This is a genomic window from Polyangium spumosum, assembly GCF_009649845.1.
GTDB classification, from domain to species: Bacteria; Myxococcota_A; Polyangia; order Polyangiales; family Polyangiaceae; genus Polyangium; species Polyangium spumosum.
Genome location: NZ_WJIE01000012.1, coordinates 172,530 through 227,913, shown reverse-complemented (window position 1 = coordinate 227,913; position 55,384 = coordinate 172,530). Strand labels below are relative to the sequence as shown.

Annotated in this window: 45 protein-coding genes (1 of these 45 running past the window's edge); 15 read left to right on the top strand and 30 right to left on the bottom strand. The window is 70.0% G+C overall.

Going from position 1 to position 55,384, the window contains the following annotated elements; genetic code table 11:
- Positions 1-257: 257 nt before the first annotated feature.
- The 4 genes from GF068_RS32840 to GF068_RS32825 all read right to left on the bottom strand — a co-directional run bounded on the left by GF068_RS32840 (position 258) and on the right by GF068_RS32825 (position 4,436).
- On the bottom strand, positions 258-1,097 hold the full coding sequence (locus tag GF068_RS32840) for a 2-oxo acid dehydrogenase subunit E2 (protein ID WP_153823474.1): 840 nt from the start codon (positions 1,095-1,097) through the stop codon (positions 258-260).
- Positions 1,098-1,136: 39 nt separating this feature from the next.
- A complete protein-coding gene (locus tag GF068_RS32835) occupies positions 1,137-2,000 on the bottom strand; it encodes a Crp/Fnr family transcriptional regulator (protein ID WP_153823473.1) in 864 nt (287 codons plus the stop codon).
- Positions 2,001-2,067: 67 nt separating this feature from the next.
- Positions 2,068-3,504 (bottom strand): STAS domain-containing protein, encoded by a 1,437-nt coding sequence (locus GF068_RS32830; protein ID WP_153823472.1) that lies wholly within the window; start codon positions 3,502-3,504, stop codon positions 2,068-2,070.
- Between the two features lie 131 nt (positions 3,505-3,635).
- The gene (locus GF068_RS32825; RefSeq protein WP_153823471.1) at positions 3,636-4,436 is read right to left on the bottom strand and encodes a crotonase/enoyl-CoA hydratase family protein; all 801 of its coding nucleotides are present in this window, start codon (positions 4,434-4,436) and stop codon (positions 3,636-3,638) included.
- Positions 4,437-4,535: 99 nt separating this feature from the next.
- On the opposite strand from GF068_RS32825, the gene GF068_RS32820 reads away from it, so the two are divergent.
- On the top strand, positions 4,536-6,101 hold the full coding sequence (locus GF068_RS32820) for a serine/threonine-protein kinase (protein ID WP_153823470.1): 1,566 nt from the start codon (positions 4,536-4,538) through the stop codon (positions 6,099-6,101).
- A 59-nt stretch (positions 6,102-6,160) separates the two neighbouring features.
- Here GF068_RS32820 and ybaK read toward each other — a convergent pair whose 3' ends face one another.
- Together ybaK and GF068_RS32810 are read right to left on the bottom strand one after the other, a co-directional pair.
- On the bottom strand, positions 6,161-6,634 hold the full coding sequence (gene ybaK, locus GF068_RS32815) for a Cys-tRNA(Pro) deacylase (protein ID WP_153823469.1): 474 nt from the start codon (positions 6,632-6,634) through the stop codon (positions 6,161-6,163).
- A 37-nt stretch (positions 6,635-6,671) separates the two neighbouring features.
- Positions 6,672-7,640: a PLP-dependent cysteine synthase family protein gene (locus tag GF068_RS32810; RefSeq protein ID WP_153823468.1), complete on the bottom strand. Its 969-nt coding sequence runs from the start codon at positions 7,638-7,640 to the stop codon at positions 6,672-6,674.
- 461 nt (positions 7,641-8,101) lie between these two features.
- On the opposite strand from GF068_RS32810, the gene GF068_RS32805 reads away from it, so the two are divergent.
- Positions 8,102-8,683, top strand: coding sequence for a hypothetical protein (locus GF068_RS32805; protein ID WP_153823467.1), 582 nt, complete (start codon positions 8,102-8,104; stop codon positions 8,681-8,683).
- Positions 8,683-10,272 (top strand): SDR family oxidoreductase, encoded by a 1,590-nt coding sequence (locus GF068_RS32800; protein WP_153823466.1) that lies wholly within the window; start codon positions 8,683-8,685, stop codon positions 10,270-10,272. Before GF068_RS32805 ends, GF068_RS32800 begins: the two co-directional genes overlap by 1 nt.
- Here the strand turns inward: GF068_RS32800 and GF068_RS32795 are convergent, their stop codons facing one another.
- The 6 genes from GF068_RS32795 to GF068_RS44530 all read right to left on the bottom strand — a co-directional run bounded on the left by GF068_RS32795 (position 10,273) and on the right by GF068_RS44530 (position 16,051).
- Positions 10,273-11,442: a PAS domain S-box protein gene (locus GF068_RS32795; RefSeq protein ID WP_153823465.1), complete on the bottom strand. Its 1,170-nt coding sequence runs from the start codon at positions 11,440-11,442 to the stop codon at positions 10,273-10,275.
- Between the two features lie 142 nt (positions 11,443-11,584).
- On the bottom strand, positions 11,585-12,385 hold the full coding sequence (locus GF068_RS32790) for a glucose 1-dehydrogenase (RefSeq protein WP_153823464.1): 801 nt from the start codon (positions 12,383-12,385) through the stop codon (positions 11,585-11,587).
- Between the two features lie 7 nt (positions 12,386-12,392).
- Entirely contained in the window at positions 12,393-13,280 is an 888-nt protein-coding gene (locus GF068_RS32785; protein WP_153823463.1) for a DUF1295 domain-containing protein, read from the bottom strand.
- A gap of 28 nt (positions 13,281-13,308) precedes the next feature.
- The gene (locus tag GF068_RS32780) at positions 13,309-14,256 is read right to left on the bottom strand and encodes a serine O-acetyltransferase (protein ID WP_153823462.1); all 948 of its coding nucleotides are present in this window, start codon (positions 14,254-14,256) and stop codon (positions 13,309-13,311) included.
- Between the two features lie 8 nt (positions 14,257-14,264).
- Complete coding sequence (gene cysK / locus GF068_RS32775) at positions 14,265-15,251, bottom strand: cysteine synthase A (RefSeq protein ID WP_153823461.1); 987 nt, start codon at positions 15,249-15,251, stop codon at positions 14,265-14,267.
- A 218-nt stretch (positions 15,252-15,469) separates the two neighbouring features.
- A complete protein-coding gene (locus GF068_RS44530; protein ID WP_206079595.1) occupies positions 15,470-16,051 on the bottom strand; it encodes a hypothetical protein in 582 nt (193 codons plus the stop codon).
- 228 nt (positions 16,052-16,279) lie between these two features.
- Here GF068_RS44530 and GF068_RS32765 point away from each other — a divergent pair, with 228 nt between their 5' ends.
- The gene (locus GF068_RS32765; RefSeq protein WP_153823460.1) at positions 16,280-16,555 is read left to right on the top strand and encodes a hypothetical protein; all 276 of its coding nucleotides are present in this window, start codon (positions 16,280-16,282) and stop codon (positions 16,553-16,555) included.
- Between the two features lie 10 nt (positions 16,556-16,565).
- Here GF068_RS32765 and GF068_RS32760 read toward each other — a convergent pair whose 3' ends face one another.
- A complete protein-coding gene (locus tag GF068_RS32760) occupies positions 16,566-17,123 on the bottom strand; it encodes a hypothetical protein (RefSeq protein WP_153823459.1) in 558 nt (185 codons plus the stop codon).
- Between the two features lie 113 nt (positions 17,124-17,236).
- Between GF068_RS32760 and GF068_RS32755 the strand changes: the two genes are divergently transcribed.
- Positions 17,237-18,571, top strand: coding sequence for an ATP-binding protein (locus tag GF068_RS32755; RefSeq protein WP_153823458.1), 1,335 nt, complete (start codon positions 17,237-17,239; stop codon positions 18,569-18,571).
- Here GF068_RS32755 and GF068_RS32750 read toward each other — a convergent pair.
- Positions 18,564-19,757 carry a hypothetical protein gene (locus GF068_RS32750; RefSeq protein WP_153823457.1) on the bottom strand — a complete coding sequence of 398 codons (1,194 nt, stop codon included), beginning with the start codon at positions 19,755-19,757 and terminating at the stop codon, positions 18,564-18,566. The genes GF068_RS32755 and GF068_RS32750 overlap by 8 nt on opposite strands.
- A 127-nt stretch (positions 19,758-19,884) precedes the next feature.
- On the opposite strand from GF068_RS32750, the gene GF068_RS32745 reads away from it, so the two are divergent.
- Positions 19,885-21,528 carry a DUF2169 domain-containing protein gene (locus tag GF068_RS32745; protein WP_153823456.1) on the top strand — a complete coding sequence of 548 codons (1,644 nt, stop codon included), beginning with the start codon at positions 19,885-19,887 and terminating at the stop codon, positions 21,526-21,528.
- Here GF068_RS32745 and GF068_RS32740 read toward each other — a convergent pair whose 3' ends face one another.
- The 7 genes from GF068_RS32740 to GF068_RS32710 form a co-directional block, all read right to left on the bottom strand.
- On the bottom strand, positions 21,529-22,587 hold the full coding sequence (locus GF068_RS32740; RefSeq protein ID WP_153823455.1) for a S41 family peptidase: 1,059 nt from the start codon (positions 22,585-22,587) through the stop codon (positions 21,529-21,531). It lies immediately after the preceding gene.
- A 9-nt stretch (positions 22,588-22,596) separates the two neighbouring features.
- Entirely contained in the window at positions 22,597-23,142 is a 546-nt protein-coding gene (locus GF068_RS32735) for a DUF3540 domain-containing protein (protein WP_153823454.1), read from the bottom strand.
- A 12-nt stretch (positions 23,143-23,154) separates the two neighbouring features.
- Positions 23,155-24,834: a pentapeptide repeat-containing protein gene (locus GF068_RS47205; RefSeq protein WP_153823453.1), complete on the bottom strand. Its 1,680-nt coding sequence runs from the start codon at positions 24,832-24,834 to the stop codon at positions 23,155-23,157.
- Entirely contained in the window at positions 24,831-27,248 is a 2,418-nt protein-coding gene (locus GF068_RS32725; protein ID WP_153823452.1) for a DUF2169 family type VI secretion system accessory protein, read from the bottom strand. The genes GF068_RS47205 and GF068_RS32725 overlap by 4 nt, the downstream gene beginning before the upstream one ends.
- 10 nt (positions 27,249-27,258) lie before the next feature.
- Positions 27,259-28,761: a hypothetical protein gene (locus tag GF068_RS32720; RefSeq protein ID WP_153823451.1), complete on the bottom strand. Its 1,503-nt coding sequence runs from the start codon at positions 28,759-28,761 to the stop codon at positions 27,259-27,261.
- Positions 28,762-28,847: 86 nt separating this feature from the next.
- Positions 28,848-29,459 carry a COMM domain-containing protein gene (locus tag GF068_RS32715; protein ID WP_153823450.1) on the bottom strand — a complete coding sequence of 204 codons (612 nt, stop codon included), beginning with the start codon at positions 29,457-29,459 and terminating at the stop codon, positions 28,848-28,850.
- Entirely contained in the window at positions 29,456-30,928 is a 1,473-nt protein-coding gene (locus GF068_RS32710; protein WP_153823449.1) for a type VI secretion system Vgr family protein, read from the bottom strand. Before GF068_RS32710 ends, GF068_RS32715 begins: the two co-directional genes overlap by 4 nt.
- A gap of 183 nt (positions 30,929-31,111) precedes the next feature.
- On the opposite strand from GF068_RS32710, the gene GF068_RS32705 reads away from it, so the two are divergent.
- Positions 31,112-33,163 carry a type VI secretion system Vgr family protein gene (locus GF068_RS32705; RefSeq protein WP_153823448.1) on the top strand — a complete coding sequence of 684 codons (2,052 nt, stop codon included), beginning with the start codon at positions 31,112-31,114 and terminating at the stop codon, positions 33,161-33,163.
- A gap of 100 nt (positions 33,164-33,263) precedes the next feature.
- On the opposite strand, the gene GF068_RS32700 is transcribed toward GF068_RS32705, so the two are convergent.
- From GF068_RS32700 to GF068_RS32680, 5 genes are all read right to left on the bottom strand, one after another.
- On the bottom strand, positions 33,264-35,273 hold the full coding sequence (locus tag GF068_RS32700) for a serine/threonine-protein kinase (RefSeq protein WP_240807724.1): 2,010 nt from the start codon (positions 35,271-35,273) through the stop codon (positions 33,264-33,266).
- A gap of 100 nt (positions 35,274-35,373) precedes the next feature.
- A complete protein-coding gene (locus GF068_RS32695) occupies positions 35,374-37,632 on the bottom strand; it encodes a DUF2169 family type VI secretion system accessory protein (protein ID WP_153823447.1) in 2,259 nt (752 codons plus the stop codon).
- Between the two features lie 17 nt (positions 37,633-37,649).
- Positions 37,650-38,714 (bottom strand): N-acetylmuramidase domain-containing protein, encoded by a 1,065-nt coding sequence (locus tag GF068_RS43855; protein ID WP_170319820.1) that lies wholly within the window; start codon positions 38,712-38,714, stop codon positions 37,650-37,652.
- A 207-nt stretch (positions 38,715-38,921) separates the two neighbouring features.
- Positions 38,922-39,728: a YceI family protein gene (locus GF068_RS32685; protein WP_153823446.1), complete on the bottom strand. Its 807-nt coding sequence runs from the start codon at positions 39,726-39,728 to the stop codon at positions 38,922-38,924.
- 41 nt (positions 39,729-39,769) lie between these two features.
- Positions 39,770-40,255, bottom strand: a complete 486-nt coding sequence (locus GF068_RS32680) for a cupin domain-containing protein (RefSeq protein ID WP_153823445.1) — start codon at positions 40,253-40,255, stop codon at positions 39,770-39,772.
- 115 nt (positions 40,256-40,370) lie between these two features.
- Here GF068_RS32680 and GF068_RS32675 point away from each other — a divergent pair, with 115 nt between their 5' ends.
- Positions 40,371-41,147 (top strand): SAM-dependent methyltransferase, encoded by a 777-nt coding sequence (locus tag GF068_RS32675; RefSeq protein ID WP_170319819.1) that lies wholly within the window; start codon positions 40,371-40,373, stop codon positions 41,145-41,147.
- A gap of 37 nt (positions 41,148-41,184) precedes the next feature.
- Positions 41,185-42,285: a DUF3089 domain-containing protein gene (locus GF068_RS32670; protein WP_153823443.1), complete on the top strand. Its 1,101-nt coding sequence runs from the start codon at positions 41,185-41,187 to the stop codon at positions 42,283-42,285.
- Here the strand turns inward: GF068_RS32670 and GF068_RS32665 are convergent.
- The 4 genes from GF068_RS32665 to GF068_RS32650 all read right to left on the bottom strand — a co-directional run bounded on the left by GF068_RS32665 (position 42,277) and on the right by GF068_RS32650 (position 49,347).
- Positions 42,277-46,350, bottom strand: coding sequence for a hypothetical protein (locus tag GF068_RS32665; RefSeq protein WP_153823442.1), 4,074 nt, complete (start codon positions 46,348-46,350; stop codon positions 42,277-42,279). The two genes, GF068_RS32670 and GF068_RS32665, sit on opposite strands and share 9 nt — an antisense overlap.
- A 163-nt stretch (positions 46,351-46,513) precedes the next feature.
- The gene (locus GF068_RS32660; RefSeq protein WP_338046664.1) at positions 46,514-47,800 is read right to left on the bottom strand and encodes an ADP-ribosylglycohydrolase family protein; all 1,287 of its coding nucleotides are present in this window, start codon (positions 47,798-47,800) and stop codon (positions 46,514-46,516) included.
- 59 nt (positions 47,801-47,859) lie between these two features.
- Positions 47,860-48,480 carry a hypothetical protein gene (locus GF068_RS32655; protein WP_153823441.1) on the bottom strand — a complete coding sequence of 207 codons (621 nt, stop codon included), beginning with the start codon at positions 48,478-48,480 and terminating at the stop codon, positions 47,860-47,862.
- Positions 48,481-48,507: 27 nt separating this feature from the next.
- Positions 48,508-49,347 carry a sterol desaturase family protein gene (locus GF068_RS32650; RefSeq protein ID WP_170319818.1) on the bottom strand — a complete coding sequence of 280 codons (840 nt, stop codon included), beginning with the start codon at positions 49,345-49,347 and terminating at the stop codon, positions 48,508-48,510.
- Positions 49,348-49,531: 184 nt separating this feature from the next.
- Here GF068_RS32650 and GF068_RS32645 point away from each other — a divergent pair, with 184 nt between their 5' ends.
- The 6 genes in view from GF068_RS32645 to GF068_RS32620 are tightly spaced (at most 22 nt apart) and all read left to right on the top strand, a layout consistent with a single transcriptional unit that may run on beyond the window.
- Positions 49,532-50,080 (top strand): QcrA and Rieske domain-containing protein, encoded by a 549-nt coding sequence (locus tag GF068_RS32645; protein ID WP_153823439.1) that lies wholly within the window; start codon positions 49,532-49,534, stop codon positions 50,078-50,080.
- Positions 50,081-51,511, top strand: a complete 1,431-nt coding sequence (locus GF068_RS32640) for a cytochrome b N-terminal domain-containing protein (RefSeq protein ID WP_153823438.1) — start codon at positions 50,081-50,083, stop codon at positions 51,509-51,511.
- The gene (gene coxB, locus GF068_RS32635) at positions 51,508-52,494 is read left to right on the top strand and encodes a cytochrome c oxidase subunit II (RefSeq protein ID WP_153823437.1); all 987 of its coding nucleotides are present in this window, start codon (positions 51,508-51,510) and stop codon (positions 52,492-52,494) included. The genes GF068_RS32640 and coxB overlap by 4 nt, the downstream gene beginning before the upstream one ends.
- Positions 52,491-54,401 carry a cytochrome c oxidase subunit I gene (ctaD, locus tag GF068_RS32630; protein ID WP_153823436.1) on the top strand — a complete coding sequence of 637 codons (1,911 nt, stop codon included), beginning with the start codon at positions 52,491-52,493 and terminating at the stop codon, positions 54,399-54,401. The genes coxB and ctaD overlap by 4 nt, the downstream gene beginning before the upstream one ends.
- Positions 54,398-55,003 (top strand): cytochrome c oxidase subunit 3, encoded by a 606-nt coding sequence (locus GF068_RS32625; RefSeq protein ID WP_170319817.1) that lies wholly within the window; start codon positions 54,398-54,400, stop codon positions 55,001-55,003. Before ctaD ends, GF068_RS32625 begins: the two co-directional genes overlap by 4 nt.
- 22 nt (positions 55,004-55,025) lie before the next feature.
- On the top strand, positions 55,026-55,384 hold the beginning of the coding sequence (locus tag GF068_RS32620; protein WP_153823434.1) for a cytochrome c oxidase assembly protein. Its footprint extends 496 nt past the window's final position; 359 of the gene's 855 nt are visible here — the first part of the coding sequence; it begins with the start codon at positions 55,026-55,028; the stop codon falls past the right edge of the window.

Here is a 55,384-nt window from a genome sequence, read left to right as displayed (position 1 = left end):
CGCCTGCGCCGCTGCCGCCCGCGCCGCCCGCGCCGCCGCTGCCGGGGCCCGCGCCGCCGCTGCCTGGGCCCGCGCCGCCCGGCCCGGTGCTACCGGGGCCCGTGCTGCCGATGCTTATCGTGCCCGAGGAGCCGCCCGCGCCGAGCTCGCTGCCCTCGGCGCACGCAAGAAACACGAAGGGAAGGGTGAGGAGTGCAAAAAAGGGAGAAGTCGTGCCGCGCCACATGGACGCAGAGTAGAGCCCGTCCGCCCCGGCGTCACCCGCCGTTCGTCGCGTGTGCTTCGGGCGCGTCGCTCGTCGCCCACGGGGCCTTCGTGAGGCCGTCGAGCGTCCAGGGCTCCTCGAAGCCCTTGCGCAGCACCTTCGCGAGCTGGCCGAGCTGCGCGCCGTCGATGAAGCGATGATCCACCGTGGCGGTGATCGTCACGAGGGGCCGCGGGACGACCTTGCCCGCGACGACCGCAGGTTGCTCGCGCACCGCGCCCACGAGGAGCAGCACCGGCACGCGCGCGAACGGCGTCGGCGGGGCATACCCCTCGTCCACGCCGAACGCGCCCACGTTCGTGATGACACACGAGCCAAACGGGAACGGCTCCAGCCCAAACGCCGCGACGCCGAGCGCGCCCGTCAGAAACCCCGTCGTCCAGAGCACGGGCCTCAGGAGGAACGTGGGCAAGGCCCGCACGATGCCCTTGCTCTTCTCGAAATCGGCGTCCTTGCCGCCGCGCAGCTTGCCCGCGCCCTCGGCGAGGGCGCTGGCGATGTCGGCGATCGATTTCTCGTCGGCGCGCGTGATCTTCGTCTTCGCGAGGTCACGCCCGTCCTCCAGCGCGACGAGGAACGTCACGTCCACCGTCTCGTGCGGGACGTACCTGCCGAAGACGATGCGGCCATTCAGCCCCGGCGCGCTCTTCATGGCCATCGCCGCGGCCTTGCCGACGATGTGGCCGACCGTGACCTTCTGCCCGGTCGTCTTCCGCAGGTGCTCGACGTAGGCGACCGCCTCGCCTGCGTCCATGACCAGCTTGCCGTAGATGTTGCCCTCGCGCGGCGAGGACCATGTGGCAATGGCGAGCTTGCGCCTCGTCGAGTTCATCTCTTCCCCCGGGGAATGAAGGTCCCTGTTCGCTCTCGATTACACCACGAAATCGAGCATCTGCACACGGGTCAGGTGCTCGCCGAGCTTCTTCGCGTACTCCTCGATGAGCAGGTCGAGCTCGACGAGCACCGAGCCCTCGCCCGCCTGCTGCACCTTGCCGCTCACCGGGATCTCGTCGTTCGGGATCACCAGCACGAAGCTCACCTCGTCGCCCGGCTTCACGTCGGGCAAGGAGACGAGCTCCAGGAAGCGGTCCGACATCGCGCTCACCGGGACGAGCACGCCCGTGTCGAGGCGGACCGACGTCGAGAGCGCGTAGGCCGGCGTGACCATGTAGTGGGCGCGCCGGTTGCGCTCGATCAGCGTGTCGAGCGTGTCGCACACGGCCCGGCTGATCGGCGTCTCCTCGGCCTCGAGCACGCGATCACGCAGCTCCTTCATGGCCTTCTGCGTGCGGATGATGTTCGCCCGCATGTCGTCCAGGCGCATCGCGTCGCGGTGGACCTTCTGCGCCACGATCTTGAGCAGGTTGTGATAGAAGGGGAACGCGACGTCGCCGTGGCTCTCGAAGAACCGCATGAGCGCGACGACGCCGATGCGGTAGAGCTCGGACGCCTCGGTCGCGACGGCGCGGGTGTTGCGGTAGAGCCCGGTCAACGCGCCGAGCTCGCCGATGGGCGCGGGGGGCGCGAGGCGGAAGCGGACCTCGCCCGCCTGCTCCAGGGCGATGCCGCCGGTCACGAGCAGCCAGAAATGTTTCGGCTCGGTGCCGGCCTCGAAGAGCACCTCGCCGGGCGCGAGCGTGACGCGCTCGAGGTCCGAGAGCAGCTCGGCGAGGTGTGCCTCGGTGATGCCCTCGAAGAGGGGGATCGCGTGGAGATCGGCGGGTCGAATCGTCATGGCAGTCCTTGTCGCCGCGGCGCGGGGTGCGAATCCTCGCACGAATGCGCGCGTTTAGCGAGAGGACTCAGCGCGCGCGTCGGCGGGCGGAATCTCCGGTACAGAAGCGCAGCGCGTCCTTCAGGCTGCGCAGCGTGCGCGTCTGCGAGAGATCCACGCCGAGCCCCACGATCGTCTCGGCGACCGAGGGCCGGATCCCGGTGATGATCCCCTCGCAGCCGAGCAGCCGCACGGCGGCGGCCACGCGGACGAGGTGCTCCGCCGTGGACGCGTCCACGGCCTCCACGCCCGTGAGATCGAGGATCACGAAGCGCGCCTGCCTGTGCACGACCGCCTCGAGCAACACCTCGAGCATCTGCTCGGCCCGCGCCGCGTCGAGCGCGCCCACGACGGGCACCACGAGCACGTCCTGCCAGACCTCGATGATCGGCGTGCCGAGCTCGGCGATCGCCTGCTTCTGCGACTCGATCAGCGCGAGCTGCTCCGTGAGCTTCACCTGGAACAGGTGCTGCTCCGTCGCGTCCTCGGTCGCCGCGCACGCGCCGATGATCTCGCCGAACGGATCGTGGATCGGCACGAACCGCGTGCGGATGTGGACGTCGCCGAGGTCGCGCTCGACGATGTGCTCCTCGCCCGCGAGCGCGCGCTTCATGTCCGCCACGAAGTCCGGCCGATCCCCGTAGACTTCGAAGAGGTCCTTGCCCACGAGCTCCGCCGAGACCCCGAGCCGCGCGCCGAGCGCGCCCGCGAGCAGCGTACACGACCCGCTCTCGTCGAACGCCCAGATGCAGATCGGCAGGCGATCGACGCAGTCCGCGAGGACCTTCGACTTCTTCGAGAGCTGGAGGTTCGCGCCGAAGTTCACCGAGATCGACTGGAGCCCCTCGACGACGCCGCTCGCGTCGAGGCGCGGCGTGTACACGTTGAGCCAGTGCGCCTTCTCGGAGACGTCCTCGTAGAAAAAACTCTCGCCGTCGAGCGTACGCTTCACGACGGCGTGCGCCGCGGATCCCGGCGGATACGCGTCGAAGATGTTCATCCCCACCATCTGCCCGGGCACGAGGCCGAGCAGCGCGAGGCCCTTGCCGTCCGACACGAGGATCTTGCCCTCCGTGTCGCACGACCAGATGTTCGCCTCCATCACGCGGAAGCAGTCGTTCAGGATACGCGCCTTGCGCTCCTCTTCCTCGTCGCGGTAGGCCTCGGCCGAGGCCCAGAGCGTCTGCGCGTCCGCCCGCCAGAACGAGAGCCTCGCGCGCTCGTGGCCTCCCCGCGCGAGGCGCACGTCGATCCCCTGCGTCGCCTCGCCGCCGAGGGCCCGCGCGCGCGCCGCGGCGAGCGCCGATCGGTCCTCCTCGTGCACGCGCGTGTCGAGCGCGCCGCCGCCCACGCGGGCCTCCCATGCGGCGTTCGTCACGAGCGCCTCGCCGGAGGACGACACCAGCGCGAGCGGCGTCGGGCAGCCACGGAGCAACGTCTCTGCTGGGGGCAAGTCCATTCGCATCGAAGTGTCCTCCCTCCAGGACCCACGTCGCCGCGCCTCCCCCCGGCGCGGCGCGTTTGGCCCCTCCTCGGCTCCATCGTGCGCCCGCTCCTCGTCCGTTCGCAACGAAGAAGCGGCGCGTGTCGGGCCGGTTATTTGCCGGCGAAGCGGGGAGCGCGCTTCTCCACGAACGCCGCCATGGCCTCGCCGAGGTCCTCGGACGCGAGGAACGCCGCGTTCCAGGCCGCGACGTAGGCGAGCCCGTCGGCGACCGACTTGCCCTCGCCGTGATCGAGCACGGCCTTGACGCCGCGCACCGTGAGCGGCGGGTTCGCCGCGATCGCGAGCGCGAGCTTGCGGGCCCCTGCTTGCAGCGCCGCGGCGTCGTCGAAGAGCTCGTTCACGAGGCCGATGGAGAGCGCGCGATCGGCCGGCAGGTCCTTGCCCGTGTACGCGAGCTCCCGCACGAGCCCTTGACCGAGCAGGCGCGGCAGGCGCTGCAAGCTCCCGAGGTCCGCCACGATCGCGATCTTCGTCTCGCGCACCGAAAAGTACGCGTCACGCGTGGCGAGCCGGATGTCACACGCGGCCGCGAGATCGAGCCCTGCGCCGATACACGGCCCCTGCACGGCCGCGATCACGGGCACGGGGCAAGCCGCGACCGCGTCGAAGCCGCGCTGGTACCGCTGGATGAGCCGGAGGAGCTCCATCCGCTCGGCGGCGCCGCCGCCCCCGAGGTGCGGGCCGAGATCGGCCATCGCGGCGCGCAGGTCCAGGCCAAACGAGAACGCCTTCGCGGTCGACTGCACGACGACGGCGCGCAGGCCCTTCTCGACGGCGAGGCGCCCGAACAGCGCCTCGAGCTCGAGGAAAAGCGCGGGCGGCATCGTGGGCTTCTGCAGGGTGACGGTGGCGATCGTTTCGGAGATGTCCAGGGAGACGAACTCACTCATGCGGCTGAAGCTACCAGAGGAGGCCGGCCGTACGTCAGCGCCTGGGCATCACGGCTCCCACTTCACCGCGCTGCCCGGGACGTCGTATGCTCCGGGCCGATGGCCCAGGACGTCTTCGGGATCGCCGGCACGACGCAGGGCCCCTTCACCATCGAAGAGGCGGTGGCCGAAGGGGGGTTCGGCGTCGTCTACCGCGCGCTGCACGGAGCGTTCCGCGCCCCCGTCGCGCTCAAGTGCCTGAAGATCCCCACGATCCCGGAGGACCTGCGCGCCGGCTTCCTCGAGCGCTTTCGCGAGGAGGCCGAGATGCTCTTCCGGCTCTCGGCCACGATCCCGGAGGTCGTGCGCCCGCTGCATTACGACGTCATCACCCTCGACAGCGGCCTCATCGTGCCCTTCATCGCGCTCGAGTGGCTGGAGGGGCGCACGCTCTGGTCGCTCATCGAGGAGCGCGCCGCGGAGGGCCTGCCGCCGCTTGGTTACCTCGAGGCCGCGCGCCTGCTCACGCCCGTCGCCCGCGCCCTCGAGATCGCCCACAACTTTCCGGGGCCGCAGGGGCCCATCTGCGTCGTGCACCGCGACATCAAGCCGGCGAACATCTTCCTCGCGGTCGTCCACGGCGCCGAGTACGTGAAGATCCTCGACTTCGGCATCGCCCGCGCCCGCGACGCCGCCTCCGTGATGGCCGGCGAGATGACGCAGACCGACGCGGCCCAGCCGCTCGCGTTCACGCCTCGTTACGGCGCGCCGGAGCAGTGGGCGCCGAAGCGCTTCGGCACGACGGGCCCGTGGACCGACGTCTGGGGCCTGGGGCTCGCGTTCCTCGAGACCATCGCGGGCCGCGTGGTCATCGACGGCGACGCGGTGGCGATCATGGGCACCGTGCTCGACGAGAAACACAGGCCCACGCCGCGGAACGAGGGCATCGCCGTGCCCGACGCGCTCGAGGCCGTCTTCCGCCGCGCGCTCGCCGTCGATCCCCGCGAGCGCCCCGCGAGCGCCGGCGCCTTCTGGGACGAGGTCGAGGCGGCCCTCGGTATCGCGCCGCGCCTCTCCGCGCCGAGCGCGCACCGCTCGGGCACGATGCGCGCGCCCGTCGTCGAGGCGCAGCCGGGGGAAGCGCGCCGCGCCTCGGGCTCGATGCGGGCCGTCTCCGCGCCGCCGGCGAGCCTCGACGTCGCGTCGACGATGCTCGCCGACAGCCCGGCCGAGGCCGGGGGCCGGATCTCGCGTGTGCCCGAGCCACCCGCGGCGAGGGACCCGGGCGCGGCGCTCTCGGCGGCGATCGACGTCGACTGGGGCGCGAGTGGGCAGCGCCGATCGAGCGCGTCGTTGCCTGCGGTGCGTGTGGATCCGGCGCCACCTCCGCCGAGCGGGCGGGTCTCGTCGGCGCCGAAGTCGCGCGTGTCGTCGGTGCCGCGGGAGCCTCTTCCGAGCGTGACGAACGAGCCGGCGCCCGACGTGCGCACGATGCTCGGCGGCCCTGTGGCGCTGGCCGGCGCGGGTGTCGTCCTGCGTGTGCTCGATCAGATCGCGGGAGCGCTCTGGCTCGGGGGAGAACGCGTGGCGCTCGGGCCGCTGAAGCTGGCCTACGCCGCGGCCCTGCTCATCGGCGCGGGTGCGCTGCTCGCCCTGGCGCGGCTGCTCCGGCATCTGACGCGATAGGGGTGCTGCGCGTCGTGAAGGCGCCGCTGGAGAGCGAGCGCTGCAGCTCGCGTGAACGCCTACATGCCCCGCGCGATCGACGCGAGCTTCCCCTTCACCACCCGCACGTAATCGGCCGGCGCGAGCAAAATCTGAAGCCCCCGCACGCCCGCCGAGACGCTCACCACGTCGTGCAGCTCGATCGTCTCGTCGACGATCACCAAAAACTCTTTTTTGCCGCCGATCGCCGTCACGCCGCCGCGCACGTACCCCGTGAGCGGCTGCACCTCCTTCAGCGGCACCGTATCGACCTTCCGATCCCCCGTGGCGCGCGCCAGCGCCTTCAGGTCGAGCTCGTCATTGCCGGCGAGGACCGCCATTAAGACCCCCGCGCGATCCCCTCGACAAACGAGCGTCTTCCAGACCTGCTCCACCGGCAGCCCGATCTTCTCGGCCACCGTCCCGGCCCGCAGATCCTCGGGATCCACCTCGTACGCGCGGAGCTCGTACGAAATGCCGAGCGTATCGAGCAACCTCACCGCATTCGTCTTCATCGGTCTTCGCTTGGGGCCTACGCTCGGACGAGCCGAGCTACGCCCCCAAACCCCCTGTACTTCGAACGGCCTCGTCCGGCGACAGATCCTGGAACATGTCCGTCGAGAAATACCGCTCCATCCGGTCGCAGAGCACCGTCGCGATGTCGTGCCCCGGCCCGAGCTTGCGCGCGAGCATCCGCGCGCCCGCCAGGTTCAGCCCGCTCGACGGGCCGACCGGGAACCCTTGCAGCACGAGGTCCCGCGCCGCGCGAATGGCCTCCGCGTCCGGCACGGGCAACGAGACCACGCCCCCCACCGCGTCCTCGTCGAGGATCTGCGATAGCCCCTCCACGACGCCCGGGATCCCACCGCAGATCTCCGGCTGCCCCGCAAAACACACGCCCCGCTCGGGCCGAGGCCGGCCGATCGCCGCCTTTTGCCCCGCCTCGACCAGCGCCCGCGCAATGCCCATGAGCGTGCCGCCCGTCCCGACGCCCGCGACGAACCCATGGATCGTGGTGCCGACCTGCGCGATGAGCTCCGGACCCGTCGTGCGCTGGTGGGCGAGGGCATTCTGAGGATTCTCGAACTGGCGAGGCCAGAAGACACGCCCGTCCTCCTCGGCCAGGCGCCGCGTCTCCTCGATCGCGCCAAGCACGCCGAGCTGTCGCGGCGTGAGCACGACCTCGCCGCCATAACGACGGATGATGAGCAGGCGCTCGCCGCTCACCCCCTCGGGCATGACCGCGCGGAACCGCACGCCGATCATGGCGCACGCCATGGCAAACGCGATCGACGTCGACCCACTCGACGCCTCGACGACGATGCTGTCCTCCCGGAGCGCCCCACACTCGACCGCGTGGCCAAGGATGAAGCTCGCGATCCGATCCTTGGTGGACCCACTCGGGAGCATGTACTCGAGCTTGATCCAGAGGGTACAGCCCGTCTCCTCGTCCCGGAGCGGGACCGTGGGCGTGCCCGCCGCGAGCCGCGCGAGCCAGGCCTTCATCGAGCGTCGGAGCATGGGGCGAGGCTAGCCGAGGTCGCCGCGGTTGTCCCGGGCCGCCGCACCGGGGCGCCGCCCCGGACCCCGCGGGGGCTACGCGCCCCTCGACCCGCGCCAGGGCAAGCCCTGGACCTCAGGGGGGAAAACTGCGCTACGCGCAGTTTACCCCACAGGCCGACGAACAAGCCACGGTGCCAGCAGAACCAGCAGCGCGGCTGTCTTGGTTGGCAGGGTCGTCGTTGGTCTTGACTGCGGCTGTTCGATGAACTGCGCGGAGCGCAGTTCATCGACTTTCGGTCCAGGCCGTGCCTGGTCCAGGTCCAGGGGCGGACAGCCCCTGGTGGGGTCTGGGGCAAAGCCCCAGCAGCGCAACGGCGTCGTCCCCGAGACCCCGTCCCGGACGCGCCCGACGGCCGAGCCGATCCGCTCCCCTCCAAACCGGCTGGCCAGCGCCTCCGAACCATGTATCCTCCGCCGCGATGCGCCACAGCGCTCTCGTTCGGCTCGTTTGCTCGTGCCTTGGGCTCGCCGCGGGCCTCGCCACGACCGCGGCGCGCGCCGACGAGGCGCTCCCTTCGCCTGATCCGCCCGCGCAGAGCCGCGGCAACCAGCGCCAGGCCAAGAATTTCGTGGGCATCGGCCCGCTCTTTGGCCTCACGGGCCACGTCGATGGCCCTCCGGTCGGCGCCCTCGGCTTCGAGCTCTCGTACGTGCGATATCCCGTGAGTGCGTTCGGCTTCGGCCTCGGCGCCTTCGCGCAGGCCCAGACCGTCGGGTTCTCGCACGGGCGCTGGGCCATCGGACCGCAGATCAACTTCATGATGTTCGGCGCCGAGATCGGCGCGTTCGTCGAGGAGGGCTACGGCAAGCGCGCCACCACCATCGGCCTGCATGCCTCGCCCTTCGTCTCCATTGGCTTCTTCTCCGCGGCCTTCCGGATCGGCGTCCCCGTCAGCGCCCTCTCCGAAGGGACCCCGTACGGCCTGGATCTCGGGCTCATCTGCGCCTTCAAGGCGCCCATCCCCCTCGACGGCCAGCTCTTCGGGCTCGCATTCCATTGATGATCGACGACATCGAAGACGAACGGGACGAACAGGACGAGAGCGATTCCAAGGCCCCGGAGAGCGCTCCTTTCACGAGGGACGAGCTGCGCGTGGCCATCGCGGTCCTCGAGGCGATCACCCGGGATCGGGCCGTCCTCGCGCACGTGCCGCGGGAGGCGCGTGTGCGGCTGCTCGAAGCGGCCGGCCGGGTCTCGCGGCCCGATCGGGCCGAGCAACGCCGCCTCGCGAAGGCGCTCCGCCGCAAGGATCGCCTCGCCGTGAAGGCCGAGGACGCGGCGCTGCTCGACGCGACCGGCATTCGCGCCGCCCGCCGCGCCCCCGTCTTCCAGACCCCGCCGCCGGGTTTTCCGGCCTTGCCGGGCCCTGCGGAGAGCCCGCCGCCGGGCGAGCTCAGTGACGCGCGCAAGTGTTACGTCTGCAAAGCCGAGTTCCGGGCGGTCCATTTCTTCTACGATCAGCTCTGCCCGCCCTGCGCCGAGCTCAATTACCACAAACGCACGCAGACGGCCGACCTCCGGGGCCGCGTCGCGCTGGTGACCGGCGCGCGCGTGAAGATCGGGTATCAGGCAGCGATCCTCCTGCTCCGCGCTGGCGCGCGGGTCGTCGTCACCACGCGTTTCCCCCACGACGCCGCGCTCCGTTATGCCCGCGAGAGCGATTACGAGGCCTGGGCCGACCGGCTCGAGATTCACGGCCTCGACCTGCGCCTCACCCCGAGCGTCGAGCGGTTCGCCCGTCTGCTCGAGGGGCACCTGCCCCGGCTCGATTTCATCATCCACAACGCCTGCCAGACCGTGCGCAGGCCGCCGGGCTTCTACGAGCACCTCCTCGAGACCGAGCTGAAATCCCCCGATCGATTGCCCCCCGAGGCGGGCCGCCTCGTCGCGCGCCACGAGGCCGAGCGCGCGGCGTCACGGGCGTTTGCCCGGGCGAACGAGGCCACGCTCGCGCCTCGCGCGGGCTCGCTCGCCCTGTTCGAGGACCCGGTCGCGCTCTCGCAGATCCCGCTCACGGCCGAGGATCACGCCCTGCGCGGCCGGGTGGACCTCTTCCCGCGGGGCGCGCTCGACGCGGACCTGCAGCAGGTCGATCTACGCGACAGGAATAGCTGGCGCCTCGCGCTCGCGGAGGTGCCCACCCTCGAGCTGCTCGAGGTGCACCTCGTCAATGCCATCGCGCCGTTCGTGCTGAGCAGCAAGCTCAAGGGCCTCATGACGCGGCACCCCTCGCGCGACAAGCACATCGTCAACGTCTCGGCGATGGAGGGGCAATTCTACCGAGAGCACAAGACCGACAAACACCCGCACACGAACATGGCCAAGGCCGCGCTCAACATGCTCACGCGCACCTCGGCGCAGGACTACGTGAAGGACGGGATCCATATCAACAGCGTGGATACGGGCTGGGTGACGGACGAGGACCCCGCCGAGATCGCGGCCCGCAAGCAATCGGTGCACGGCTTCCATCCGCCGCTCGACATCGTCGACGGCGCCGCGAGGATCGTGGACCCGATCTTCGAAGGGTTCACCACGGGCACCCACGCGTGGGGCCAATTCTTCAAAGATTACAAGCCGACGCCGTGGTGATCACCCGGCGCGCGCCGCGCGGATCGCGTGGCGGAGCGCGTCGCGGAGCGAGCCGAACGTCTTGACGGAGAGGGGCACGTCGAGCTCGACGAGCGTGCGCGCCATCGCGGGCCCGAGGCCCGAGACCAGGCATTCGCTCCCGACGAGACCGGTGGCGCGGATCATGTCGCCGATGTGCGAGGCGATCGACGCGTCCATCGTCGACGCGCCCGTCAGATCCAGGATCGCGAAACGCGCGCCGCTCTTCACGATGGCCTCGAGCAAGCTCTCGGTCATCCTGGCCGCGCGCGCGGGGTCGATCCCGCCGACGATGGGCATCGCGAGAACGCCCTGCCACAGATCGAGGACCGGCGCCGAGAGCTGCTCGATCGTGGCGGCCTGCGCGCGCTCGCGCTCGCGGATCTCGGCCTCCGCCTTCAGGCGATCCGTCACGTCGTTCACGAGCGAGGCGACACCCACGACCTGGCCGTCCTCGTCGAGCAGCGCCGTATTGGTCCATTCACACGTGATCGTGCGGCCGTCCCTGGTCACGTTTTCATTGACGGCGTGCACCGGCCCCCTCGCTTGCTTGATTTGCTCCCAGATGTCGGCCACGTACGGGCGGACCTCCGGGGACACCATGAGCTCCTGGCCGTGCTGACCCTGCGCCTCCTCGCGGGACCAGCCGAAGATCGACTCCGCGGCCGGGTTCCAGTCGACGACGCGGAAATCGGTGTCCCACTCGATCATGCCGAGCGGCGCCTGCTGGAAGTGGAGCGCGAGCCGCTGCTGCGAGCGCGAGAGCGCCTCGCGCATGCGCTTCTGCGCCGTCACGTCGATGCCGACGCCGTAGAAGTACTTGAACGAGCCGTCGTCGTCGAAGATCGTCCTGCCGTGCCACTCGACGAGCAGCTCCCGGCCGCTCCGGGTGAGGACGCGGTTCTCGTTGTACGTCGTGCCCTGCGCCGAGCGGAGCTCCGCGAAGACCTCGCGGAGCATCTCGTGATCCCGGACCGGGACGAACATCGTCGCGTAATCCTGGCCGATGACCTCGTCGCGTGTATACCCGAGCGCGCCGAGCATGGTGCCATTCATGAATACCGTGCGGCCGGCCCCATCGAGCCCGACCACGAATGTCGGCGACGTATCCAGGATCTCGTGCGCAAGGTCGTGTTCCGCGACGTCCGTCATGGTAGTGGCGCCGCGCGCTGTTTTCAGAGCCCGGGCAGCGATGCCACGCTACCCGAGATCCGTCACCCGAGCAAGGCTCGTCACCCGCGCCAGGCGCGTGGGGCAGGCCCCAGGAGCGCGCGACATTCCATTCCGAGCGCGCTCACGTGACGTCTTCGAGCCCGCCCGACATCGGATAGGGCCACGTGCTCGCGGGCGCGCCGCCGTCGACCTCCAGGATCTTCCCCGTGATCCACGACGACGCCGGCGAGGCCAAAAAGAGCACGGAGGCCGCGATGTCCTCCGGCGTGGCGAGCCGGCCCATCGGCGTCTTCTCCGTCATGCGCGCGAGCAGATCACCCGCCCCGACGAACGCCTCGAGCGCGTCCGTCATCGTGGCGCCCACCGCCAGCGCGTTCACGCGCACCCGCGGCGCCCATTCGTGCGCGAGCAGCCGCGTCATGTGGTTCAGCGCGGCCTTCGCGGCCCCGTACGCGACGAACCCCGTGTCCACGCAATGGCTCATCGCCGACGAGATGTTCACGATCGCCCCGCGCGTCCGCGCGAGGTGCGGCGCGGCGCCCCGCGAGAGGTGCAGCGCCGACACGACATTGAACCGGTACGCCTCCACGAATTCGTCGTCCGTCAGCGCGAGCGCGATCCGCGGCGGATACCCTCCCGCGTTGTTGACGAGCACGTCGAGCCGGCCGAACGCCTCGAGCGCGCGCGCGAGCAGCCGGTCGAGGTCCGCCGCCGCCGTCACGTCCGTCGGCACGACGAGCGCGCGCCGCCCCCGCGCGCGGACCTCCTTCGCCGCCTCCTCCAGCACGTCCTCGCGGCGCGCGGCGAGCACCACGTCCGCGCCCGCCTCGGCCAGCGCGATCGCCGAGCCGAGCCCGATCCCGCGGCTCGCGCCCGTGACGATCGCGACCTTGTCGGTCATCCGAAAAGCATCGAGGATCATGTCTGGCTCACCCTTTGGCCTTCCTCGGCAGGCGCGGAAAGAGCGCCGGCACGCGTGTCATGTGATCGGCATACCCCGGCCGCCGCGCGACGGACCGCCTGTCCATCAGCGGAATGCTGATGAACACGAAGAGGCACGTGATCCACGCGGGGCCGATGAGCGGATATCGGACGCCCGGATCCGCGGCGAGGGCGAACAGGAAAAGCCCCCACCAGAACGTGATCTCGCCGAGGTAATTCGGGTGCCGGCAATAAGCCCACACGCCCGTGTCGAGGATCCTCCCGGGCACGTCGTTCGTCCTCCGGAACACGCGGAGCTCGTCGTCGGCGCGGGTCTCCAGGGCGATCGCGCCGGCCGTCACCACGAAGGCCGCGGCGTCGACCCACGAGAGCGGCCGCGTGCCCGCGGCGAGCGCCGGGAAGAGGGACAAACAGCCGAGGAAGACGCATACCGTCGGCATGAAATGCAGGCCGAGGAAGCTCACGAGCCAGTAGGCGCGCCCCGTCGTGCGCCGCAGATCGACGTACCGGAAATCCTCGTGGCCGAGCCCGTTCCAGCCGCGCGCCCAGTTCCACGTCAGCCGCGCGCCCCACGCGAGCACGAGCGCCGTGACCACGATGCGCCGCAGCGCCGGCGCGCCCGCGGACTCCGGGGAGAGCGCGATCGCCGGCGCGATCACCATCGGCGCGACGCTCCAGTAAGGATCGTACACGCTCGAGTTGTTGCAAAACACGCTCGCCGCGAAGACGACCACCGTCGCCGCCGCGTCCGCCGCAGCGAACGCCAGGATCGACGAATGCCCCGGCGTGAGCGCGCGGTACACGAGCCATCCCACGACCGCGCCCGCGACGTACGCGAGCGCCACGATTGCGAAGTCCTTCGATCGGTTCCGCATGATGACGATATCGATGAGGGGTGAACGGTCAGATCTCGAAATCGGCCGGATACTCGTCGTCCCCGGGCTGGCTGCCCGCGGCGATGACCCGCGTCTCCGGCGGCTTGACGGCGACGCGCGAGCGCTTCGGGATGCCCCGGGTCAAGAAGACCGAGCCGCCGACCACGCTGCCTTGCCCCACCACGGTTTGTCCGCCGAGCACCGTCGCGTTCGCGTAGAGCGTGACGGAGTCCTCGACCGTCGGGTGGCGCTTCTGGTCACGGATGACGCGGCCGCGCTCGTCCTTCGGGTGCGAGATCGCCCCGAGCGTCACGCCCTGGTAGACCTTGACGTTCCCGCCGATGTGGCTCGTCTCGCCGATGACAACGCCCGTCGCGTGATCGATGAAGAAGCTCTTGCCGACCGTCGCGCCGGGGTGGATGTCCGCGCCGCTCTGCGAGTGCGCCCACTCGCTCATGATACGCGGCATGAGCGGCACGCCGAGCACGTAGAGCTCGTGCGCCACGCGGTGCACGGTGATGGCGAGCAGGCCCGGGTACGAGAGGATCACCTCGTCCAGGCTGCCGGCCGCCGGGTCGCCGTCGTAGGCCGCTTGCACGTCGAGCAGGAGCGTGTCGCGGATCTCCGGCAGGCGGCTGAGCAGCCGGCACGCGATGTGCCGCCCGTACTCGGCGCAGGCGCCGGCCTCGTTGCCCTGCGACTCGCTCGCCCAGCAGAGGCATTTCTCGATTTGCGTGGCGAGCTTCTCGCGCAGCGTCGAGACGAGCGTGACGACGTGGTACCGAAGGTTGCCCTCCGTGAGGTCCTGCCGGCCGTAATAGCCGGGGTAAAAGACCTGGAAGAGGAGCTCGATGATCTCGAAGATCTCCTCGCGGGAGGGCAGGTACTTCTTGCCGATGTAGTGGCCGCGCCGGTCACGCTCGTAACTCGCGAGCAGCCCGTCCACGACTTTGCCGAGGCCGTTCTCCGCTGCCATCACGGACCCTACGAAGACGCCGTCGCCTTCTCCACGCCCTCGAACATGCCCTCGAAGAGCGCCGTCGAGAGGTACCGCTCGCCGGCGTCGGGGAGCACGGTCACGATCGTCTTGCCGTCGAACGCGGGATCGTTCGCGAGCCGCAGCGCCGCGACCATCGCCGCGCCACACGAGATGCCGCTCAGGATGCCCTCCTCGCGCGCGAGCCTGCGCGCCATCGTGATCGACTCGTCGTTCGACACGGCCTCCACGCGGTCCACGAGCGACAGATCGAGGTTGCGCGGGATGAAGCCCGCCCCGAGCCCCTGGATCTTGTGCGGCGCGGGCTTGAGCTCCTGGCCGGCGAGCGTCTGCGTGATGACGGGCGAGTGCACGGGCTCGACGGCGACCGTGAGGATCTTCTTGCCCTTCGTGTTCTTGATGTACCGCGACACGCCCGTGAGCGTGCCGCCCGTGCCGACGCCGCTGACGAAGACGTCGATCGCGCCGTCGGTGTCCTCCCAGATCTCGGGGCCCGTGGTGGTCTCGTGGATGGCCGGGTTCGCCGGGTTCTCGAACTGCTTCATCAGCACGTACTTGTCGGGCTGCGTCGCGGCGAGCTCCTCGGCGCGGGCGATCGCGCCTTTCATGCCGAGCGGGCCGGGCGTGAGGATGATCTGCGCGCCGAGCGCGACCAGCACCTTGCGCCGCTCCATGCTCATCGTCTCGGGCATCGTGAGCACGCAGGTGTAGCCACGCGCCGCCGCGGCGAACGCGAGCGCGATGCCGGTGTTGCCGCTCGTCGCCTCGACGAGCGACATGCCGGGGCGCAGGACGCCGCGCTCCTCGGCGTCCCACACCATCGCCGCGCCGATGCGGCATTTGACCGAGTAGGCCGGGTTCCGACCCTCGACCTTGGCCAGCACGGTCGCGCGCGCGCCCGCCGTCAGGCGGTTGATCTTGACGAGGGGCGTGCGCCCGATGCTGCGTGAGTTGTCTTCGTAGATACGCGCCATGGGGCGCCGACTCTACCACGCTCGCCACGCCCCTGCGCCTCCGTCTCGACCCTCTCGGAGACGCTCGCGACCCTCTTCGAGGAGGGTCCGGTCCCCCGCCCAGGCGCCCTCGACCGTCTCCGAGACCGTCTCGACCCTCCCCGAGGACGGTCTCGTCCCCCACCGAGACGCGCTCGTCTCGCGCGGGCGGGGGGACGGGGGCTGAGGGAATCGGCTCGTTACTGGCAGAACTCCTGCGTGCACGCCCCGCCGAGTGGCGCGCAAATCCCGCAGCTCTCGTTGCAGCAGTACGTGCCGGGGCCACAGACGTTGTCCCCGCAGCGCTCCCGCCCTGGCCCGCTCGGGTTGCTCCTCAGGCAGCCACAGCCGCACCCGTCGGAGAAGGGCCTCGAACCCGCCTCGCACCGGAACAGAATGGCCGCGCACCGGGCTGGGTCCCGTGAGACATAACGGCGCCGCGGGTTGTTGCAGGTGCCATACGCCGTCGGCCGTCCCCGGACGCACACGCCGATACAATCCGCGCCGCCCCGCTCCGGGTCGCAGCCGTCTCCCGGCAGATCGACACAACGCAGGCCGGCAGGGCAGCGGAACCCCGCGAATCCTCCGCATCGCGGGAGCCGCGCGTAGGGCTGCGTCGAGAGCTCGTCCTCCGCGGCGGCGAGGTCCGCCTCTCCCTCCGCCGCCGCGACGGGGAGCTCCGCGTCGAGCTCGTCGTCCGTCGGCTCGCCGGCCACGCACGCGCTCCCCAGGATCGCGGCGCCGAACGTGAGCCCGAGAAGGGCCAAACCTCTGGTCCACATACGAACCTCCTCCGGGGCAGCGCTCGCGGAGACGAGCGAATCCCCCCATTTCCTCCGTCGAGCACGGCCCGTACCGCGCGCCCCGCGTGCATTCGGCGCCCGGGTGATCAGAAACGTCACAGCAAAAGCTCGATAGGCGCGAGAAATCGGGCGAGAGAGAAGCGCCGAATCACGCGCCCTTCCATTGACACGGCATTCCGTCACCCAAGGAAACGATCGAGGTGAGCCATGAGCAAACGAGGGTGGGGGCGAAGGATGGCAGGGTTGACGGGCGTGATTTGTCTCCTCGCGGGGGCGGCGTACGCCGAGACGCCGGGCGTGGAGAATGAAGCGCGCCCGGAGACCGCGGAGGCGCGTAGCCCCCTCGCGACGGAGCCGACCCTGTGCGCGAGGTGCATGCGCGGGTGCTTGCGCGGCGATTATCGATGGTGGCCGTTCAACTGTGAAGAGCTCTGCGCGGTGCTGCTCTGCAGGCCCGAGCGCAGGGCCGCGCTCGAGCGGTGAGGGGCGCGGCTCAGTCCTGACGCGGGCCCTTCGGGGCAGGCGGCGCGGCGGCCCCGAACGCCGCGTTGCCCTGGAAACACGTGACCGACCTGTCGTCCGGGTTCGGGCTCCACGGGCTGTAACGTGTCACCGAGACGGGCGCCTCGAGCATCGTGAGCCCCTCGGGCGTGGTGACGTGCGCGGTCAGCGTGTGGAGGACGTCGTCGGCGAGCAGGCGGCTCGCGACGACCTGGAAATTGGCGCTGAAGGAGCCGTCGCTCCCCAGGTGACACCACCCCTCGGCAATCGAGAGCGGCGCAATGACGGCGCAGACCGCCCCCGCCGGCGCGCGCATGACGCAGGCCTCGCCTTCGGGGGCGATATGGATGCACGGCCTGCCGTCGAGGAAGAGCTCGATCCGCTCGGGGTCCTGGCCTCCGGGGATCGAGCCGGGATCGTCGAGCCGGACGCCGAGGCTGGTGAAACAGGCGGGGTCCGGCGTGACCACGGAGGCCTGTGGCTCGGCCTGGGAGCCGAACGAGACGAGCAGCGCGGCGGTCGTGACGAGGAGCGTTCCGTGTCCGTACATGTCCCCTCGGCATACCAATTCCCATGCCGCTTCCGTCCGAAAGACCCCGCACGCTCCTTGCCGTTTGACAGGCAGGCGCGTGAGCGCTTTCATCCCGCCGCTGGAACACGAAGATGCCCGAACCCGCCTCGCAGCTCCTCCCGTACGACCAGATCAAGCAGCAGCTCGACGCCGGCGCCGTCGCTTGCCTCGCGCCCGCGGGCCCGGAGCTCGTGAACGCGCACTTGCCCGCGATCTCCTACAAGAAATCCACGATCACGGTCGAGCTCGCGTTCCAGCGCCTGCCGCGGGAGGCGTTTTTCCCGATCGTCGACGTGCTCGCGCAGTATTTCCGGTACTTCACGGAGCTCCGCCGCAGCTATTTCGGCGTGACCGTCGTCGCGGACCATCACAGCCCCTTCGATCGCCGCCTCGCCGAGAAGCGCAAGCCGGGCGAGGGGCCCGAGCTGCCGCCGCCGATGAAGGTGACGTTCCGCTTCGATTCGAAGGGGCACGGCGCGGTGTTTTTCGAGAAAGAGGCGCTGCTCCTGCAGGAGGAGGTCAACTGTATCCTCGACGTGCTCCGGCGGTATGCCCTCCACGCGGAGGGCGCGGCGGGCGCGAGCTCCCCGCAGCAGAAGCTCGCCGAGCTCGGCGCCGTGGTCTTCGAGGCGAGCCCGGCGTTCTCGGCGGACCGGATCGCCGGCTACGAGCGCACGAAGCGCGACGTCGAGCAGACCATCGTGCTGCCGCTCCTCCACCCCGAGATCTTCATGGCCGTCGGCGAGATGGCCCGCACGCGGCCGGGCGCGAGCGTGCCACGCGCCGTGCTCTTCGAAGGGCCACCCGGCACGGGCAAGACCACGATGGCGCGTGTCATCGCGAGCCAGAGCGGGATCCCGCTCGTCTACGTGCCCGTCGAGTCGATCATGAGCAAATGGTTCGGCGAGTCCGAGAAGAGGCTCGACGCGATCTTCGACCGGGCGGGCGCGCTCCCGCGGAGCATCGTCTTCCTCGACGAGATCGACGCCTTCGCCGGCTCGCGCGACCGGGCGATGCACGAGGGGACGCGGCGCATCCTCTCGGTGTTGCTCCGCCAGATGCAGGGGCTCGTCGATACGAGCAACGTGGTGGTGATTGGCGCGACGAACCGCAAGGACGACCTGGATCCGGCGCTCCTCAGCCGTTTCAACCTCTTCGTCCATTTCCCGCTCCCGGACGCGGGCGAGCGGGCGGCCATCCTCGCTTATTACGCGAAGCACCTCGCGCCGGAGGAGCTCGGCGCGCTCTCGGCGAAGACGGAGGGTCGATCGGGGCGCGAGCTCGAGGACGCGTGTGGCGTGGCCGAGCGGATGTGGGCGTCGCACATCATCGCGACGAACGCGAGCGTGACGCCGCCTCCGGTGGAGACGTACGCCACGGCGTTCCGGCTGAAGTTCCGATTGTCGGGGGGAGAGGGGTCTACTTGACCTTCGGGCAGGCGCCGAGATCGGCTTCCTTGAATTTCTTGCCGGTCTCGATGTCCTTCTTCGTCTCGTCGATCTGGCCCTGCGTGGCGTCCTTGACGGGCGCCCAGGCCGCGTCCTTCGTGGCGAAGTCGGTGAACATCACGAGGGCGTTTTGCTCGAGCTCGAGCTGCTTCTGGAGCGCGGCGACGTAGGCGTCATCGGCGCCCGTGAGCGCGCCGCAGCCGCTCGTGAGCTGCTCCAGCGTCACGCTGGCCGGGTCCTTCTTGTACTGGTTGACGAGCGCGTCGTACGCCTCGGCCGCCTGGGTGCGCGCGCCCATGGCGAGCACGCCCGCGGCGAGGCGCTGGTTGCGCGCGAGCTCGTACTGGGCGAACGCGAGCGGGGGCTCTGCGCTCTTGAAGAGGCCGTCCTTCGCGGAGTTCACGAACATGAACGTGTAGGGGGCCGTGAGCTCCGTCGACGTCGTCTTCAGCGGCAACGCGGCGACCTTCGGCTGCAGGCACGCGGCAACAAGCGCGCCGGCCGGGTCCGCGGGGGGCTCGATCGTCACGGCGGGCGCGGCGGTCTGCGTGAGCTTGATCTGCGCCTTGAAGAAGGCGGGATCGGCGTCCTTCCACGGCGCGTAACAATCACAGAAGCCGGCCTGCGCGAGCCGGATCGTGCCGGCCACGTCGGAGGCCTCGCTGACGCCCATCCTCACGGAGGGCATCACGCTGGCGATGTGCTTGTATTGCACCTCGGCGTTCACGTTCGCCGCGGCCTGGGCCTTTTTCTCCCAGTCGGGGGCCGTGGCGGCGAACCTGTCGACGGCGGCCTTGATGCATTGCTCGCCGGCGGGCGTGACGTTCTGGCCCGTGATGGCGTGCGCGAGCTTGCCGCCCGCGAGGGTGGTCTTGAGGGTGAGGCTCGTCTCGTCCGCGGGCCCGCGGTTCTTCGGGTCGACGAGGCATTCCATGACGAGCGGCCGGGCCGCGACGAGCACGCCGGTGAGCACCTCGCCGTTGATCTTCTCCGGCAGGGCGGGCGCTTGCTGGAAACAAACGCCGAGATCGACGGGGTTGATGTTCACGACACGTTGCTGCGTCGAGACGGGGCCCGTCGGGCCCTCGCCGGTCTGCGATGCGCCACCACACCCGAGCCCGAGGCCGAGGGCGAGGAGCGGTAGAGCTTTGCGGAGGTGGATCATGGCTTCTTCCAGGTGTTCTTGCCGGCGTCCTGCCGGCGGGCGCGGAGCTTAGCGGAAGGGCTTGGCGGGGCACAAGTCCGGGGGAACCCTCGCGCGCACGGCCAGGCTCGTGGTACGCTGCCGCCCGATGGCCCTTGCTGCCCACTGGCCCGTCCCCATCACGACCGTCGGACCGTCGAAGGGGGGAACGACCGTCTTCCGCCACGCCGGAAAGCTGCACCTCACGTGCGTGCTCAAGGCCACGTTCACCTTCGTGCCCGACGCGCCGATGTCGTCCACCACGCCGGAGGACCTCTTCCGCGCCGAGGCGCACCACCGCGACAACCCGACCCGCAGCATTCGCGCCACGAGCGACGTCGTGCCGCACCTGCCGCGCGTCGACGTGGTGCTCTCGGGCCACGCCTGCGCGCCCGCGGGGACCACCGTGACGCGGCAGATCGTGCGCCTCGGCGTCTTCCACGGCCGGGCCCTGCTCGACAAGACGCTGCACGTCTATGGCGAGCGCAAGGGCGCCGAGATCACGCCCTTCGACAAGATGCCCCTCGTGTACGAGCGCGCCCTCGGCGGCATCGGGTTCCGGCCGAACCCACACGGGACGGGCAAGGCGCCCGGCTCCGCGCCGCCGAACGTCGTGTACCCGAACGACGGGAGCCTCGTCGCGGGCTTCGGGCCCATCTCGCGCGCGCTCTCGCAGCGCAAGTCGCTGCTCGGCCCCCTCTCGCCGATGGCGCTCGATCAGCCCGTGCCCGATCTGCCGGCCGATTTCGATTGGTCCTATTTCCACGCCGCGCCGCCCGATCAGCAGATCGAGTCGCTCGTGGGCAATGAATGGATCGTGCTCGAAGGGCTCCACCCGGAGAAGACCCGTATCTCGTCGCGCCTGCCCTCCGCGCGTGGGCTCGTGACGCTCTTCGGCCTGGCGCCGGACGCGCCCGAGGCCGCCCGCACGATCCCGCTCCGCTCCGATATCCTGCGGATCGACGCCGATACGCTGCGCTGCTCGCTCGTCTGTCGCGCCGTCGTGCCCCTCGACGACGAGCGGGCCCTCGGGACGCTGCGGATCGTCGGCGGAATCGAGACCGAGGGCCGCCCCCTCGCGCACCTCTTGACCCCGCCGCCGGCGCTCGCGCAAAAAAAAGGAGGGCCCGTGCACATCACGATCGACGATCTGGCCACGACCACGGCCCGCAGCGATACGTGGACGCGAGGCGGACACGACTCGACGATGGTGCTCGAAGACGCGACGAAGGGCCCGCACGAGGTCGTGCCGTTCGCGCAGAAGCCCGACCGCGAAAACCCGATGGAAGGGACGTACGCCCTCGACGGGGACGCGGCGGTGGTCGCGCAGCAGAAGCCGGCCATCCCGTTTGCCGGCGGGCCCAAGGCCCCTTCGCCCTCGTCCCCGGGGGCGCCCATTCCGGGCGCGCCCTGGTCCAACGTCCCCGTCGAAGCCGCTCCGGCGCCGATCGTCGAGGAGGCGACGCGCGCCCTCTCCCTCACGTTCGATCTCGATTTCGTCGAGGTGGTCGAGGAGCCGCCGCCCCCGCCGCCCGTGGCCCCGCCAAACCCGGCGCCGGCCCCGCCGAAAGAGCCCGCGGCCGCGGCGCCCCCGCCTCTGCCGCCGCGCCCCGTGAAGACCGACCCCTGGGCGAGCGCCCCTGCGGCGCCGAAGGTCGAGGTCCCGAAGCCGCCGCCGCCGCGGATGCCGCCGAAGCCGGCGGTCAACAAATCGCTTTATGGTGGGTTCGGCCCGCCGAAGAAGAAGAGTTAGTCAGGACGAACGGGCGCGGGCCGCGTCACACGCGGCCGCGAGCCAAGCGGGGCCGAATTCGCCTTCGAGCGCGATATCGGGCTCGACGCCGACCCCGTCGATCGGGGCCCCGCCCGGCCCGGAGCAACACGCGGCCGTGCGATAATCGAACGAATCCTCCGCGGCCGGGACGAGGCGCTGCGCGCTGCCCTTTCCGTGGGTTCGCCTGCCGAGGATCGACGCGCGACCGTGGGCCTTCAGGCACGCGGCGAGGACCTCCGCGGCCGAGCCAGTCCCGCCGTCGACGAGCACGACGAGCGGCATCGTGTACGCCGCCGGCAGCTCGGCGCGGCGGACGAGCTCGTCCCCTTCGCCGTCCTCGATCCGGACGATCTCCGCGCCCTCGTCGAGGAATGACGCCGCCCACGTGATCACGGCGTCGAGGTCCCCGCCCGGACAACCCGTGAGGTCGAGGACGAGCGCCCGCGCGCCTGCGGCTTCGAGCCGACGCGCCGCCACGTGGAAGCGGCTCGTGATGTCCGTGGTGACGAGCGCGACCCGCACGTAGCCGACCGAATCGTCGAGCTTCTCGGCCGTGAGGGGCGCCGCGCTCGTGCGGCCGAGGATGGCGTCGCCGAGGGCGGCGGCGCGCGCCGACGAGACGGCGTCCGGCGCGGCGGCGACGGGGGAATGTGCGTACGTGTAAAACACGTTCACGGCGCTCGGGACGACGACCGCGCCGAGGGCGTTGTTCCCGGTGTTGCCGATCGTCGGGCAGGTGAGGTTGATGGCGGGCATCTTGTCGACGAAGACGATCGGATTGCCCATGACGTACTTGCCCGGGCCCTTCACGGTCCAGTGCGCCGTGCCCGGCTCGTCGCCCGAGGTCATGGCGATCATCGACCCGAGGTTCAGCGCGTGGACGCCCGAGACCTTGACGATCGGCGAGAACACCGAGGCCTGGGCGTTCATCGCGATGTTGGGATACGGGATGGGGACGGGGCCGACGGGCGTGGGCGTGAGGCAGACATCCGGAAACCCGAGATTCATCCCGACGCCGCGGTTCGATGCGGGGAGCATGATCGCCTCCTAGCCCAGGTGGACTTCCTTGCCGTTGATGGAGACCTTCTCTTCCGTGAGGATCGTCGCGCTCTTCGATTGCGAATGGCTCGATCCCTCGACGACCGTGTGCGTTTGTCCGGCCTGCACACTGAGCAGCTCCGTGACGCGCTGGCGCAGCGTGGTGAAGGCGTGGACGACCTCGGAGGCGATCATGCGGATCTTCTTCGTGGTCACGGCGAGCTCGGGGGAGCTGATCTCGACGCCGCGATCCGCGGCGATCCGGAGCGTGCCCGCGGCGCGCAGCTCGGCGTCGGCGGGGAAATGCAGGACCGCGGGGCCCTGTCCGCGCACGACGCCGATGATCCAGTGGCCCTCCTCGTTGCCGATGACGAGCACCTCGTCGCCCGGCGTGGGCTCGTAGGCGTACGCGAGGGCGAGGCGCGCGTGGACCTTGCCGCCTCGCGGGAGGTCGACCTCGATCTCGGCCGGGCGGGCGGCCGCGACCGTCGCCGGGCCGAGGTAGAGGCCCCTGTCCGCGGATTCCTCGAAACGCAATCGCGCCACGTTCGACATCGTGTCCTCCTTCTACGTGTGTTCCCGCGGCGGCGGCCGGTACGCTTCCGCTTCGAGCCGGTCGAGATCCGTGCGGCGGACGCCGAGCAGGTTCGCCCCGACGAACAGCGCGCCCGTGTCCCGGACATTGTGCAAATTGGCGTGCGAGAGGTCCGTATTCGAGAGGTCGGCCTCGCGGACGTCGGCGTGCGAGAGGTCCGCGTATCCGAGCTTCGCCCCGCCGAAGATCGCGCCCTTCACCTTCGCCCGCACCCAGAGCGTCTCGCGCAGGTCCGCGCCGCCGAGGTGGGCGAAGCCCGCCTCCGCCCCGGTGAACGTCGCGTGCCGGAGCCGCGCGCCCGAAAAACGCGCCCCCGCGGCCGCCGCGTCCCCGAAAAACGCGCCTTTCGCCTGCGCGCCCGAGAGATCGGCCGTCTCCAGCCGCGCACGCATGAAGCAGGCCTGCGTGGCCGTGGCGTTCGTGAGCTTCGCGCCCGAGAGATCCGCGTCCGTGAAATCGGCGTGCGTGAAATCGCAGCCGGAGAGGTTCATCCCGCGGAGGTTGGCCTTGACAAACGAGCAGCGGTGCATCGAGAGGCCGGCGAGGCGCAGGTTGCGGAGGTCCATGCCGCCGAAGTCGACGGTCTTGAACGTGGTCCGCTCGATCTTCGCGCCTTCGAGGCTCGCGCCTTCGAGGCTCGCGCCCCACAGGAACGCGTGCGAGAGGACCGTGCCGGCGAGGATCGACCGGTCGAGCCGGGTCATCACGAGCCGCGCGCCTTCGAGGCTCGCGCCGGAGAGGTCGGCCTCGCTCAGCATGGTCATTTCGAGGTCCTGCCCCGAGAGGTTGACGAGGACGAGCTTCGCGCCCGTCAAGATCGCGCGCTTCAGGTTCGCGCCCGCGAGGTCTGCGCCCGTGAGATCACAACCCGAGAGGTCCGCCATTTCGAGGTTCGCCCCCGAGAGGCGCGCGTCCTTCAGGCAGACGCCGCGCAACGACGCAAAGAAGAGGTCCCGGCCGGCGAGATCCGCGCGCTCGGCCTCGCCGTCCTCTGCCGGGAGGACGGTCCCGTCGTCGCGATTGCGATCGAGCTTGCTGAGGATCGCCCGGTCGAGCTGGCATTTTCCGAGCTGCTTCGGCAGCGTCGCGCCGCGCAGATCGGCCTCGTGGAAAAGCACGACGTCGAGCGTCGCGCCTTCGAGGTTTGCCCGGACGAGCCGGGCGCGCGAGAGGACCGTCTGCTCGAGGCGGGCGCCGCGGAGGTTCGCGCCCGTGAGGTTCGCGCCGAGGAGAGCAGTTCGATGCAGGGTCGCGCGTTCGAGATCCGCGCCGGAGAGGTCCGCGCCTTCGAGCACGGCCTCCGAGAGATCCGCGCCCTTCAGCCGGGCCCGCGAGAGGTTTGCCCGCGGCATGATCACGCGGCGGAGGTCGGCCGTCGCGAGGTTCGCGTCCGCGAGGCTCACGCGGAGCATCTTGGCGTTTCGGAGGATCGCCCCTTCGAGGTCCGCGCGTTCGAGCGACGTGTCGAGCAGCTCGGCCTCTTCGAGGTTCGCGCCCCGCAGAGACGCGCCGTCGAGCCGGACGCCCCGGAGCTTGGCCTTCGCGAGCTTCGCGGCGCCGAGGTCCTGCCCGCGCAGGTCCACGCCGTCGAGGGTCTTTCCCTCGAAGCTCTCGCCCGATCGGAGGCGCGCGGCGAGCTCGGCCGGGCTCACGCGCCACGCTCCAGGGTGGAGCGCTTCAGGTTGGCGCCGTTGAAATCGGCGTCTTTGCCTTGCGCCGCGGTGAAATTCGCCTCGTAGAGGTTTGCCTTCACGAACTTCGTCCGGCTCACGAGCGCCCTCGAGAAGTCGGCCTGGAAGAAATTGGCTTGCGTCGCGTCCACGCCCTCGAGCTTGGCCTTGTAGAAGCGGGCCCCCGGGAGGTTCGCCCGGACGAACGAGGCCGCGAACGCGGAGACGCGATTGAAGAACGAGCCCGGGAGATCGGCGTGGGAGAGGTCGGCGTCTTCGAGGTTCGCGCCTTCGAGGAGGACCTTCTCGCCGGTGGCGTCCGCGAGCGAGGCGAGCACGAGGTGCGCGTCGTGGAAGCTCGCGCCCGAGAGCTTGGCGCCCACAAAGCGCGATTTCCGCCCGCGGATGCGCGAGAGGAGCGCCGAGACGAACGAGGCGCGCTCGAAGGAGGCGTTCTCGAGGGTGGCCTCGCTGAAATCGGCGTAATCGAACTCGGCGCGCTCGGCGCGGGCGCCGGCGAGGTTCGTCCGGGTGAAGATCGTATAAGGCGCGCTCGCCTGCGCGAGCGTGGCGCCTTCGAGGTCGGCGTCCTCGAAGAAGGCCGTCTCGAGGGACGCGCGGGAGAAATCGGCGTTTTTCGCGCGGACACGGGCGAGGTTCGCGCGTCGGAGGTCCGCGGAGACGAGGCGCGCGCCCTCGAGGTTCGTCTTGAAGAGCACGGCGTCGCGCAGGTTCGCCCCGGAGAGGTCGGCGCCGGAGAGGTCGGCGCGCGTGAGAATGGCGCCTTCGAGGTTCGCGCCGCGTAGATCGAGGCCCCGCAGATCCCGCCCCGTGAGGTCGTGCTCCGAGAGATCCCGCCCCGGCCCGGGTTCGTCCGTCGAAATGGGTTCGGTGGGCGGGCGGTAGGCGGGATCGAGCTCTTGCAAGCGAGGATCGTGGGGGATGGCCTCGAGCTCGGCGACCTTCGTGGCGATCTTCGCGCGCTCGTCGGCCGGGATGTCCTTGTCCGCGAGGCCCTTCCTGACGCGCTCGATCTCCTCGATCACGCCCCGCATGACCTTGCGCAAGCCGAGCGGCGGCCGGACGCCGGGCTTGCGGATCATCATCGCGGGCGGCGTATCGTCGAACGACTGCGCGCTCTTCGCGAGGTCGGGCTCGATGTCGCGATGTCCCTTGGCCTTCTCCCGCGCGCCCGCGATCGATTTGCCGACCTCCGCGACGGCCGCCGCGCCAAACGCGCCGAGCTTCTGATCGATCTTCGCCGAAATGGGGTCGAGATCCGCGCGCAGGGGAGGAGGCGCGCCGCGCCGCTCGGCCTCCGCGCGGGCGATGACCTCGTCGAACCCGGGCGGCATGACCGCGGCGAGCCCGACCGGGTCCTTCTCGAAGGCGAGCAGGATGTCCCGGTAATGGGCCTCGGGCAATGGTCTCGCCCCGAGCTCTTCCGAGGCGACGAGCATCGTGCGAACGTCCTCGAAATCGTGCTCGCGCACCTCGACGACGCCGCGGAACGTCAATTCGAGGACGCCGCGATCGAGGTCGGCGAGCAAGGTGTCGAGCGACATCGGGACCTCGCGGAGGCGGCCGGCGTCGTCGTGCACGAAGACGCGGACGCGCGTGCCGGGCAGGCGCGCGCGCAGCGTGGGCTCCGTCTCGTGGAGGTTCTGGAAGAGGAGCTCCTCGTCGCCACGCAGATACCCGGGGAGCTGCTGATCCGGGGGCGCGGCGTGGAAATACTTCCAGTCGAAATCTTCGGCGTAGAACGGCGCGCGTTTGTCCTGCCAGGCCTTCCCGTACTCCTTGCCGACCTTGCCCGCGCGGGCGGGCCACATGACGCTGATCGGGCCAAACCCGGCCGGGGCGGGGCGATCGCCGCGGCTCCGGATGGGTTGGTCCGGGTATTCCACGTTCGGCAGCTCGTCGCCGAGGCCCTTTCCAGCGGGGTTGTCCGGGAAATCCACCCCGCCGAAGGCGTTCGCCCAGGTGAGGGGCATCTTCGTGAAGCCGAGCGGGGTCGAGGGGACGGCGCCCGGCAGTTTGTCGGACCAGGCGCGCCGCCCGACGACCCGCAACGTCTTCGACCAGGCGCCGACGCCGAACCGGACGAGGCATTCGGTGAGCGGGACGCCGCCCGCGGCGCGGCAATGGCCCTTGAGGAAGACCTCGGCGTTCAGCTTGTAATCGGCAAAATCGCTCGGGAAGACCTCCTCTTCGCCCTCCGTGAACGTCTCGCCCGACAAAAACCGCTGTTCGGTCGCCTGCTCGACGACCGTGAGCGCGCCGCCGGGGCCGATCGTGTACGTCGCGCGGACGACGACGGTCATCTCGGGCTGCGGCGGGCGCCGCGAGGTGAGCTTCGTCCCGACGAGGAAGGGGGTGAGGTTCTTGCGGAGCATGAAGCTGCGCCTACATCCCCATGAAAATCGCCATGCCGACGTACTGGTGCGTCAGGGCCATGTGCGTCAGCTTGATCGCCGCGTGAACGGTCTTCACGGTCGTCACGATGTTATCGAGCGCCGTCGTCAGGCCCTTGAGCTTGAGCGTCTTCGTATCGGGGTATTTGTACTCCCACTCCGGGCCGATCTGGAACGTGAGCTTGGTGCCGAGGAAAATATCGGTGTTGTGCAAGGCGATCTCGAGGCTGCCGTGGTGCGCGCAGATCAAGAGCTCTTCCTGCAGACCGGCGATGGTCGCGTCGGCTTGCGCTCCCACGATCGTGAGGCCGCCGATCGTGCCCGCGATCGTCGTGTCCATCTGCGCGCCGACGTTCGTCAACGCGTTCGACGTGACGACGTTGGTGACGCTGTTCGACGCGACCGCGTACGTCTCCTCGTGCATGGCGGGCACGGGCCGGTCGATGCGGCCCGTCTTCGAGGTGATCGTGCCGTCGCAAAACGTGGACTCGCTGATGCTCTCCGAGACGTCGGTCGTCGAGCTCGTCCTCGTCGCGTACGTCTCCTCGGTGATCGAGGGGATACGCCACGCCGAGCTGCCCGTGTAACTCTCGATCTTGCTCGCCCAGGTCTTCTCGAGGATCTCGGGGTTGTTGTAGGGTTTTTCGAGCTGCTCGTGCCACTCCACCGGGCTCTCGGAGCCCACGATGGCGTGCTTGTAGTTGCCGTACCAATGCTCGTAGAAGTCGCCGGCGTAATCGCTGGTCTGGCAGAAGTTGTTCGTGGTGTTCTCGAGGTGCCAGGTGCCGCGTTGCCCGTACAGGCCGGCCCGGAACTCGACACGCACGCTCGCGCCGGGCATCGAGGCAGGGCCGAGATCCTGGAGGTGACCGCCGGAGAGGTCGAGGCCGCCCGCGCCCTCGGGGTTGTCCTGGCGGCTCATGACGACCATCTTGTAGTTGCCGCGAATCACCTCGACCTTGTCGCCGTAGGTCGTCGAGATGCGGTTGCCGTCGGTATGATCCCACCAGCCGCCGCGCGTGAGCAGCGCCGCGCTCTGCTCCAGGCGGTCGGCCTTGAGGCGCGATTGATTCTCGCGGTCCTTCGGGCCCGTCGGCGGGTCGCCGATGCGCTGATCATCGAGGAAAACGCCTCGATCCGTGACGCTCCCGTCCTTCTCCTCGTAAGACCCGACGCCCGTATTGTCCGTGACGATCTCGGCCCCGAAAGGAAGCGTGGCGGGGCCGCCCTGTCCCGACGAGACGGCGAGCGCCACCCTGGCGAGCTCGTTCGCGCGTTTTGCCGCCGCATCCTTTTCCGGTTGCTCGTGGAACGCGCCGAGCCGCAGGAACGAGCTCATCGTCTGGCCGCGGCGATCTCCGGCCGGAATGAGCTCCGAGGATTCGTCCTCCGGGTCCGCCGGTACCATGCTGGCCGGCTGCCCGACCGGATCGATCGCGAAATCGGGCACCGAAATCAGAAGATACTTGCCCGCCGCCGAGACATCGTCCGCCATGTGCCCGCGCCTCCTAGGGAAGGAATGCCAGCGAGAGAGACGCTAACAGAGCGCCCTCCCCGCTGTAAAGCTACGAAGTCGAAGGTTCAGCGAGACATGCGCTCGCAAGCGCGCCGGAGCTCCTCGAGCTTCTCGGGCGAAAGATGCAGCGTGACGCGATTCTTCTGATCCCCCTCGCGATAACCGAGGGTGAGGACCGCGATCTTCGCGGCCCCCGCGTCGCCGCGGCTCGTGGCGAGGACCGCGTCGAGGCGCCATTCGATCGATTCGAGGACGGCGCCGTGATCGGTCAGGGTCTCTCGCAGGGCGCCCGCCGCGAGCGCCGCGCGCGCCGCGTCATAACGCGAGAGCAGGATCGGGGCGATCACGGCGGTCTCCGGCGCGAGCGGGCCACCCGCGAGGCGCACGACGTCCTCTTCGAAGCGCTCGCGAGCGAGCCCGCGCGCGCACGCCTCGCGCACGAGGAAACGAGACGCCTTCAGCGCGCGCCCGAGCTCGTCCCGCGGAGCCTCGAAGGTGCGGGCGAACGCATCGAGCGCGTCCTCGGCCGCGGCAGGCACGGGATCCGGCAGCGCCGGGCCGAGCGCGTCCCAGAACCGCGCCCGGGCCTTCTCGGGCAGGCGCACGAGGGCCTTCAAATCCGCGGCGATCGCCTCCGGCGCAGACTCACCCCCGAGGCAAAACAAGGGTATCGTCATCCGCCGCCGCTCTGGATGAACGCGTCCTTCATCTCGATCAGGATCCCCGTCGCCGTCTTGATGCGGTGCGCCGGCGCGCAGTTCGACGCGACGGGCGAGGGCGTGATCGGGTTCGGCACGGTGTGGAGGATGATGGGCCTGTCCGGATCCCCGTCGATGAAGCCAATCAGGACCTCGGTCCCGGGCTTCAAGGGGTGATGGTGCCCGTAATTCGCACCGGCATGCGGCTGGGCCATGCGGATGCGGCGTGAGACGAATTGCCGTTCTCCCGATTGCGACGTGTCGAACATCATGCGGACGAGGTAACGGCCCTCCTCGTCGAGGCGCGCGAAGAGGGTCTCGGTGCCCTCCATTTCATGCGCGACAATGCCATTGACAACGCCGTGGATCTGGGGCTTGGGCGTGACGCGCGGGGGCCTGAACGGGACAGACGCCTCGATGGCGCGGAACCTGTTCGTGTACGGGGCCTGCTCCTTGCCGCCGAAGAGCGCCACCGGGGGGCGCGCGGCGTGCTCGATCTCCGTGACGAGCAGGGTCGTGTCGCCGAGCTTGGGGTGCCCGTCGAGGGTAAATGTCCCGCCCGAGCGGATCCAGCCGAGATCACTCTCGATGCCGAACACGCGGTGCGTCGCCTCGGTCTCCTCGGCGCGGATCTGCGCGAGCCGCGTGGCCTCCGCGGGCGTCTTGCAATGCGCGCCGTACTCGACGAGGCCGCCGCCGAGCCCCGAGGGCGCCTCGGCGCTGCCCGTGGGATCGACGAGAGGTATACGATAGTTGTAATCGTGCACCACGTGGGCCCGGGGAACGAGGCGCGTCGTGGCCTCGACGTGGAAGATGTCGCGGCGCTCGCCCCGCGCCCGGAACGGGGCGATCTCGTGCCCCGGCGCGACGGGGAAGCCGGTGTTTTGATCGGTGAACACGATGCGGTCGAACCCGTCCTCGTGCTCGAAGAAAAACGTGATGCCCTCGTGCTCGGCGAGGCGCGAGACGAACGCGAGGTCGGTCTCCTTGTACTGCACGACGAACTCGCGCTTCGGGTACGTCGCCGAGAGGCGCATTTCCACGTCGTCCGCGCCGAGCCCCACGAGCTCGAGTTTCTTCTGGATGATCTCGGGGACCGAGAGATCCATGAAGATCTCCTGCGTCCGCACGAGCGAGAGGCGGTGGGCGCGGGGGACGAGGAGGAGGAAGTACGAGCGGGTGTCGGGCTCGGTGTCGATCCGGTCCCGGATCTCGGCGATCATGCCGTGGATGCGCCGTACGTCCTGGCCTTCGGCCGAGAGGACGAGCGTCGCCGTGGCGCCCTCGACGGCGGCGAGGTCGAGGCCCGGGGGCTTCGTGGTGGCGACGCCGACCGAGAACGCGAAGAGCCGCCCGAGCGATTCGCGCCCCGAGAGCTCGAATATCTGCAAATCGTCGCAGGGGAAATCATCGGACTCGATCCGAAGGTGGACGAGGTCGTCGGGCATGGGGAGAGAACACCAAATGGCGAGGTGACCGTCAAGACAAGACGGGTGCTCCTTTCAGATGCCTCTCCCCGACGGCGCGGGAGTCGTGTTAGCCTCTCTTGCCGCCCCGATCCCGGGGCCTTTTTGCGCGGGACGACGAAGCGCCAGGCGAATCGTCGACAGCAACACGGGGTGATCCACGACATGAGCGCCTCCAGAACCAGTAACCTCTCGGTCGAGCTCGCGTCGGGCGACAGCTTCGATGTCCGCGAGTTCTCGGTGAGCGAGAAGATCTCGCAGCTCTTCGAGGTGCGCCTCATCGCCCTCAGCGACAACCCAAACGTCGATTTCGAGGCCATCGTCGGTCAGCCGGCGCGCTTCGTCATGCACGGCGGGCACGGCGAAGGGGCCGGTCCGCGGATCTGGACGGGCGTCTGCAACGAGCTCGAGCAGCTCGGCGCGGAGGAGACGGGGCTGTCGAGCTACAACATCTCGATCGTCCCCACGCTCTGGCTCGCGACGCAGCGCCGGAACTACCGCATGTTCCAGCAGCTCTCGGAGCCCGACATCGTGGCGAAGATGCTCTCCGAGTGGGGCATCGAGCCCGTCCTCAAGATCGACAAGGGTGCCTACAAGAAGCGCAAGTACCGCGTGCAGTACGCGGAGACGGACTACGCGTTCATCAGCCGCATGCTGGAGGACGCGGGCGTCTGCTTCTACTTCGAGCCGAGCGAGGAGGGGACGAAGCTCGTGCTCTCGGACGCGCCGCAGTCGAACGCGGCGCGTAGGCCCATCGCGTACCGGGACAACCCCACGACGGCCGATCGCGAGCACGTGACGGTCGTGCGCATGGCGCGCAAGGTGCGGCCCGGCAAGTACACGATGCGCGACATCGATTACCGCAGGCCGCCCACGTACAACCTCGCGGCCACGGCCTCCGGCGCCGAGATCCCGCTCGAGGACAAACTCGAGCGGTTCCACTACACGCCGGGCGCGTTCCTCTTCGGCGCGGAGAAGGGCGACGACACGCCGAGCGCCGACGACAAGGGCAAGGCGCGCACGGACGAGGCGGAGGGCGCGAAGCTCGCGCAGAAGCGCCTCGAGGCGAAGCGCGGCAGCGGCACGGCGATCTCGTTCCAGACGAACGTCCTCGACCTCGCGCCGGGCGTGGTGACGAGCTTCCTCGATCACCCGCGCGCCGACCTCGCGTCGGACAAGAAGCTGCTCATCGTCGAGTCGTACATGGCGGGCACGTCGACGGGCGAGTGGACACACCACTGCGAGGCGAAGAGCACGAAGATCCCGCACCGCCCGAAGGCCGTGATGCAGCGGCCGAAGGTGAACGGCGTGGAGAGCGCGACCGTCGTCGGGCCCGCCGGCGAGGAGATCCACTGCGACGAGTTCGGCCGCGTGCGCGTGCACTTCCACTGGGATCGCGAGTCCAAGATGGACGACAACAGCTCGTGCTGGATCCCGGTGAGCCAGCCCTGGGGCGGCGCGGGTTACGGCGGCATGAACCTGCCGCGCATCGGGCAAGAGGTGCTCGTCGACTTCCTCGGCGGCGACCCGGATCGCCCGGTGATCGTGGGCCGCGTGTTCACGAACCTGCAGAAGGTGCCGTGGAAGTTGCCGGACAACAAGACGCAGAGCGGGATCCGTTCGAACTCGACGGGCGCGAGCGGCGGCTACAACGAGCTCATGTTCGAGGACGCGCAAGGCAAGGAGCTCGTCCGTTTCCAGGCCGAACGCGACTACAACAAGCTCGTCAAGAACGACGAGAACACGACCGTCGGCAACGATCGGACGAAGGAGATCAAGCGCGACGAGAAGGTCACGATCGGCAACGATCGGACGAAGCTGGTGAAGGCGAACGAGGCCATCACCATCGGCAAGAACCTGATGAAGACGGTTCAAGCGAGCGAGCGCGAGGTGACGGGCGTGAACCGCAGCGTCGTGGTCGGCGTGAACCGATCGACGCAGGTCGGCGGGATCGACTCGACGATGGTCGGCGGGACGCACTCGGTCCAGATCGCGCCCCCGGGCGAGGGCGGCGGCGGCGCGACGACGGCGCACGTGATGGAGCACGACCGCATCACGCTGGGCACGCCGGGCGGCGCGAGCATCGTGCTCGAAGGCGACAAGGTCACGATCACGGCCACGACGATCGAGGTCGCAGGCTCGGGCGTGGTGAGCGTGACGTCGTCGGGCGGCGACGTGATCATCACGGGCGGCCCGATGGTCAAGATCAACACCTGACTTTCACACCCTCACCCCCAACCCCTCTCCCGCCTGCGGGAGAGGGGAGCAGAGGCGGCCCGGACGAACCCGCGGCCGCCTCTTCGCTTTTGTGCGCCCTTCAGAACTGGATGTTCTTCGGCACGGGCGGCGCCTTCTTCTGCTGCGTCGAGCGCACGGGCGTCTTCGTCGTCGCGGTCGTCGTGGGCGCGGTCGACGTCGTGGGCGCGGCGGTCGCCGCGGGCGCCGTGGTCGGCGTTGCCTGCGGCGTGGTCACCGCGGCGGACGTGTACGAGGGCGCGGGCGCGGGCGGCGGCGCGGGCGGCGCCTCGGTCTGCGCGGCAGGCACGCCCTCGGGCGGCGCAGGATCGGAGAGGAGCGCGCGCACCACGAAGAACGCAGTGACGAGCGCGAGCGCCGCGCCCAAGGCGAACACCCACTTCTTGCTCGATCCGCCGCGCAGGTGCTTCCACTCCGCGGCCTCGGCGCCGTCACGCGCGACGCCCGGGAGCGCGAGGCCCGGCGCCGTGACGGGCGGCGCGGCAGCGGCCACCGCTGCGGCGCGCGCGGCGGCGAGGCTCGAGGCGTCGGCCGGCTGCACCGTGAGGAGGCGCCGCATCTTCGGGGCGAGCCACTCGGTCTGGAGAGACAAACCCGAGATGTCCTGCTGGATCCCGCGCTCGAGGGCCCAGCCCGCGAGGGCGACGCCCATGTCGCGGAGCGACTGCCAGCGCGCGCCGCGATCCTTCGCCAGGCCTCGCTCGATGATCGCCCAGAGCGCGGCGTCGCCGGCGCCGTAGGCGTGCGTGGGCATCGGCGTGTTCGCCACGATGGCCGCGATGAGCGCGTTGTAGTTCGGCGCGTCGAACGGCCTGCGTCCGGTGATCGTCTCGTAGAGGACGACCGAGTAGGTCCAGACGTCGGTGCGGTGGTCGATGTTCGCCTCGCCGCGGGCCTGCTCGGGCGACATGTAGTCGGGGCTGCCGAGGACCTCGCCGGCGATCGTGACGTGCCGCTCGACGTCGTCGCGGAGCACGCGCGCGATGCCGAAGTCGAGCAGCTTGGGCACGATCTTCCCCGACTCGTCGGTGGTGAGCATGATGTTGTCGGGCTTCAGATCGCGATGGATGATGCCCTTCAGGTGCGCGGTGGCGAGCGCAGCGGCGACGGGCAGGAGCGTCTGGAGCGTGACGCTCGGATCGAGCCGCTTCTTGCGCGCGAGGATCGCGGCGAGGGACTCACCCGTGAGCAGCTCCATCACGAGGTACGGATCTCCGAGCTCGGTTTGTCCGAAGTCGAAGACCCGCACGATGCCGGGATGACCGAGCTTCGCGGCGGCGCGCGCCTCGGTGAGCAGGCGCGCGGCGGCCTCCTCGGTCGCGCGATCGCGGCGGATGAGCTTGAGGGCGACGTCGGCGTCGAGGCCGAGGTTCCGCGCGACCCACACGGCGCCCATGCCGCCCTGACCGAGCACGCGCTCGAGCTGGTACCTGCCGCCGATGAGATCACCGGGCGCGTACGCGATGGGCCCGGTCGTCGGCGCCGCGCCAGGATCGACGACGGCCGCATCACCGTGCGAAAGCAGGCCCGGCGAGGAGCGGCGCTGGGAGGCTTCGAACATCGCGGGCGTGACGGCGAGCAGGCCCGAAGAAGAGCGCCGGAGCGCGTCGGGCATCGGCGGGGCGACCGCGGACAAACCCGGAGCGGAGCGCCTCGACCCATCGGCGCTCTGCGGTCCGATCGCGGGAAAACTCGGCTGCGAGGAGCGTCGAACCACGCCGTCGCCGTTCATGACCGGCGACGGCATGCCCGGTGACGAGCTCCGCCCGCTCGCGATGGCCGCAGCCGAAGGCGGAGGTGGAGGCGCCATGAAGGGCAGCGGCGGCGCGGAGGAGCGGCCTGCGTTCGGCGCGGCAGCGGGCGCGGATGGCGCAGGAAGACCCGGCTCCGGGATCGGCGGTGCTGAGAATCCGCCTGCGAGCGTCGCGCCGAGCTCGACCTCCCACTCCACCTCGTTCGGCGGCGCCGCGGCGGGCTCGGCGCGCGCGGGCTCCCCGCTGCTCGGAGCGCGCAGCGGCTCCGGAGCGGCGGGACCTACCGCCGGGGAGCTGGGCCTGGGAGGTGCGGACATGAGGCCGATGCGCGAGCCGACGAACGGGCTCGCGGGGCAAGCGTACACCGGAACGCGCTGGGTGGGCGAGCACTCGACGAACGGAGCGCCGAGGACGGGCTCAGTCGGCTCGCTCGGCTTCGATCGCGTGGCGGGTCCGCTCGGCGAGGGCGGGATCGGCGCCGGTGCGCGCCAGCATCTCGCGTTCGATGCGGAGCATGGAGGCGCGCGGCAAGCCGAGCTCGGCGAGGGTGCGATCGGCGTGGCCGCGCTCGCTGGCGACGACCAGGCGCGCGTACTCGGCCGGGGTGATCGGGCCCCGCTCTTCTTCGAGGCGCGCCACGTAGGCGGCGTCGAAGGCCTTGAGCAGGCGCGTCTTGCCGCGCTCGGACTCGGCGCGGATGGCGTCGGCCCAGTGTTTTTCGAGATCCGTCCAGCGCGCGAGGTCGAGCTCTTCGGCCTCCAGGATCTCGGCGCGCGCTTCGCGCCTTCGGGCGATCGACGCGGTGATCTTGGCGCATCGCTCGATGGGGTAGTCGTCGAGCGGAAGCGCGGGCTCGGGCGCGGGCTTCGGGGCCTCCGCGGCCGGGGGCGGGTCGGGCGGGAGCGGGTCGGGCGGGGGCGGCGGCGGCGGCGCTGCACGCGCGGCCATCTCGGCGGTCGCCAGGGGGCCGATCATCGCAGGCGCGTCGATGGTCTCCGGGTCGTCGATGTCAACGGGCGGCGGGACGGGAGCCGGCGACGCAGCAGGCGCGGGCGCGACGGGCGGTGGTGGAGGCGCAGCCAGCGGCGAAGTGCCGAGCGGCGCGATGCCCAGCCGCGGCACGATCGGCGGCGGCGTCGGCGTGACCGGCGGAGGAGCCGCGGGGGGTGTGGGAGGGGGAGCTATGAACGGCAAATCGTGCCGCGATGGAGGCCTCGCCCGCGTGGGCTCCGGTGGCACCGGGGGAGGCGCGATCGGCGAGTAGAACGGCAGATCCCGCGACGGAAAGGGAACGGGCGGCGGCGGCGGTGCTGCGAATGGCAACGGCGGCGGTGACGCGGGCGCGGGCGGCGCCTCCGTCCGGGGACGCGTGAAGGGGGCAGCCGCGGGGGGTGTGGGGGGCAGAGGAAGGCCCACGTCGTGGGCCGACCGGAGCCCCCCACCGTGGGGACGCGCGAACGGCAATGGATCCGCGGCCGGCACATCCAGCCCGACGAACGTCACCTCGTCATCGATGTCCGCCGGATCCATCGGGAACACGCCCGACTCGCGCGGGGGCGGCGCGTGCGCGGAGCTCGCCGTGAAGGGCATGATCGGGTGCGGCCGCGACGGCGCGGAGGCCACGCTCGTGACCGATCCGTCGGGATCGTCTTGCTCGATCGTGATCGCGTGTAGCGCCTGGGACGCGAGCGCCGCGCTCGTGCTCGCCCAGCCTGGTCCGACCATCGTCACCACCACGCGCCCCGCCTCGGCCGGATGCACGAGCGCCGCGCGCCCGCGCCAGACCAGCGTGCAGAGCCCGCGCGTCGTGTCGAACCACAACGTGTCGGCCTTCAGCGTGATCTCCTCGCTGCGGCCGGATGCGCGCTCCAGCACGACCTCGGGCCGCAGGCCTGGCAGGTTCGTCACGAGCCGCGCGTGCTCGGGGTGCAACCCTTCGAGCACGATACGTTCGTCCGGACGGACCTCGGGGATCTCCTGGTCGGGCGGCGCGACGTTGAAGAAGTGCGGATCGATCTCGTCGGGCAGCGGAGACTCGTGCCAGCGCGCGACATCGACGTGCCCCGCGAAGATCCCGAGGCGCGCTTGCCGGGAGGGCCACGTCGGCGCGATCGGGCCGTATCCGATGGGCTCCACGAGGTCCGCGGGGCCCGTCACGTGCCGCCCCGGCGGCTGCAGGTTCGGCAGCTTGATCGCGCCGAACGTGTCTCTCTGATCGAGCGACATGCCCACCGGGTTCGTCGTCCCGGGCCCGCCCGCGGCGCGCTCGTAACGCAGGCGCACGCGCGCCACGCGTGGGCCTTCGCGCAGCTCGCCCGTCGGCGTCAGGTGCCTGTCGCAGAAGACCTCGATCGACTTGTCGAGCTCACCCACGCAGAGGCGCGTCTGGATCGATCGCACGGGCACGTCGTTCGGCGCGAACGCGTGGCCGACGAGCACCACGTCGGCGCCGCGCTTCTGGGGCACGAGATCGCAGGGCGAATACACGCTGCGGCGCGGATCGTCGTCCCAGTGGTTGTCCTCTTCGTTGATGTCCTCCTGCGACTCGTGCAGCACCGACGTGCCCGGCATGAGCAGGTACGTCGCTTTGCAGACGACGACGAGCGCGTGCGTGTGTCGCGACGTGACGAATGGTCGCGCGGCGACGCGGAGCGGGCAGTACGAGACGATGTCCATGCTGGGAAGTGGCGCGTCTAGCCGCGGCTGTAGCGCGCGTAGGCGTTCGCCATCTTCGTGTGGTAGGCGTTCGACGCGTAGTCCGGGCCGTTGTAGCCGCGCGCGAACGATGCCCAGTTCTTGCTGCGGATGTGGCGCACGAGGTTGTTCGTCCGGCAGAAGCCGAGGAAGGCGCGCATGTGTTGCGCCTCGGACTCGTACATGTCGTAGACGAACTGCCGGACGTTGCTCCAGCCGACGTCCGCGTGGTTGAAGCCCATCACCTGGAACATGCCCCAGGAGGCGCTCTTCACCGCCGCGTCCGGATCGAGCGCGAAGGCCTCGCGGATCACGGTCCACTGGTTCTTCTTGTAGCTCGCGCGCCGGTTCGGGCTCGAGTACGGCGCGGAGAGGTGCGGGTGGCTGCGATCGTAGCGGCCGCCCGTGAGCCTCTTGAAGTGGTGGATCTCGAAGAGGATCTTCGGACGCCGATTGTCGTCGAAGCCCGTTCGTCCGCCCGACTCGACCTCGGCCACGGCGCGCACCGCGGCGGTCTCGCACTGGAGCTCGCGCGCCGCGGCCTCGAAATCGCCGGCGGCGAGCCTGCGCGCCGGCCCCACGTCCGGCAGCTCCCACGGCCCCGTCGCGGGCGGCGTGCCGAGCGAGCTGCCTCCTTGTTGCGCAGGCGCGGGTTGCTGCTGCGTGGGCGGCTGCTGCTGCGGCGGGCGCTGCGGCTGCGGCGCGCCGCCTCCGTTTGATCCTCCCGGCAGGTTGATCTTCTGGCCCGGCGAGATCTGGTTCGGGTTCCGGATCTGCGGGTTGGCAGCCATGATCTCGTTGACCGTGGTGCCGTTCCGGTTCGCGATCGCGCCCAGCGTGTCGCCCGAGCGAACCGTGTACGAGCTCGGCGCTGGTATCGATGGCGCAGATGGCGCAGACGGGATGGCGCCGCCGCCGCCTCCCGGAAGGTTGAGCTGCTGGCCCACCGAGATCATGTTCGGATTCTTGATCTGCGGGTTTGCGGCCATGATCGCCTGCACCGTCGTGCCGTTGCGGCTGGCGATCGCACCAAGCGTATCCCCCGATCTGACGACGTAGCTCATCGCGACCCTGTTCGTCCGCGGAGAGCGCGCACTCTCGCACGAGTGGAAAGCCTTCGCCCGGACGCACAAAGACGGATATCACAGCCTCGCGCGCGAACCAACGCCCGCCGCGCGACGGGACCCCGATCCCTGGGGCCGCCGGGCGAGGGCACGCGCAGGACGTGCGTGTCCACACCAACGATACGATCCACCGGCGCGCCCATCACGTCACCTCGGCTTGGCCTGGAAGTCGAGCGACACCATCGCGTCCTTCGAGACCTTCTTGCCGAGCGTCGCGAGCTCGTCCGTGGTCTTCTGCAGGATCACGCCGAGCGTGTCGCGCGGGCGCACGTCGTGCTCCTCCAGGTTCACGGCGATGGGCTTCGTCGACCTCACGCGGAGCGCCGTCACCTTGTCGCCCTCCATCACGAACGTGACCTCGAGCTCCGCCTTCTTCTGCACCGTGCGCTCGTGCAGGCGGAAGTCGCCCGTGACGTCGAGCTTCATCGTGCGCTCGGCGCCCGAGAGGCCCGCGACGCCCTTGGGTCCCGCCGTCTCGATCTTCGAGAGCTTGAACTCGATGAAGCGGTGCTTCTGCTTCTCCGCCTCGCCGACGTCCTTGCCGATGCCGAGCCAGTTGCGCGCGTGCTCGTTCTGCGTGTCGCTCTTCGTCCGCTCGCCGAACGTGGACGCCTCGTCCGCGCGCTTCTGCTGAAAGATCACGAGTTTGTCGAGGTCGATCTTCACGAGCCCCGTCGAGCGCGTGACGTCCTCCGCGTCGACGAAGAGCTCGCCCGAGATCGAGCCGTCTGCCTCGCCGAAGATCTTCTCGATGGGCGCATCCATCGTGAAGCCCACCTTCGCGCCGGCGGCTTCGACGGCGTACGGTTTGCCCGCGTCGGTCTGCGGCTTCGCGGCGGCGAGCGACGAGGAGATGGGGGCCGCGTTCGGGTTGGGTTCGTCCTTGGAGCAGCCGGAGGCGGCGAGCGCGAGGAGGGGCAGAGCGGCGAGGAGGCGGAGGCGTGGGCGCGTCATCCCGCGAGCGTACTACGCGCGTCTCGGCGCGGGACGCGGGATCACTCGGGGTCTTTCATGCCCTTCTCGGGCAGCTCCTCGCGGAGCGCGACGCCGCCGAGGTTCTGGAGGATGGGCGCGTTCTCGCAGGCGAGGTAGCGGGCGAGGCCCGCGCCGGTGTTGACGTGGTTGTGCCAGGTCCAGACGGGGATGTAGACGGCGTCGCCGGTCTTCCACTCGATCTTCTGATCGTGAACGACCGAGTAGCCCTCGCCTTCGAGCACGTAGAGCACGGTCTCGTAGGTGTGGCGGTGGCGGTTCGAGGACTGGCCCGGGTCGAGGTGGCCGATCGTCATGCTGATGCAACGCGTCGGCAGATCGACGAAAAAGACCGGGTGCTTGCGCTCCTTGGAGTACGCGTCGCGTTGCCCGTCGCCCTCGACCTGGCGGTGGATCAGCTTCTCCGGCATGACGACACGCGGGCGCGGCGGCGTCTTGTCGAAGTCGGCGGATTGGTAGAGCTTCTCTTTGCCTTCGGGCTTCGTCATGCCGCGATTGTCGGCTCCGCGGACGGGCCGCGCAAGCCGCATCGGGTGGCGGGCGGCGACGTGCTCGACGCTTGACAGGGGCACACGCGGCGGCGCAGCCATGAGCCACGACGCCATGACCCAACCTGCCCCGGATCGACTGAAGTTCACGACGATCGCTCACGCGACGCACCGTTACCTTTCCCCGCTCTCGGCCGAGAAGGCCACGCGGCTCGTCGACGGGCTCGCGCTGCGTGAGGGCGCGGAGGTGCTCGACATCGGCTGCGGCCGGGCGGGGTTTCTCCTCGACCTCTGCGAGCGTTCCCCGGCGAACGGCCTCGGCGTCGACATCAATTCGACCTTCATCGCCGCTGCGCGCGCGGAAGCTTCGCGACGTGGCCTCGATGCGCGCGTGCGCCTCGTGGATCGGGCGCTCGCCGACGTGGTGGGCGACGCGGCGCGCTTCGACGCGATCGTCTGCATGGGATCGAGCCAGGCGCTCGGCACGTTCGTCGAGGCGCTCGCCTGGGCGTACGCGCACCTCGCTCCCGGCGGCGTGGCGCTCTTCGCCGACGGCTTCTGGCGACGCCGGCCCGATCCCGGTTACCTCGAAGCGCTCGGCGGGGCGACCGAGGACGAGATGAACACGCACGCCGGAAATACGCGCCTCGCGCGGGAGGCTGGTTTTCGCGTGCTCTCGACCGCGTGCGCGAGCGAGGACGAGTGGGACGCGTACGAGGGCCGTTATTGCGCCGCCATCGAGCGGTACGTCGACGCGAACCCGACCGACCCGGATACGCCGGCGATGGCCGCCCGCATCCGCGCCTGGCACGAGGCGTACCTCACGTGGGGCCGCGATACGCTGGGGTTCGGTTTTTACACCCTGATGAAGCCCGCGGCGCATGGGCTCTGAATCCAGGCGGAGACGGTGGCGTAGGGCCCTCCTGGCCGTGGTGCTGCTCGGCGTCTTTCTCGTGTTCCTGTCGTTTTTTACCCTCGATCGGTGGTTGTTCGTCGCCCTCGACCCCGGGCCCTTCGAGCCGAGCGCCGCGCCTCCCGCGCCGGACTACGACGAGGACGCCTCCTGGGCCGCGCTCCCCACGAGGGAGGACGACGCCGACGTCTCCTTGCCGGAGCTGCCGGCCGCGGCGCGCGGGGCGGAGAGCGCCGATGTATTTTTCGTCCATCCGACGACGTCCCTCGCCAAGCGGTGGAACGCGCCGATCGACGACCCGGAGATCGTCCGGGCGACGGCGCGCGGGGCGACGCTCATCCAGGCGAGCGTGTTCAACGCCTGCTGCGCCGTGTATGCGCCGCGTTATCGTCAGGCCAACGGCAAGGCCTTCGTCGCGCCGAGCCCGGAGGGTGATCGCGCGCTCGACATTGCTTTTGGTGACGTCGCCGCCGCGTTTGATTCGTTCCTCGCGCGGCGCGGCGAGGGCCGCCCGTTCGTCCTCGCGTCGCACAGCCAGGGGACGGTCCTCGCGTCCCGCCTGCTCCGGGAGAGGATCTGGGGCAAACCCCCCGCCGAGCACCTCGTCGCGGCGTACCTGATCGGAGGGCCGATCCGGCGGGAGACGATCGGCGAGGCCATTCCGATCTGCGCGTCCGAGGATCAGTGGGGCTGCGTGGTCGCCTGGAACGTGCGAGGCCCGCGCTACGAGCGCAACGGTTTCGAGTTCAAGGACCCGGACGCGCCCGGAGCCCCGGCTTCCATGGCCTCGCGCATTTGCGTCAATCCGCTCACGTGGAAGACGGACGGCGAGGTGGCGCCGGCGTCGTTGCACGAGGGCGCGCTCTTCTTCGATACGGAGGCGCCCGCGGTCCTCCCGGCCTTCGCCGACGCGGCGTGCCGGGAGGGAAACGTCTGGATCACCCGGATGGGCCCGCTGCCGCCGCGCGATTTCGCGAGCGGGGTGCTCCTCTGGACGATGGGCCCCGACAACTGGCACGCCATCGAGTATCAGCTCTTTTACGTGAACCTGCGGAGAAACGCGGTCCGGCGCGTCGAAGCATTTCGAGCGGCGCATCGCAGGGCCGCGTCACCGTGAGGGAATCTGCGACCGGGTTGGTTCCACATCACCTCCCCCTGCGGAGCCGCCGCACGCCGAGCGACGCCGTCGGAGGGTGACGAGGCCGAGCAAGGCGAGGGCGAGCTCGCCGGTGCCTCGGCTGGAGTCGCTCGAGGTGCTCCCCGTGGCGCGACAAGCGCAACCGCCGTCGGATTCGGGAAAGCCGCCGCCACTGCCGCCGGTCGAGCTACTGGTCGAACCGTTGCCGCCGCTGCCGCCGGCACCGCCGGTCCCGCCCGCACCGCCGCTGCCGCCGGCACCGCCATCGCCGCCGGTGCCGCCCGCGCCGCCGGTGCCGCCCGCGCCGCCGGTGCCGCCATCGCCGCCCTCGCCGCCCTCGCCGCCGGTCCCGCCATCGCCGCCGGTCCCGCCCGCGCCTCCGGCGCCACTATTCATACACATGCCGCCGACGCATGCGCCCCCGCTGCACGTCGTGCCGTCGGGCGCGCTGCCGTCCGCGGGGCAATCCGGCGAGATCCCGGTACACGTCTCGGCGACATCGCATGGACCGGCGGCGCCCCGGCAGATGGCTCCCACGGGCGCCAGCAGATCCGGCGTGCAGCCTTTGCCGATACCATCACATTTTTCCGGGAGGTCGCAGGCGCTCGTCGCCGGACGGCATTCCGTGGTCCCATCGGCGACGGCGTCCATGGGGCATGCCGGATCGTCGCCATTGCAGGCCTCCGCGACGTCGCAGGGGCCCATCGCTGCGCGGCACGTCGTCCCGGCGGCGACCTTGCCGTCCGCTGGGCAATCGCTCGCATTCCCGTCGCAAGCCTCGCCGACGTCACACGCACCGGCCGCCGCGCGGCACTCCGTCCCCGCCGCGACCTTCTCGTCCGCAGGGCAATCGCTCGCATTCCCGTCGCAAGCCTCGCCGACGTCGCACGCACCCGCGGCGGCGCGGCAAGTCGTTCCGGCGGCGACCTTCTCGTCCGCGGGGCACGTATTGCTCGAGCCATTACACGCTTCGCCGACGTCGCACGCGCCGGCCGCCGCGCGGCACTCCGTCCCCGCCGCGACCTTCGCGTCCGCAGGACAATCGCTCGCATTCCCGTCGCAAGCCTCGGCGACGTCGCACGCGCCAGCCGCCGCGCGGCATTGCGTGCCCGCCGCGACCTTCGCGTCCGCGGGGCACGTGTTGCTCGAGCCGTTGCACTGCTCCGCGACGTCACAAGACCCCGCCGAGGCGCGGCACACGGAGCCCGACGCCCTCTTGCCGTCCGCCGGGCACGTGTTGCTCGCCCCGTTGCATACCTCCTGGATGTCGCATGGGCCCGCTGCCGCGCGGCACACGGAGTTCGCCGGGAGTTTCACGTCCGCCGGGCATGCGTCGCTCGTCCCGTCGCACGTCTCTGCCGAGTCACATGGCCCGGCGGGAGAGCGGCATGTCGCACCCGCTGGATGCTTGCCATCCGCGGGGCAAGAGTTGCTCGTGCCATCGCAGTACTCGGCCACGTCACACGCGCCAGCCTTTTCACGGCAGAGCAAGCCCGCCTCGGCCTTCACGTCCGGAGGGCAGTCGTCGCTGACGCCGTCGCACATCTCCCAGATGTCGCAATCGCCCGCCGACGGGCGGCACATCTCGCCGGGGGGCTTCTTGGCATTCGGGCAGGCGGCGCTCACGCCGTCGCAATGATCGGCAGCGTCGCATGCGCCCGTGGCGGCCCGGCATTCGGTGTTCACGGGGAGGAAGGTGTCGGCGGGGCACGAAGGGCTCGACCCGTCGCAGACCTCCTCCGCGTCGCAAGGGCCTGCGGGGGCGCGGCATGTCGTCCCCGCCCCGGCCCGGGTGTCCGCGGGGCAGGCGGCGCTCGTCCCGTCGCACGTCTCCGCGACGTCACACGCGCCGGCCGCCGCGCGGCATTCGGTGCCCGCTGCGGTCCGGGTGTCCGCGGGGCAGGCGGCGCTCGTCCCGTCGCACGTCTCCGCGACGTCACACGCACCGGCCGCCGCGCGGCATTCGGTGCTCGCCGCGGCCACGCTGCACGTCCCGTCCACGGAGCCTCCCGCGGCCACGCTGCACGCCAGACAATCCGGCGCGCCGCCGCCGCAAGCGCTCTCGCAGCAGACGCCGTCGACGCAGAAGCCGCTCTGGCAGTCGCTGGCCGTCACGCAGGCGTCGCCCGTGGGTTTCTGGAGCACGTACGCGTACACCGCCCCTGTGTCGACGCCGATGCCGTTGCTCCCCAAAACCGCCCCCACGAGCAGCGTACCTCCCGAGAGCGCCGTCGAAAGACCGAAGTAGTCGCCCGCCGCTCCGTCGCTGGCGACGAGCTTGGACTCCTGCGTCCACGAGGAGATGCCCGCGCGCGAGAACACGTAGGCCGACCCTGAATCCGTTCCGTTGTCGTCGTCGCTGCTGGCGCCGACGACCGCCATGTCCCCGGCGAGCGATATCGAACCGCCGAATTGATCGCCCGCCGCAGGGTCGCTGGCCACGAGGATGCCCGCGAAACTCCATCCAGAACCGGGGGCGAAGCTGTACGCGTGCACCTCCCCTGCGTCCGCCAGGCTGCCGATCCTGTGCCCGGGAGCGCCCACCAGCACGACGTTCCCGGACGCCGCGACCGATTGGCCGAACCTGTCGTACGCCTCCCCGTCGCTGAGCACGAAATTGGAGGGGCTCTCGGTCCACGTGGCTCCACTGCGGAAGAACGTGTATGCCTCACCCTGCTGAACGTTGAATTTCTCCTGGGCGTGGGGAGCACCCACGGCCGCCAGGTCCCCCGACAACGACACGCTCTGGCCGAAGTAATCGGCCGGCGACCCGTACTGCGCCACCAGCTTGGCCTGCTGGGTCCATACCGTGCCGCTGCGAACGAACACGTACGCTGCTCCCTTGTCGGTCGCGCCGCTGATGTCGCAGCGCGGGCACCCCAAGAGCGCCGTGTCCGCCGACAACGAGACCGAGCTCCCGAAGAAATCGTTCGCCTTGGATCCGGAGACGGGGGCCACGAGCTTGGCTTGCTGCGTCCACGTCGCGCCGCTGCGAACGAAGACGTACGCCGCCCCTTGCGAGACATTCGCGCCAATGTCGTGGCCCGACGCCCCCACGAGCGCCGTGTCCCCGTCCAGGGATACACTCACTCCGAAGACGTCGTCTGCCGCGCCATCGCTGGCCAGGAGCTTGGCCTGCTGGGTCCATGTCCCTCCGTTGCGAACGAAGACGTACGCTGCCCCTTGGTTGACGTTCGCGCCGATGTCGTGGTTCGACGCCCCCACGAGCGCCGTGTCTCCCGAGATCGACACGCTGCGACCGAAGCGGTCGTCCGACGCGCCGTCGCTCGCCAAGAACTTCGCCTGCAGGGTCGCGACCAGCGGATCGATCTCCACCGGATACGTCGCCTCCGCGTCGTCCACGTGAATCGAGATCGTCCCCGCCTCCACCGTGAGCCACGCCGGCAATGCCTTCCCCGTCGCGTCCTTCACGTAGAGATCCGCATACCAGAGCGCCGCCCGGCCCTCGCCATCCACGAGCCGGACTTCTTCGCCGCGCCCGTCCCCATCCGGATCGTCGAGCCGCGCGGAGAGCTCACCGTCGACCTCGATCGTCACGACTTTGGTCCCGACACATTCGGGCGCCTCCGCGAGGACGAACCCCTGCTCGAGCCCCAGCGGACCATTGAGGTACCACGCCTCGATTCCTTCATGCCGGTAGCGGACCCGATTCCCCTCCGCCTCCGGCGCTGCCTCCTCCGCCCCTTGCACCGCCTCCTCGCAGCCGAACCCCGCCGTGCGTATCGACAAGGACCATGGCTCCTCGTCCGACGCGATCCACGCCCCCCACCGGTCGAACGTCGTCGCGAACCGCTGCGCCCCGTTCTCCAGAAGGAGACGCCCCGGCGCGAGGGCGATCGCCGCGTACGCGCCCGACGCCCCTTGCTGCACCGTTGTCACGTACGCCGCGCGTAGTTCCTTCTGCACCCGGGCCTTCGATTCCCAGGCTCGCTGCGACTCCGTTCCATCGAGCTCCGTCCGCTCCGATGCCTCGCGGAGGCTCCCCGGGGCGCCATCGGTCGCGCACGACGCCACCGTGATCACGAGGGCCGCGAGGAATGTACGGCGACCCCATCGTCCACGAGCTTCCAAACCTGGAACGTGTGCCATTGGCGCAAGGTAGGCGAGAAGTCGGGGATGTGTAAAGCTCCTTGCGAGTCTTCCAACCTCGCGCGAGACACAAGTTCGTCCCCCGCTCTCGACACTCTCACCGGATCGTCCACCCCCTCGCTCCCACGTCCCCGCCTCCCTCCTTCACGGCGAGGTCCACGAGCTCGACCATCCTCTGGGTTATCCCCGTGAACGTATCCTCGGCGTCGGGGTCCTCGGGCATTCGATCCGGCAGGGTGGGGCGGGTGCGATGAATGTGGTAACGGTCGGACCATCGTGTCCCTGGGAACGCGGCCTCGAGCTCGGGCAGGCCTCCGAGGAGCGCGACGAGCGCGCCCATGGTCGCCGTGCCGTTGTCGGAGTCCCAGCCGGACAGGGCGCCGATTTGCACGGTGCGCATGAAGTTCCCCTCGCCGAAGAGCAGGGCCAGGAGGCCCGCGGCCAGGTTGATCGCGGACTCCGTGAAGCCTCGGTACACGAATCCGTGCAAGAGCGCCGCTTCCTGATAACGACGGGCGATGGCGTCGCGTGTGCTCTCCCAGTCGTCCTTGTCGTTCGCCGAGAGATAGGCGGAGAGCACGAAATTGATGACGTCGGCGGCCTTCGATTCGTCCGGCAGGTGACGCCTCGCCTCGCGGACGATACGCACGATCTCCTCGCGCCTCGGCTTTTCCGGATCGACGGTGGCGGCGAGGGAAAACAAGAGGACGTGGAATCGAGCGGCGTGCGCCGCGTGATCACGCGCGGTGGCGCGGATGGGGAGGTCCGCCATTCTCGAGGCGAGCTCGGGCATGCCCGGCGCGAGGGCGCCGAAGATCTCGGTGGTGAGCTGCGCGTCGATGTGCAGCCCCTCGGGATTGTTCGCCGGATGGCTGGTGTCCGGCGGCGCGACGCCGCGCTCCATGAGGTCGCGCGCCCTCCGGTTCGAGACCCAGATGAAATCGTTCACGTGCGCGCGCCATCCGTCGCGGATCTGCGCGGGGGAGAGGTGGAGCGAGCGCGCCTCGTGGAGGAGGTGCAGGTAGACGTATTCGATGTCGGTGTCGTCGTCGGCCTGCCAGGGATCCTGGAACACGAAATCGATCCGCGCCCCGTCGCGGCCGAGGGGCCTTCCCCAGTCGTCGTCGGTGAAGAAGGGGCGCGTGATGCGGACGCCTTCGGTCCGGAGCCCGGTCCAGTTGGCGAGGCAGCCGCCGATCCACATCGCGCGGAGGCGCTCGGCGTAGGTGGCACGATCGAGGTGGATGGGGGCCTGGGCGGGCATTCCCAGGGATTCCCGGCGCTCCGTGGTGTCGGCTCCCGCGCGGCGGCCGCAGCCCGTGAGGCAGGCGAGCGCCGAAAGGACGAGCAAATGGCCGACGCGGCGTGTGCGGACGAAACCCACCCGTCGGGTTCTTGCAAGCGAGGGACCGGCCGAGGCTGGCCCCTCGGCTCGGCCTGTACCTAGTTTCTCGAGGATCGGAGCGCCTCGACGAGCTGCTCGTTCAGCGCCTTCTGGCGTTCGAGCATCTCTTCGAGGAGCTTCAGGGTCGCCGCGGCCGATTCCCTGTCGTCGCTCCGCATCAAGGCCAGAAGGAGCGCGTACATGCCACCATTGTCCGGGACGAGCACGACGTTCACGTTTCGGACGTCGCTCCTGCTATCGCCGGCCGCCGCGTCTGCGTCGGCGTCTGCATCCGTATCTGCATCCGCGGCGGCCGCGGCCGAGGCCGCCACGACGCCTCCCTCGGAGGCTGCTGATGTAGCAGCAGAAGCCGAATTCTCCTCGACCTCCGATTCCGCCTCCGCCTCCGCCTCCGCCTCTGCCTCGGCGGAGCTCGCGTCGGACGGCGCGCCCTCGGCTGCGCCGCCCGGCGACTCCTCCGCGCGCGCCTCCGTTTCGGCGATATCCCCGTTCGGTACCTCCACCTCCGCCGCGCATCCAAGCGCCAAGGGCGATACCACGAGGAGCACCGCGAATCTCCAGATAGCCATGTTGCCCCCTTTCCCTCTTCCTGGCGACGTGTGCCCAGCGGGCAGACGCGACCTGTACACAGGGGATAAGGCGCACGGGCATTCCGTCAAGAATGGATCGCTCCTCGAGGAGGTGCGTCACTTCGTGGTGGACGCGGCCCCCGCGAAGGGGCGCACGAGCATCGCGTGGAGGGTCGACGCGTCGCCCTGGATCGACGCAGGCAAGCCAATGACGACGGCCTCGGACGGCGCGTCCTTCCTCGTGCCGTGCAGCGAATCCCACAAGGCAATGCCGCTCGAGAAGTTCGTGTTGCGGTCCGCGGCCGACTCGGAGTGGTGAATCTCGTGCATGTGGGGCGTGACGAGCACGAGGGAGAGCCATCGCTCGACCCGGGCCGGGAGCCGCAGGTTGGCGTGGTGAAAGAGGCTCGAGACCACGATCGCGCTCTGCCAGAGGTCGACCGCCCGGGGGCTCACGCCGAAGGCGCCGACGACGAGCGCTCGAAGAGGCAGGGACGCGGCGAGCTCCGCGAAATGGAAGCGGAGCCCGGTCGTGACGTCCATGTCGCGATCCGCGTGGTGGACGACGTGCAGGCGCCACAAGACGCCCACGCGGTGCGACAGGTCGTGCCAGAGGTACAGCGTGTAGTCGAGCCACGCCATGCCGAGCGCCGTCTCCACGGCGAAGGGGAGCCGCAGCCATTGCAAGAGCCCGAAGCGACGCTGGACGGAGACGCGCGCGACGGGCAGGACGAGCAGCCGATTGAGCGCGAGGTTGGTGACGACACCCAGGCAGGCGAACGCGAGGTTGCGCCGGGCGCGCGGCCCCGTGGGCTCGGCGCGGACGCGGCGAGGAAAAGCTCGCTCCAGAACGGCGAGCGCCGCGAGGGCGCAAAGCGGGGGCGCGGCCCGAGCCAGCAAGCTCGGCCGAGCGAGCGAGCGGGCCTGTCGGATGCGGCGCGTGCGCGTTCCTAACATTCGCACCGCTATGGTGCCGCCGCGCCGCGACCGCAATCTCCGGAGGTGCCCGACACGGCTGGACGGGGGACCGAGGGGAGAACCCTCCGCCAAACCCATGGCGTGAGCTCGATTCTACGGCCAATCTCTGGCTGCCGGATGCTCGCTCCCAGCGCGGCGCGGCACGGCCGTAGGGGCAGAACGAATGGATCGTACCCAGCCGAGTTGCCCGGGGACGTGTGGTGATCCCTCACGTCGCCGGTTCTTCTCACGCCTCTGCCTCGGCCTCGGTGGCCTCGGCGCGGCGCTGCTCGCCGCGCCCGTCGTCGGGCTCGTGCTCTTGCCGCTTCGTCGGCGCAAAGAGGCCGTCTGGCGTGACATCGGGCGCGTGGACGAATTCGAGGTGGGTCGGACGGTGAAGTCCACGTACCTCGACCCCGCGCCGCTCTCCTGGGCCGGGCCGGCCGCCGAGACGGCGGCCTGGGTCCGGCGTGTGACCGCGGACGAATTCGTCGCGTTCGGCGCGTATTGCACGCACGTGGGCTGCCCGGTCCGGTGGGTCGAGGGCGCGGAGCTCTTCCTGTGTCCGTGCCATGGCGGCGCATTTCACCGGGACGGCGCCGTCGCGGCGGGGCCGCCGCCGCGCCCGCTCCCGCGGCTCGACGTGCGCGTGCGCGAGGGGCGCGTGGAGCTCAGGACCGAGGCCATCCAGGCAGCGCTCGGCGCCGCGGGGCGCCGCGGGTCGGAGGAGTGAATGCGTCCATTCGCGCGCCTGGGCCGCTGGTTTTACGATCGGATGCAGCTCGAGCCCATCGTGCACCTGTTCACGGGTCACAAGGTGCCTCCGGGCGTCCATTCCGGGAAAACGGCGTGGATGTACGTGCTCGGCTTCGCCACGCTCGTCTCGTTGCTCGTCCAGGTCGGCACCGGGATCGCCCTCGTCACGCAGTACATCCCCTCGCCCGAGAGCGCGCACGCGAGCCTCGAGCACCTGACGAACGCGACCTCGTGGGGCCGATTCGTCCGCGCATTACATTATTTTGGCGCGTCGGCGATGGTGCTCTTCGTGTTCCTGCACATGGCGCGCGTCTTCTTGACGGGCTCGTTCAAGTTCCCGCGCGAGATGAGCTGGATCAGCGGCGTCTTTTTGCTCGTCCTCGTGATGGCGATGGGCTTCTCGGGACAGCTCCTCCGCTGGGACGAAAACGGCGTCTGGACCGTCGTGGTCGGCTCGAAGTTCGCCGGCCGCACGCCGCTCATCGGGCGTGAGCTCTCGGAGCTCATCCTGGCGGGCGAGACGATCGGCGGGCACACGCTGAGCCGCTTTTTTGCCCTGCACGTCTTCATTTTTCCGCTGGCCATCGCGGCCATCGTGGGCCTGCACCTCTTCCTCGTCTTCCGCAATGGCGTCTCCGAGCCCCCGAAGGCGGGCCGGCCGGTGGATCCGAAGACGTACAGGAAATGGTATCACGAGCTCTCGGAGCGGCACGGCGCCGATTACTTCCCGTGGGGGATGTGGCGCGAGGTCGTCTTCGCGGCCGTCCTCGTCGTGACCCTCGTCGCGCTCGCGCTCCTCGTGGGGCCCAAGGGCCCCGGCGCGCCCGCCGACCCGACCGTGCTCGTGACGAACCCGCAGCCCGACTGGTTCTTGCGCTGGTATTACGCGCTCATCTGGGTGAAGCCGCGCGGGCTCGAGGAGCTCGTCATGGTATGGGCGCCGGTGCTGGCCCCGCTCGTCCTGCTCTCGATACCGATCCTCGCGCCGCGCGGCGAGCGGCACCCGGCGCGCCGCCCATGGGCCATCCTCGCCGTCGGCGTCGCGGTGATCGGGTTCGTCTCGCTCCTCGTGCTCGGCTACCGGGCGCCCTGGGTCCCCGCCGTCGCGAGTGATCCCGTGCCGCCCGAGCTCTTCGGCGCTGCCGGCGAGCCGTCGCGTGAAGGCGCGGCGCTGTTCTCCGAGCGTGGCTGCCAGCTCTGCCATACCGCGCTCGGCAGGGGCGGCCATTACGGTCCCGATCTGACCGACGTGGCGCGGCGCCTCTCGCCCGAGGAGATCACCGTCCGCACGATGAATGGAATCCGCGACATGCCCGCGTACCGGGACATCCTCACGGCAGAAGAGTTGAGCGATCTCGTCGCGTTTTTCCGCGCCATGGACGGTCTCCGCGCGGAGGGGCCTCATTGAATCGGGCTCGCCGCTCGCTCGTGCTCCCGGCGCTCGTCGTCCTCCTCGGCGGGTGCGCGCGCCCGCCGGCGGCGCTCGATACACACGGGCCGGGCGCCGAGCGTATCGCGGAGCTCTTCTGGTTTTTCCTCGTCGCGACCCTCGTCCCCGCCGCGATCACGATCGGTCTTTTCGTGTACGGCGCCCTGCGGCCACGCTCCGGCGGCGGCGGCCCGAGGCCCGTGAGGCGCTGGATCCTGGTGGGAACAGCCTTGTCGACGCTCGTCGTGCTCGGGATGCTCGTCGCGTCGATCGTCGTCGGCCGCGTGGTGGCCGAGCCACGCGGACCGATGGACCTGACCATCGACGTGCGGGGTCATCAATTCTGGTGGGAGGTCGCTTATCCCGATGACCGCGTCCTCACGGCGAACGAGCTCCACCTGCCCGTCGGGCGTCCCGTGCGATTGCGCCTCACGTCGGCCGACGTGGTGCACAACTTCTGGGTGCCCGAGCTCTCCGGCAAGCAGGACATGATCCCCGGGCACACCAACGTCTTCTGGATCCAGGCCGATCGCCCCGGCATTTTCCTGGGGCGCTGCGCGGAGTATTGCGGCCTCGAGCACGCGCTCATGGCCCTCGTCGTGGTGGCCGAGCCGGAGGACGCGTTCGCGGCCTGGATCGAGGCGCAACGCGCGCCCGCGCGAGGCCCGGACGGTCCGGTGGCGGAGCGGGGGCTCCAGGTGTTTCACGAGGCCGAATGTGCCCATTGCCACGCCATCCAGGGCGTCACGCCGCCCCTCGCCACGGGCGCCGTCGGGCCGGATCTCACGCACCTCGCGAGCCGCCGCACCCTCGCCGCGGCCACGATGCGGAACGTGCCGGGCAACCTCGCGGGCTGGATCCTCGGCCCGCACGACCACAAACCCGGCAATCGTATGCCCCCTTCGACCCTCGCCCCCGACGATCTGCACGCGCTCCTTGCCTACCTCGGGGGCCTGCAATGAGCGACGGCGCCGCGACCAGGCTCGACCGTGAGCTCCTGCGTATCTGGGCGAATCCGCCCGGGGTCCTGGGCTTCTTGACGAACGTCAACCACAAGGCGATCGGCGCCCGCTTCCTCGTCACGAGCTTCGTGTTTTTCCTGATCGGCGGCGTCGAGGCGCTCGTGATGCGCCTCCAGCTCGCGCGGCCCGAGGCGGACGTCGTCGGCCCCGGCGCGTATGCCCAGCTCTTCACGATGCACGGCTCGACGATGATGTTCCTCTTCGCCGTCCCGTTCCTCGAGGGGCTCGCCATTTACCTCGTCCCCCTCATGATCGGCGCGCGCGACATGGCCTTCCCTCGGCTCAATGCGTTCGGCTACTGGGTCTATCTCTTCGCCGGGATCGCGCTCCATGTCAGCTTGCTCCTCGGCCTCGCGCCCGATACCGGCTGGTATGCCTATGTGCCGCTCTCCGGCCCTGGCTGGTCCTCCGGCCCGAACGTCGACATGTGGGTCACGATGATCACGTTCCTCGAGGTCTCGGCGCTCGTCGCGGCCGTGGAGCTCATCGTCACCATTTTCAAGATGCGCGCGCCGGGCATGTCCTTGAGCCGGATGCCCGTGTTCGTCTGGGCCATCTTGCTCACCGCGTTCATGATCGTGTTCGCCATGCCGACGCTCGTGCTCGCGAGCTTGCTCCTCGCGCTCGATCGCTTCGCCGGGGCGCATTTCTTCAACGTCGCCGCCCGCGGTGACCCCCTGCTCTGGCAGCACCTCTTCTGGTTCTTTGGTCACCCGGACGTGTACATCATGTTGCTCCCTGCGCTCGGGATCGTCTCGACCATCGTGCCCACGGCCGCGCGGCGTCCGCTCGCGGGTTACACGCCTGCCGTGCTCTCCCTCGCCGCGATCAGCGTCGCGAGCTTCGGCCTCTGGGTGCATCACATGTACCCCGCGGGCCTGCCGCTGCTCGGAATGAGCTTCTTCACCGTCGCGAGCATGTTGATCAGCATTCCGAACGCAGTCTTGCTCTTCACGTGGATCGCCACGCTCTGGGGGACCCGCCCCGCGTGGAACACGCCGTTCCTCTTCGTCTTCGGCTTCTTCGTCCTCCTCATCCTCGGCGGCATCACGGGGATCATGATCGCCTCCGTCCCGTTCGACTGGCAGGTCACGGACACCCATTTCATCGTCGCCCACTTTCATTACGTCCTCATCGGCGGCGTCGTCTTCCCGATCTTCGCCGCGATCTACCACTGGTTCCCCAAGATCACGGGGGTCACGCTGGGCGAGCGGGCCGGCAGGGTGAGCTTCTGGCTCGTCTTCATCGGGTTCAACGTGACGTTTTTCCCCCTGCACATCCTCGGCCTCCAGGGGATGCCCCGCCGCGCCTATACCTATCTGGCCGGGCTCGGCTGGGACAGGGGCAATGGAATCGCCACGGCAGGCGCGCTCCTCTTCGCGCTCGGCGTCATGGTCTCGGTCGCCGATATCGTCTTTTGCCTGGCCACGAAGCGAGGCCGGGCGCCTGCGGACCCGTGGGGCGGCGCCACGCTCGAGTGGTCGGTCTCGTCGCCGCCCCCCGTCTACAATTTCTGCAAGCTCCCCGTCGTGCGCGGGACCTATCCGCTCTGGAGCGTCGAGCCGCCGGGCGGCGTCCGTATCGACGACCCTTCGGACATGCAGCGGGAGACGCTCTCCACCAGCGTCCTCGCGGCGGTCCCCGAGCACCGCGTCGTCCTGCCGGGGCCCACGATATGGCCCTTCTGGCTCGCGGCCTCGCTCACCGTCGCCTTCCTGGGCGCGATGGTCGATCTGCTGTTCGTCCCCGTCGGCGCCCTGCTCGGGGCCATTTCGCTCATGGGATGGCTCTGGCCGTCGAGGGCATCGACGCGCCGGCCCGCGCGGGTGGAGGCGCGCCTCGCATGAGCGCCCCTCCCGGCTCCGTCCTCGCCCTCTCGCGTGACGCGACGGGCGCGCGTTCGAACGTCGTCTGGGGCGTCGCGTGGCTCATCGTGATTGAATCGATGGTCATCGCGTCGCTCCTGGTCAGCTATTTTTACCTGCGGATCGGCTTCCCGTCCTGGCCCCCCGCGGGGACGCCGCTCCCGGAGTTCGGCTCATCGACGGTCGCCGTCGGGCTGCTCGCGCTGAGCGTCGCGCCGATCGCCATGGCCACGCGTGGCGTCTCTCGGGGATCGCGGGGCCGGCTCCTCGCCGGGACGTGGAGCGGGCTCGTCCTCCTCGGCGCGTACCTCACGCTCTCCTTGCTTTCGCTCCTCGGCCGATCCCCTACCTGGAGGACAAACGCCTACGGCTCGATCGTCTGGACGATGGACGGTTATCAGCTCATGCACGCCTCGACGCTGCTCGTCCTCTGGAGCGCGCTCGTGGTGCTCGCGCACCGGGGCCATTTCGACGAGAGGCGCCACGCCGCCATCCAGGCGGCCGCGCTCTACTGGTACTTCACCGCGGCGAGTAGCCTCGTCGTCCACGCCACCATCCACCTCGCCCCGCGTGTCCTCGGATGAACATGTGTACCGGGAGGCAATCGTGAGCCGATGGAATGGCGCGTCGCCCGGCGCGCGCTTCTTCGACGAGCCGCTCCTCGCGGCGACGCTCGCCCTCGTGGCCGCGTGGTATCTCCTCGGCCTCCGCGTGTTGCTCCGGCGCGTGGGGCTCGGCCGCCGATCGCTCCTCCTGCGTGCGTGGTTTTTCCTGGGTGGCCTGGTCACGACGACCGCGGCGCTCTGCTCACCACTCGACGGGCTCGCGGAAGAGCTCTTTTCGGCCCACATGGCCCAGCACCTCTTGCTCGTGAGCGTCGCGGCCCCGCTCTTTGCGCTCTCGGCGCCGCGCGCCGTGCTCGCGTGGGCCCTGCCTGGACCGGCGCGAGGCAGGCTCGGACGAAT

Coding starts and splice junctions, on each gene's coding strand:
- GF068_RS32840 (WP_153823474.1), bottom strand. CDS start 1,097: ATGAACTCGACGAGGCGCAAGCTCGCCATTGCCACATGGTCCTCGCCG.
- GF068_RS32835 (WP_153823473.1), bottom strand. CDS start 2,000: ATGACGATTCGACCCGCCGATCTCCACGCGATCCCCCTCTTCGAGGGC.
- GF068_RS32830 (WP_153823472.1), bottom strand. CDS start 3,504: ATGCGAATGGACTTGCCCCCAGCAGAGACGTTGCTCCGTGGCTGCCCG.
- GF068_RS32825 (WP_153823471.1), bottom strand. CDS start 4,436: ATGAGTGAGTTCGTCTCCCTGGACATCTCCGAAACGATCGCCACCGTC.
- GF068_RS32820 (WP_153823470.1), top strand. CDS start 4,536: ATGGCCCAGGACGTCTTCGGGATCGCCGGCACGACGCAGGGCCCCTTC.
- ybaK (WP_153823469.1), bottom strand. CDS start 6,634: ATGAAGACGAATGCGGTGAGGTTGCTCGATACGCTCGGCATTTCGTAC.
- GF068_RS32810 (WP_153823468.1), bottom strand. CDS start 7,640: ATGCTCCGACGCTCGATGAAGGCCTGGCTCGCGCGGCTCGCGGCGGGC.
- GF068_RS32805 (WP_153823467.1), top strand. CDS start 8,102: ATGCGCCACAGCGCTCTCGTTCGGCTCGTTTGCTCGTGCCTTGGGCTC.
- GF068_RS32800 (WP_153823466.1), top strand. CDS start 8,683: ATGATCGACGACATCGAAGACGAACGGGACGAACAGGACGAGAGCGAT.
- GF068_RS32795 (WP_153823465.1), bottom strand. CDS start 11,442: ATGACGGACGTCGCGGAACACGACCTTGCGCACGAGATCCTGGATACG.
- GF068_RS32790 (WP_153823464.1), bottom strand. CDS start 12,385: ATGATCCTCGATGCTTTTCGGATGACCGACAAGGTCGCGATCGTCACG.
- GF068_RS32785 (WP_153823463.1), bottom strand. CDS start 13,280: ATGCGGAACCGATCGAAGGACTTCGCAATCGTGGCGCTCGCGTACGTC.
- GF068_RS32780 (WP_153823462.1), bottom strand. CDS start 14,256: ATGGCAGCGGAGAACGGCCTCGGCAAAGTCGTGGACGGGCTGCTCGCG.
- cysK (WP_153823461.1), bottom strand. CDS start 15,251: ATGGCGCGTATCTACGAAGACAACTCACGCAGCATCGGGCGCACGCCC.
- GF068_RS44530 (WP_206079595.1), bottom strand. CDS start 16,051: ATGTGGACCAGAGGTTTGGCCCTTCTCGGGCTCACGTTCGGCGCCGCG.
- GF068_RS32765 (WP_153823460.1), top strand. CDS start 16,280: ATGAGCAAACGAGGGTGGGGGCGAAGGATGGCAGGGTTGACGGGCGTG.
- GF068_RS32760 (WP_153823459.1), bottom strand. CDS start 17,123: ATGTACGGACACGGAACGCTCCTCGTCACGACCGCCGCGCTGCTCGTC.
- GF068_RS32755 (WP_153823458.1), top strand. CDS start 17,237: ATGCCCGAACCCGCCTCGCAGCTCCTCCCGTACGACCAGATCAAGCAG.
- GF068_RS32750 (WP_153823457.1), bottom strand. CDS start 19,757: ATGATCCACCTCCGCAAAGCTCTACCGCTCCTCGCCCTCGGCCTCGGG.
- GF068_RS32745 (WP_153823456.1), top strand. CDS start 19,885: ATGGCCCTTGCTGCCCACTGGCCCGTCCCCATCACGACCGTCGGACCG.
- GF068_RS32740 (WP_153823455.1), bottom strand. CDS start 22,587: ATGCTCCCCGCATCGAACCGCGGCGTCGGGATGAATCTCGGGTTTCCG.
- GF068_RS32735 (WP_153823454.1), bottom strand. CDS start 23,142: ATGTCGAACGTGGCGCGATTGCGTTTCGAGGAATCCGCGGACAGGGGC.
- GF068_RS32725 (WP_153823452.1), bottom strand. CDS start 27,248: ATGCTCCGCAAGAACCTCACCCCCTTCCTCGTCGGGACGAAGCTCACC.
- GF068_RS32720 (WP_153823451.1), bottom strand. CDS start 28,761: ATGGCGGACGATGTCTCGGCGGCGGGCAAGTATCTTCTGATTTCGGTG.
- GF068_RS32715 (WP_153823450.1), bottom strand. CDS start 29,459: ATGACGATACCCTTGTTTTGCCTCGGGGGTGAGTCTGCGCCGGAGGCG.
- GF068_RS32710 (WP_153823449.1), bottom strand. CDS start 30,928: ATGCCCGACGACCTCGTCCACCTTCGGATCGAGTCCGATGATTTCCCC.
- GF068_RS32705 (WP_153823448.1), top strand. CDS start 31,112: ATGAGCGCCTCCAGAACCAGTAACCTCTCGGTCGAGCTCGCGTCGGGC.
- GF068_RS32700 (WP_240807724.1), bottom strand. CDS start 35,273: ATGTCCGCACCTCCCAGGCCCAGCTCCCCGGCGGTAGGTCCCGCCGCT.
- GF068_RS32695 (WP_153823447.1), bottom strand. CDS start 37,632: ATGGACATCGTCTCGTACTGCCCGCTCCGCGTCGCCGCGCGACCATTC.
- GF068_RS43855 (WP_170319820.1), bottom strand. CDS start 38,714: ATGAGCTACGTCGTCAGATCGGGGGATACGCTTGGTGCGATCGCCAGC.
- GF068_RS32685 (WP_153823446.1), bottom strand. CDS start 39,728: ATGACGCGCCCACGCCTCCGCCTCCTCGCCGCTCTGCCCCTCCTCGCG.
- GF068_RS32680 (WP_153823445.1), bottom strand. CDS start 40,255: ATGACGAAGCCCGAAGGCAAAGAGAAGCTCTACCAATCCGCCGACTTC.
- GF068_RS32675 (WP_170319819.1), top strand. CDS start 40,371: ATGACCCAACCTGCCCCGGATCGACTGAAGTTCACGACGATCGCTCAC.
- GF068_RS32650 (WP_170319818.1), bottom strand. CDS start 49,347: ATGTTAGGAACGCGCACGCGCCGCATCCGACAGGCCCGCTCGCTCGCT.
- GF068_RS32645 (WP_153823439.1), top strand. CDS start 49,532: ATGGATCGTACCCAGCCGAGTTGCCCGGGGACGTGTGGTGATCCCTCA.
- GF068_RS32640 (WP_153823438.1), top strand. CDS start 50,081: ATGCGTCCATTCGCGCGCCTGGGCCGCTGGTTTTACGATCGGATGCAG.
- ctaD (WP_153823436.1), top strand. CDS start 52,491: ATGAGCGACGGCGCCGCGACCAGGCTCGACCGTGAGCTCCTGCGTATC.
- GF068_RS32625 (WP_170319817.1), top strand. CDS start 54,398: ATGAGCGCCCCTCCCGGCTCCGTCCTCGCCCTCTCGCGTGACGCGACG.